This window comes from Frigoribacterium sp. NBH87, from assembly GCF_014217665.1.
GTDB lineage: Bacteria > Actinomycetota > Actinomycetes > Actinomycetales > Microbacteriaceae > Frigoribacterium > Frigoribacterium endophyticum.
In genome coordinates, this window is the sequence record NZ_CP043650.1 from 1,766,680 (window position 1) to 1,822,383 (window position 55,704).

Here is a 55,704-nt window from a genome sequence, read left to right on the forward strand (position 1 = left end):
GGTGTCGTGGTGGGTCGGCGACGTGCAGGCCGCCCTCGACGTGCCTCCGACCTGGGTCGACCGGGCCTGGGTCTCCGCCCTCGGCGCGGGCCTGGCCGTGGCGGTCGTCGCCGCCGTGCGCGGCGGGGCCGGTCGTCGTGTCGTGGCCGGGCTCGGAGTCGTCGTCTTCGCCCTCTCGACGGGCCTCGCCGTCAACCGTGACGCCGGGCTGTTCCCGACCGTGGGGGCGCTGCTCGGGGTGTCGCACGTCGCGCCGCTCACGCTGCCGCCCGCCCAGCACGGGGTGTCGGCGGGCGACGCGACCACCGCCTCCGGCACCCTCCCGGCGGAGTGGACCCCGCCCGCCGAGCTGCCCCGGCACGGTCGGCTCGGCAGCGTGGTGATCCCGGCGACCGACTCGCACTTCCGGGCCCGGCCCGCCCTGGTGTGGCTGCCGCCGGCCGCGCTGACCGCCGACCCGCCCGCGCTGCCGGTCGTCGTGGCGCTCTCCGGCCAGGGGCCCGGTGCCGCCCCCGAGAACCTCGTCGACGCCGGGCACCTCGACGACCAGCTCGACGCCCTGGCGGCGCAGCACGACGGGCTCGCTCCGATCGTCGTGATGCCCGACCAGCTCGGCCGGCCGACCTCGAACCCGATGTGCGTCGACGGCGAGCTCGGCGACAGCGCGACCTGGCTCACCCGGGACGTGCCCGCCTGGGTCACGGCCCACCTCGACGTGCAGCGCTCCCCCGCCGCGTGGGCGATCGCCGGCTTCTCGCAGGGCGGCACCTGCTCGGTGCAGCTGGCGACCGGGCACCCCGACGTCTTCGGCTCCTTCGTCGACGTGAGCGGGCAGCTCGGTCCGCTGCTCGACGGCGGCGTCGACCGCACGATCGCCCGCGGGTTCGACGGCTCGCGCGCCGCGTACGACGCCGCCCAGCCGGTCGCGGTGATGCGGGCGCACGGTCGGTACGCCGACCTCGGCGGCTTCTTCGCCGTGGGGGCCGACGACTCGCGCTACGGGCCCGTGCAGCCCGTCGTCTCGGCGGCGGCGCAGGCGGCGGGCATCGACGTGACCCGTCTCACGGTGCCCGGCAGCGGGCACGACTGGCACACCGCCTCCGTGGGCCTCGCTGCCGGCCTGCGCTGGCTCTGGCCGCGCCTCGGCCTCGGCGCCGTCGTGGGCGGCTGACTCCCGGAGGCGACCCGCCCCGCCGCCCCGCCCGTCCCCCGCCCGGCCGTCCTCGCACCCGCGAGAACCACCGACTGATCAAAGAACCACGTCAGATCGTGGTTCTTTGATCAGTCGGTGGTTCTGCCGCGCAGCCGGGTCGCCCGCCGTTCACCTGGCCGGCCGGGCAGGCGACGGTGCTGGCGTTCGGGGCTCAGCGCGCGGCGGCGCCGTAGATGCTGCTCAGCCAGACGTGCAGCAGGGTGTCGACGGGGTCGACGGCCGCCCCGGGCAGGCTGGGCTCGGTGAGCGCCGCCATGATCACGCGCTCGTTGAGCAGGTTGAGGCTGGTCGCGAGCACGCGCGGCTCGGGCCCGGCGACGGCGGCGCCGCGGGCGCGCTCGGCCCCGATCGCGCGGGCCGTCTCGTCGATCCAGCCCTGCAGCAGCCGCGACCACTGCGCGACGATCTCGGCGTCGGTGCCGCGCGCGCCGACCACGGCGGCGACGACGCCGGGGTGCGCCGCGAACGTCTCGAAGAAGGCCGAGATCGCTCGCCGCCAGGTCGCGGCGGGGTCGTCGGCGAGCCCGACGAACACCTCGGCCGAGCGCCGCGACGCCTCGTGCGCGACCCGGTCGAGCAGCGCCAGCAGCACGCTGCGCTTCGACGCGAAGTAGAAGTAGAACGTCGGCCGCGAGATGCCCGCCCCGCGAGCGAGGTCGTCGATCGTCAGGGCCGAGAAGTCCTTCTCGCCGAGCAGCCGGTCGGCCGTCGTGAGGATCGCCTGCTCGCGCTCGTCGCCCGACACCCGGGTCGACCGCCGTCCCCGGCCCCCGGGAGTCGCGGCGACGGCGTCGAGGTCACGGGGCATGCGCCGATGGTACCGTCCCGCAGCGCTCGGCGGACACACCGTCGACACTCTCAACACTGTGTCGATACAGTGGACGCATGACCGATGAGACGACGACGTCCGCCCCGGCGAGCTCCGCCGACGGCCCGACCGGCCCCGTCGAGCACCTCGACGTCGTGGTCGTCGGGGCCGGCCTCTCCGGCGTCGGCGCCGCCGCCCGGCTGCGCGCGGCGTTCCCCGGCCGGAGCATCGCCGTGCTCGAGGCCCGCGCCGTCAGCGGCGGCACCTGGGACCTCTTCCGCTACCCCGGCGTCCGCTCCGACAGCGACATGGCGACGCTCGGCTACTCGTTCCGCCCCTGGGTCGACGAGCGGTCGATCGCGCCGGGCGCGGCCATCCTGCAGTACGTCCGCGACACGGCGGCCGAGACCGGCGTCGAGCAGCTCGTGCGGTACCGGCACCGCGTCGTCGGCGCCGACTGGTCGTCCGACGACGACCGCTGGACCCTGCGGGTCGAGACCGGCGCCGCCGACCCGACCCGCGACTCCGGCGGGCCCGACGCACCCCGCGACCCCGGCACGCACGACGGGGCCGTCACGACCACCACCCTCACCACCTCCTTCCTCTTCCTCGCCTCCGGCTACTACCGCTACGACCGGGGCCACCGCCCCGAGCTGCCCGGCGAGGCCGCCTACGAGGGCGAGTTCGTGCACCCGCAGCAGTGGCCCGAGGGCCTCGAGACCGCCGGCCGCGACGTCGTCGTGATCGGCAGCGGCGCGACGGCGATGACCCTCGTGCCGGCGCTCGCGGCCGGGGGCGCCCGGGTGACCATGCTGCAGCGCTCGCCCACCTGGGTCGCGGCGCTCCCGAGCCGCGACCGTCGCCTGCTGCCGCGGGCGCGACGCATCGGGCTCCGCGCCTCCGCCCGGGTCTCGCGCTGGCGCGGCATCGCGACCGGCCTCGTCACCTACCGGTTCAGCCGGCGTGCGCCCGAGCGCACCGGGCGGATCCTCCGCGAGCGCGTGGCCGCCCGCCTGCCGGAGGGCTTCGACGTCGACCGCCACTTCGTGCCGCGCTACGACCCGTGGGACGAGCGGCTCTGCGTCGTGCCCGACGGCGACCTGTTCCGGGCGATCCGCGAGGGGTCGGCACGGGTCGTCACCGACACGATCGCGGGCTTCACGCCGCGCGGCGTGCGGCTCACCTCGGGCGAGGAGCTGCCCGCCGACGTCGTCGTCACCGCGACCGGCCTCACGCTGCAGCTCTTCGGCGGGGTCCGGATGACCGTCGACGGCCGCGAGGTCGACCCCGCCGAGCACGTGACCTACAAGGGCGCGATGCTCGACGGCGTGCCGAACATGGCCTTCGCCATCGGCTACACGAACGCGTCGTGGACCCTCAAGATCGACCTCGTCGTCACCTTCGTCGAGCGCGTGCTGCGATCGATGGAGTCGCGGGGCGAGTCGCGCGTCGTGCCCACCGCCCCGACCGGGTCGCGGGGCCTCGGCGAGCTCACGCCCCTCATCGACCTCCGCTCGGGCTACGTCGCGCGCGGCGTGCACCTGATGCCGCGGCAGGGCGCGCGGACGCCGTGGCGGCTGCACCAGGACTACCTGCGCGACCTCGTGCTGTTCCGGCTCGGCCGCGTCCGCGGCGACGGGCTGACGTTCGGCTCGGCGGGCGGGCGCCCGGGCCAGCGCCGGCTCCCGGGCCCGCGCCGGTTCCCGCCCCGATGACCACTGCCCCGACCACCACCCGACCGACCCGACCGAAGGACCGACCATGACCTCCCCCCTCGACCCGGCCACCGCCTCCCACGATTCCGCCACCGCCTCCGACCCCGCCTCGGCGACCCCGCTCTCGCGCGTGACCGTGCTCGGCACCGGCGTGCTGGGCGCGCAGATCGCCTTCCAGGCGGCGTACACCGGCAGCGACGTCGTCGCGTACGACATCGGCGACGAGCAGATCGCCGTCGCGCGGGCCCGGTTCGACGGCCTCGCCGCGACGTACCTCACGCCGCAGGGGCTGCGCGGCGCCACGGAGGAGACCACGAGGGAGGCGCTCCGTCGCGTGACCTTCAGCACCGACCTGGCCGAGGCCGTCGCCGACGCCGACCTCGTGGTCGAGGCCGTGCCGGAGAGCCTCGAGCTCAAGCGCGACCTCTACGCCCGGCTCGCGCCGCTGCTGCCCGAGCGCACCGTGCTCGCCACGAACTCGTCGACGCTGCTGCCGAGCGACCTCGTCGACGCGACCGGGCGGCCCGAGAAGTTCCTCGCGCTGCACTTCGCCAACCTGATCTGGGTCAACAACACCGCCGAGGTGATGGGCACGCCGGCCACCTCGCCCGAGGTGTTCCGCGCCGTCGTCGAGTTCGCCCGCGGCATGGGCATGGTGCCGATCGAGCTGAAGAAGGAGCAGCCCGGCTACGTGCTCAACTCGCTGCTGGTGCCGCTGCTGAACGCGGCCTCGGCGCTGCTCGTGAAGGGCGTCGCCGACCCCGAGACCGTCGACACGACCTGGCGCATCGGCACCGGGGCGCCCTTCGGGCCGTTCCAGATCATGGACGTCGTGGGGCTCCGCACCGTGCACGCCGTCTCCGTCGCCGGCGGGCCGGAGGGGCGCGCGTTCGCCGAGATGATCCAGCGCGACTACCTCGACCGCGGCGCCACCGGGCGCGAGAGCGGCGAGGGCTTCTACAGCTACCCCGCACCGTCGGCCGAGTAGCGTCCGCGTCGTGGAGCTGAGCCGGGTGCTGTCGTCCGTCCGTCGTCGTGCCGCGGGGCGGGGGGCGGGGTCTCGCGGTGCCGGTGCGGGGTCTGGCGGTGCCGGGTCCGGGGGCGGTGCCGGGTCTCGACCCGCGACTCCCCCCGTCCGCTCCGTGCACGAGCCGCTCGCCACACGGCTGGTGCTGCCGCGGGCGCTGGCCCCCGTCTTCCTGCGGCTGACGCGGGCGAACCGCACCTTCACGACCGAGGCCGGGGCCCGGCGCCGCATCCTCGAGCGGTCGCTGCGGCCCGCGCCGTACGGGCCGCCCGCGACGCTGCGCTCGGACGTGCGCGTCGACGTCGAGCAGCGCGGCGGCTGGCCGGTCTACCGCGTCTCGCGCCGCGACGGAGCCTCCGCCGGCACCGTCGTCTACGCCCACGGCGGCGGCTGGGTCGGCGAGATCGTGTCGCAGCACTGGCACCTCGCCGCCCAGGTCGCGGCCGAGGTCGGCACCACCGTGCTGCTGCCGATCTACCCGCTCGTGCCCTTCGGCACCGCCGAGGAGGCGCGGGTCGGCATCACCGACCTGGTCACCTCGGCCGTCGGCCCGGTGGTGCTCGCGGGGGACTCAGCGGGCGGCCAGATCGCCCTCTCCGCGGCGCAGTCGCTGCGCGACCAGGGCGTCGACGTGGCGCACGTGCTGATGATCTCGCCGGCGCTCGACCTCACGTGGAGCAACCCGCGCATCCCCCTCGTGCAGCCGACCGACCCCTGGCTCGGCACGCCCGGCGGGCGCGTGCTCGCGGAGCACTGGCGCGGCTCGCTCGACCTGCTCGACCCCGTGGTGAGCCCGCTGGCCGGGGAGCTCGCGGGGCTCCCGCCCCTGACGGTCTTCACCGGGACGCGCGACGTGCTCAACCCCGACGCCCACCTGCTGCGGTCACGGGCGGCCGCCGCGGGGGTCGCGCTCGACTGGCGCGAGGGGGTCGGCGAGCTGCACGTGTTCCCGCTGCTGCCGACGCGCGCCGGGCGCGCCGCGCGGGCGCAGATCGTGCGCACGCTGCGCGCGGCGCTGCGCGGCTGAGCGCGCGGCGCGCGGCGCGCGGCGCGCGGCGCGCGGCGCGCGGCGCGCGGCGCGCGGCGCGCGGCGCGCGGCGCGGCCCGATCGAGGTGACCCGATCTGGGCCCCCGCCCGCCCGCAGGGCCCACGACGAGTCGTCTCGATGAGAGGCCCGGCGCTGCGCGCCGACCACTCCGCCACGAGCAACCCGCCTCAGTCAGTTGCCGATTTGGGGGCCCCACAGGGCCGCTCAACCCCTCAAATTGGCAACTCACGAGCGCGCACCGATCGAGGTGACCCGATCTGGACCCCCGCCCGCCCGCAGGGCCCACGACGAGTCGTCTCGATGAGAGGCCCGGCGCTGCGCGCCGACCACTCCCCCCACGAGCAACCCGCCTCGGTCAGTTGCCGATTTGGGGGCCCCACGACGCCGCTCAACCCCTCAAAATGGCAACTCACGAGCGGGAACCGATCGAGGTGACCCGATCTGGGCCCCCGCCCGCCCGCAGGGCCCACGACGAGTCGTCTCGATGAGAGGCCCGGCGCTGCGCGCCGACCACTCCTCCCACGAGCCACCCGCCTCGGTCAGTTGCCACTTTGGGGGCCCCACAGGGCCGCTCAACCCCACAATTGGCAACTCACGAGCGCGCACCGATCGAGGTGACCCGATCTGGGCCCCACCCGCCCGCAGGGCCCACGACGAGTCGTTTCGATGAGGGCCCGGCGCTGCGCGCCGACCACTCCCCCCACGAGCCACCCGCCTCAGTCAGTTGCCGATTTGGGGGCCCCACAGGGCCGCTCAACCCCTCAAATTGGCAACTCACGAGCGCGCTCCGATCGAGGTGACCCGACCTGGGCCCTCACCCGCCCGCAGGGCCCACGACGAGTCGTCTCGACGAGGGGCCCGGCGCTGCGCGCCGACCACTCTCCCTACGAGCCAGCTGCCTCGGTCAGTTGCCATTTTGGGGGCCCCACAGGGCCGCTCAACCCCTCAAATTGGCAACTCACGAGCGCGCACCGATCGAGGTGACTCGATCTGGGCCCCAGCCCGCCCGCAGGGCCCACGAAGGGTCACCTCGACGAGCACGCCCGCGGCGACGACGACGAACGACACCCCGCACACGGACCCCGCCGAAGCGGGGCCCGCGTGCGGGGCGCGGCTCGCGCAGCGCGGCGCAGCTACAGCTACAGCGTCGCGAGCGCCGCGTTGAACGTCGCCGACGGGCGCATCACGGCCGCCGTCTTCTCGGGGTCGGGGTGGAAGTAGCCGCCGATGTCGACCGCCGTGCCCTGGGGCGCGATCAGCTCCTCGACGATCGTCTGCTCCTGCTCGCCGAGCGAGGCGGCGAGGGCGGCGAACGCCTCCGCCAGCTCCGCGTCGACGGTCTGCGCGGCCAGCTCGTCGGCCCAGTACTTGGCGAGGTAGAAGTGGCTGCCCCGGTTGTCGATCGAGCCGAGCTTGCGGCCGGGCGACTTGTTCTCGGCGAGGAAGGTGCCGGTCGCACGGTCGAGGGTGTCGGCGAGGATCTGCGCGCGCGGGTTGTCGGTCGCCGTCGCGAGGTGCTCGAAGCTGACCGCGAGGGCGAGGAACTCGCCGAGGCTGTCCCAGCGGAGGTAGTCCTGGTCGACGAGCTGCTGCACGTGCTTCGGCGCCGAGCCGCCGGCACCCGTCTCGAACAGGCCGCCACCGTTGATCAGGGGCACGACCGACAGCATCTTGGCCGAGGTGCCGAGCTCCATGATCGGGAAGAGGTCGGTGAGGTAGTCACGCAGCACGTTGCCGGTCACCGAGATGGTGTCGGCACCGCGACGGATGCGCTCGAGCGAGAACGCCATGGCCTCGACCGGCGACAGCACCTCGATCTGCAGCCCGTCGGTGTCGAGCTCGGCCAGGTACGAGCGCACGAGGCCGATCAGCGTGGCGTCGTGGGCGCGGCTCTCGTCGAGCCAGAACACGGCGGGCGTCGCGCTGGCGCGGGCACGGGTCACGGCGAGCTTGACCCAGTCGCGGATCGCGATGTCCTTCGTCTGGCAGGCCCGCCAGATGTCGCCCTCGGCGACCGCGTGCTCGATCAGCGACTCACCGGCAGCGTTCACCACGCGGATCGTGCCCTCGGCCGGGGCCTGGAAGGTCTTGTCGTGCGAGCCGTACTCCTCCGCCGCCATGGCCATCAGGCCGACGTTCGGCACGGTGCCCATGGTCGCCGGGTCGAAAGCGCCGTGGGCGCGGCAGTCGTCGAGCACGGCCTGGTAGATGCCCGCGTAGCTCGAGTCGGGGATCACCGCGAGGGTGTCGTGCTCGGCGCCGTCGGGCCCCCACATGTGGCCCGAGCTGCGGATCATCGCCGGCATCGAGGCGTCGACGATGACGTCGCTCGGCACGTGCAGGTTCGTGATGCCCTTGTCGGAGTCGACCATGGCCAGGTCGGGGCCGGAGGCGATGCCGGCCTCGAACGCCGCCCTGATCTCGGCGCCCTGGGGGAGGCGGTCGAGACCCTGCAGGATCGCGTTCAGCCCGTCGGCGGGGTCGAGCCCGGCGGCGGCCAGCGCCTCGCCGTGCTGCTCGAAGACGTCGGGGAAGAAGGCGCGGATGACGTGGCCGAAGATCAGCGGGTCGGAGACCTTCATCATCGTCGCCTTGAGGTGCACCGAGAACAGGACGCCCTCGGCCTCGGCCCGGGCGATCTGCGCGGCGAGGAACTCGCGGAGCGCCGCGACGTGCAGCACCGTGCCGTCGACGACCTCGCCCGCGAGCACGGGGATCGACTGACGGAGCACCCGCGTGCTACCGTCCGCGCCGACGAACTCGATGGTGAGGGTGTCGTCGGCGGGCATGACGACCGACTTCTCGTTGCTGCGGAAGTCGTCGACGCCCATCGTGGCGACGTTCGTCGCCGAGTCGCTGCTCCACTCGCCCATGCGGTGCGGGTGGTTGCGTGCGTACTGCTTGACGCTCGCCGGCGCGCGGCGGTCGGAGTTGCCCTGGCGCAGCACGGGGTTGACGGCGCTGCCCTTGACCTTGTCGTAGCGGGCCCGCGCCTCCTTCTCGGCGTCGGTCGAGGGGTCGTCGGGGTAGTCGGGCAGGTCGTAGCCCTGCGACTGCAGCTCGCGCACGGCGGCCTTGATCTGCGGGATCGAGGCCGAGATGTTCGGCAGCTTGATGATGTTCGCCTCGGGCGTCGTCGCCAGGGCGCCGAGCTCGGCGAGGGCGTCGTCGACGCGCTGCGCCTCGGTGAGCCGCTCGGGGAACTGGCTGATGATGCGGCCGGCGAGCGAGATGTCGCGGGTCTCGACGTCGACCCCCGCGGTGCTCGCGTACGCCTCGATGACGGGAAGGAACGAGTAGGTCGCCAGCATCGGCGCCTCGTCGGTGAGCGTGTAGATGATCTTGGCCATGCCGCTGGTACTCCCTCGTGTGGCTCTGCGTTCGTGGGCCCCACGCTACTCGCGCAGGTCTCTCGACATGAAGATACAGGCGACGACCGCCGGGCCGCGCCCGTCGCACGACGGAGGGAGCCGCGCGGCAGGCCGGACGACGGAGGCGCGGTGCGCGTCGACCGCACACCGCGCCTCCCTGCACCGCACCTCCCGCAGCGGCGAACCCCGCCTACCGGAGCCCGCGCACCGGCCCCGTCACCGGCCGGCGACGACGGCCGAACAGCACCAGCCCGAGCCCGGCGAGCATCACGAGCAGCGCGACGCCGAGGTCGGCGGCCACGTGGCCCGCCCCGGTGAACGCCAGGCCGAGGATCGCCGGGAAGCGCAGCGTGATCAGGCCCTCGAGGGTCTCGGCCGAGGTGTCGGCGACCCGGTACGCGATCGACGCGACGCCGGTGAAGCCGTCGACGGGGGTGAAGCGGACGCCGTCGGCGCCGACCGTCCAGGTGCCCTGGCCGGGCACGGTGACCGTGCTGGCCGCGACGCCGGTGGCCGGGTCGACGAGCACGAGCGTGCCGCGGTCGAGGGTCTGGCCGCCGCTCGCGAGGTCGTTGGCGAGCGGGTCGATCGTGACCGGGCGGCCCGGCGTCGCGAGCTGCGTGTCGTCGGCGGCGACCGCGGCGCTGCGCACGGCGATGGTGACCGTCGCCGTGCTCGTGGCTCCGTCGACCGAGGTCACGAGGTAGGTGAACGAGTCGGTGCCGGTGAAGCCCTCGGCGGGCTTGTAGGTCCACGAGCCGTCGGCCGCGACCGTGGCGGTGCCGTGCGCCGGCTGCGTCGCGATCGACGCGACCAGGCCGGTGCCGAGGTCGTTCGCCAGCAGGCCCGCGTCGGCCGGGACGCGCAGGGCCCGGCCCGCGACCGTGCTCGCCGCGTCGTCGACGGCGACCGGGTCGGTCACGATCGTGAGCGTGCTGCTCGCCGGCAGCCCCTCGGCGTCGACGACGTCGTAGGTCACCTCGTCGCTGCCCGACCAGCCCGGGGCCGGCGTGTAGACGACGGCGCCGTCCGAGCCGATCGACAGGGTGCCGTGGGCCGCGGCGGCGTGGCCGACGACGACCCGGTCGCGGCCGAGGTCGTTGCCGAGCACCGCGGGCGCGGCGACCGTGAGCGTCGTGCCCGCGGCGACGTGCGCCCGGTCGGGGGCCGCGGTCGGCGTGACGGTGACGGTCACGAGCCCGGTGGTGACGCTGCCGCGGTCGTCGGTGGCCGTGTAGGTGAAGGTGTCGGTGCCCGAGAACCCGTCGGCGGGCTCGTACGTGTACGACCCGTCGGCGGCGAGGGCCACCGTGCCGTGGCCCGGCTCGACGTCGACGCGGGCGGTGAGGCCGGTGCCGGCGTCGTTCGCGAGCACGCCCTGGGCGGCGGCGACCTCGAGGCGTCCGCCGGCGGCGACCGTCGCAGCGTCGGGCGTCGCGGTGGGGCCGACGAGCACGGTCACGACGGAGTCGGCGGTCAGGCCGTCGGCGTCGGTCACCGTGTAGTCGAAGGTCGCGGCGCCCGAGGTGCCGGGGGCCGGCACGAAGCGCACCGAGCCGTCGGGCAGCAGCGTCGCCGTGCCCGACGAGGGCGTGCCGACCCGGGTCACGGCGAGGCGCGAGCCCCGGTCGTTGCCGGTCAGCTGGGCGGCGCGCAGCACGAGCGGGGTGCCGGCGGGGGTGCTGGCGGAGTCGACCGTCGCGACGGGCGAGACGGTGACGGTGACGGTCGACTCACGCTCCTGGCCCGAGTCGTCGGCCACGCGGTAGCTGAACGTGTCGACGCCCGAGAACCCGGCGTCGGGCACGTAGGTGACCCAGCCGTCGGTCGTCGACATGGCGGTGCCGTGCGCCGGGGCCGAGACCGAGAGCAGTCGCAGGCCACGGCCGCGGACGTCGGCCATCAGGCTGAACACGGTCTGCTGGCCCGAGACGGTGCGGCGCGCGTCGGGCGACGCGGTCGGCGTGACGGTGACCGAGACGGTCGTGCTGCTGGTCTGCCCGGCCGCGTCGACGACCGTGTAGCCGAAGGTCTCGACGCCCGAGAAGCCGACGGCCGGCGTGTAGACGACCCGGCCGTCGGTGCCGAGGCGCGTGGTTCCGCCCTGGTCGCCGGCGGTGACGGACTGGATGCGCAGGGCCTTCCCGTGGTCGTTCGCCAGGAGGTCGGCGATGGTCAGGGCCGTGTCGGCGGGGGTGCTCCGCACGTCGGCGACGGCGGTCGGCACGACGGTGACGGTGACGACGGCGTCGGCCGTGCGGCCGGCCGCGTCGGTCGCGGTGTACCCGAAGGAGTCGGTGCCCGAGAAGCCGGCGGCGGGCACGTACGTGACCTGGCCGGCCCGGTCGACCGACGCCGCGCCTCCCGCGGTGGTCGACCCGACGGCGGTGACGACGAGGGCCTTCCCGTGGTCGTCGGCGACGAGGTCGGTGAGCGACAGCGCCGTGTCGGCCGGCGTGCTGCGGGCGTCGTCGGCGGCGGTCGGGCGGATCGTCATGGTGACGACCGACGAGACGACCTGGCCGGAGGCGTCGGTCGCCGTGTACCCGAAGGTCTCGGTCCCCGAGAAGCCGGGCGCACCGGTGTGGGTGACGCGGCCGCGCTGGTCGACGGAGGTCGTGCCGCCCTGGTCGCCCGCGGTGACGGAGGTCACGACGAGGCGCTGGCCGCGGTCGTTGGCCGTGACGTCGACGAGGGTCGTCGCGGTCTCGGCCGGCACCTCGTAGGCGTCGGGCGCGGCGCGGGGCGTGACCGTCAGGGTGACGGTCGCGGTGCTCTCCTGCCCGTCGACGTCGGTGACGGTGTAGTCGAACTGCTCGGTGCCCGAGAAGCCGACGGCGGGGGTCACGACGACGGCGCCCGAGGCGTCGAGGGCCACGTCGACCCGGCCGCCCGTGCTGGCGGTGACGGCGGTGACGGTCAGGTCGCTGCCGCGGTCGTTCGCGAGCAGGTCGGCGAGCGTCGTGGCGGCCCCGGTCGGGACGCTGCGGGCGTCGTCGACGGCGGTCGGCGCGACGGTCATCGTCACGGTCGCGGAGCTCGTGCGCCCCGCGGCGTCGGTGACCGTGTAGCCGAAGGTCTCGGCCCCGCTGAAGCGGGCGGCGGGGGTGTACGTGACGGTGCCGTCCTGCTCGAGGCGCACCGCGCCTCCTGCACTGCCCGCCGTGACGGCGGTGACGGTGAGGCCGCGACCGAGGTCGTTCGCCCGGAGGTCGCGCAGCGTCGTCGACTCGCCCGGCGTCGCCGTCGCGCGGTCGTCGCGGGCCTGGGGCGTGACGGTGACCGTGACGGTCGCGGTCGAGGTGCGGCCCGAGGCGTCCTTCGCCGTGTAGGTGAAGGTCTCGGTGCCCGAGAAGTCGTCGCGGCTCGTGTAGGTGACCGAGCCGTCGCGGCCCAGCTCGACCTTCCCGCCGGCCGAGCCCTGGCTCACGCCGGTGACGGTCACGTCGGTGCCCACGTCGTTGCCGGCGAGGTCGGTGAAGGTGGTCGGCGTGCCCGCGACGACGGTCTTCGCGTCGGCGGCGGCGGCCGGGTCGACCGTGACGGTCAGCGTCGCGGTGCGCTCGGTGCCCGAGGCGTCGCGGACGGTGTACGTCACCACGATCGTGCCCCCCGAGGAGGCGGTGGCCGGGTCGAGCACGACGCCCCCGTCGCGGTCGACGGAGACCTCCCCGCCGCCGGAGACGACCTTCGCGCCGACGACCGTGAGGCCCGTGCCGAGGTCGTTGCTGAGCAGGTCGGTGAAGGTGGTGGTCTGGCCGGCCGGGGCACTGCGGGCGTCGTCGCCGGGGGTCGGGGCGACCGTCAGCGAGACCGTGGCGGTCGAGCGCACGCCGGCGGCGTCGGCGACCGTGTAGGTGATGCTCGCGGGGCCGGAGGTGCCGGGCTCGGGCGAGTAGACGAGGTCGCCGCCCGGGGCGACGGTGACGCTGCCGCCGCCGGAGACGACCGTGGCGTCGACGATCGTGAGGCCCGAGCCGGCGTCGTTGCCGAGCAGGGTGGTGGCCGGGATCGTCGTTGAGCTGCCGCTCGGCTGCGCGGGCACGGTGGCGTCGTCGTCGACGGCGTGCGGGGCCACGGTGACGGTGACGGTCGCCGTGGAGGAGGCGCCGCTCGCGTCGGTGACCGTGTAGGTGAAGGTCTCGGTGCCCGAGAAGCCGCGGTCGGCGGTGTAGCCGACGGTGCCGTCGGCGCGCAGCTCGACGACGCCGCGGGCGCTGCCCTGGGTGACGCCGGTGATCTTCAGGCCGGTGCCCGCGTCGTTCGCGCGCAGGTCGGTGAAGGTGGTGGCGACTCCGGAGACGGCCTCCTCGGCGTCGTCCTTCGCCGCGGCCGCGAGCACGTTGACGAAGGAGCAGGTGACCTCGGAGGAGGCCTCGCTCTTCGACGTCGGCTGGGTGTACGTGGCCTTGGTGCCCGTGCCCTCCGAGACGACCGTGCTGCCGTCGGCGCAGGTGTAGCTCGTGGCGTAGTCGGCGGGGAGCGTCGTCGAGTTGCCGGGCTTCTGCTCGACCGTGTACTGCGTGCCGCCGACCGCGAGGATCGGGCCCGCCGTGGCGGTGTCGGAGCCGGGCGCCGTCGTCGCGGTCGCGCTGGGGCTGCCGGCGGGGATGCCGCCGCCGGTGAGCGTGACGCCGAACTGGTCGGAGGGCTTGGCGCGGTCGACGATGGTCGTGCTGGCCGAGGTGGTGTTGGGGTAGTTGCAGGTCGCGAGGTCGACGGTCGCGAAGCCGGGCAGCACCGTCTCCTTGATCGTCGCGCCGGAGGCCGGGTCGACCTCGGTCAGCGTCGTCTGCGGGGCCTGGGCCGTGCCGGTGCTGCGGGAGAGGAACAGCGTGCCGTCGTGCGAGAACGCGATGCCGTTGTAGGCCGCGTTGGTGCCGCCGAGGGTCGCGATGTTCGTGGTCGGGATGGGGGTGTCGCCCGAGGTCGTCGGCACGGGCACGTCGGCGCGCTGCACGAGCGCGTTGGAGACGACGAACATCGTGCCGCTGCGGCTGAAGGCGAGGTCGCCGTTGCCCACGGTGGTGTTGCCCGTGATGCCGATGGTGCCGACGCGGCCGAGGGCGACGCCGGGCTCGGGGGGCTTCGGCGGCACGTAGGCGCTGAGCTGCGGCTGCGCCTGGGCGGCCGCGTAGTAGTAGCTGCCGCTCTGCGGGTTCACGCCGCCGCGGATGATGTTGAGGTTCGCCGCCTCCGGCCGGGTGGTCGGCGTCGAGGTCTCGCCCTCGCGGTCGTAGGTGATGATCTGCGGCACGCCGTTCGAGACGCCCGTGGCGTAGGCGCGGAGCCCGCCCGCGCCGATGCCGAGGCCGTTCGTCGCGCCGGTGAGCGTCGCGACCGAGGCGACGGTGCCCGTGGCCAGGTCGACCGAGCGGACCTGGCCGGTGCTCGTGATCGAGTACACGGTGTTCTGGTCGCAGGCGAGCGGGCTGGCGGCGAGCGCCGGGGCCGCCGGCGTGACGGTGGTGAGGACGCCCGCCGCGAGCAGGGCGGTGAGCCCGACGGCGACGGTGCGGCGCCCGAGCGAGCGGGCAGACAGGGAGGAGGGCATGGTGGGGGCCTTCGGGTGGGGTGGGCGCGGGTCAGGAGGCGCGGAGCGGGTGGGAGGGAGCCGGTCCGGTCGCGCAGGTGGTGCTGTCGGGGGGGGCGGGCTGCACGGTCGGGTCGCAGGGGTGTCGGGCGCCCTGCGGTCGGGCTCAGGTTATTGACAGGGAGGGGTCCCCCACATGCCCCACAACGGGCATCCCCCGCTAGGGTGTCACGGCACGAGCTGTCCTCTCGGCGCACCCTCGGCAGGGCGACTCGCCCCGACGGCCGGTCTGTGGTCCACTGGTGGCCGACGCGCCGACGGAGGGCGCGAGCAGGGAGACGACCGTGACCGACGACCTCCTGCCGCCGACCCCCGCCAACCACCCCGACTCGATCAAGAAGCTCGCAGCGACGCTCCGGCGGCTCGACGAGGCGCACCGTCGCTACCGGGTGCACGCCGCGAAGGTGGTCGGCATGGCCCCGACCGACCTCTCCGCCCTGCTCGTCGTGAGCGAGAACCCCGGCATCACCCCCGGCGCCCTCGCGAAGGAGCTCGTGCTCAGCACCGGCACGGTGACCGCCGTCGTCGACCGCCTCGAGGCGTCCGGCCGTGTGGCCCGGGTGGCCCACCCGGGCGACCGGCGCAGCCTCCACCTGCAGCTCACCGAGCAGGGCACCCAGATCGCCTCCGCGCTCGACGAGGCCTACTGGTACGTGCTGTCGACCACCGGCACCGACGAGACCATCGCGGGGGCGCTGCCCCAGCTCGACGGCATCACCGAGGCGCTCGACGCCGTCGCGAGCGAGGCCGTGGGCTGAGCCGCCCTCGTCGCCTCGTCATCGAGGTGCCCCGTCCTGGGCCCTCCCGGCTCGGCAGGCCCCAGATGGAGTCACCTCGGCGCGCACAGCAGGGACGCCGAGGAGGCGCGGGGCGCGACGCGCCCCGGCTCAGGGTGCGACGAAGGGGGCGAGCGCCGCGATCCAGGCGTCGTGAGCGTCGAGGTGCGCGTCGTGCGAGCCCCCGACGAGATCGACCCTGGTCACGGCCCGGCCGTGGGCGACGAAGGCGCCCTGCTGCTCGGCGGTGAACATGCCGCCCTCCGCCCACACGACGAGCGTGGGCGCCGTGACGCTCTCCCACTCCGCCCAGCGCGGCACCCCGACCGCCTCGATCGTGGCCTGGAGCACGTCGGCGTCGAAGCGGGGGCGCAGCCCGTCGCGCCCCTCCTCGAGGTCGTCGACCCAGGCCCGCTCGAGCGGCCCGTCGCCGAGCGCGGCGAGCGCGGCCGCCCGGTCGGCGAACGGGACCGCCCACGACCGGAAGAAGTCGCCGAGCGCCCGGTGCGACTCCGGCGTCCCTCCGCCCTGGTCGCCCTCGAGCAGCACCAGCCGGCGCACGAGGTCGGGGCGTGCCGCCGCGACGAGCATCGCCGTGTGGGCGCCCATCGACTGGCCCACGAGGTCGACCGGGCCGGTGGCCTCCGCCTCGACGACGCTGACGACGTCGGCCACGAAGGCCCGCCGCGAGAGGTCGACGGGGCGCCGCGTGCTGCGGCCGTGCCCGCGCTGGTCGACGAGCACCACGCGGCGCCCGACGAGCGCCCGGGCGGTCGGCAGCAGCTCGCGGCCGCTGCCGGCGAGGCCGTGCAGGAGCACGACGGTCGGCTCGGCGCCCTCCTGCACCGCGTACGCGACGCGGGTGCCGTCGACGGCCGTCACGGCCGCCTCCCGAAGCTCGCTGTGCCCCCCGGGCTCCGCGGAGGCGGTGGTCACGCCGCCGAGGCGACGGACGCGGGGCCGCCGTCACGGAGCGCGGGGCAGTGCTCGGGCGTCGGGTGCAGCGAGACGTCGATGACGCGGTCGAGCTCGGCACGGGCGGCGGTGAGCTCGGCGATGCTCGCCGTGATGCGGTCGCGCTCGCGGCGCAGCAGCGCGAGCGACTCGTGGGTGGCGACGCCCGCGTCGACGCAGGGCAGCAGCTCGACGATGGTGCGGCTCGCCAGGCCGGCGGCGAAGAGCTGCTGGATGAGCTGGACCCGCTCGACCGCGGCCTCGTCGTAGACGCGCTGGCCGCTGCCGGTGCGGGCGGCGGGCAGCAGGCCCTGCTCCTCGTAGTAGCGCAGGGCGCGGGGGCTGACCCCGGCGCGGGCAGCGACGTCTCCGATGCGCACGAGCGCTCCTCCCGGTGGGGCGTCGGGCGGGTGCACGGCGCGGGTCTGGTGGTCGATCTCGGGCAGGACTTGCCCTTGACGTCGACGAGAGGTCCTAGCGTAGCCGCGCAGGCCCGGACGCACCGCCCGGCCGCCCCGAGAAGGAAGAACGAACACCATGGACATCACCGACCAGGTCGCCCTCGTCACCGGCGCCAACCGCGGCATCGGCCGCCGCTTCGTCGACGAGCTGCTCGCCCGCGGGGCCCGGAAGGTCTACGCGACCGCCCGTCGCGTCAACTCCCCCGAGGCCCTCGAGCTGGCCGCCCTCGACCGCGTCGAGGTGCTCGCCGTCGACATCACCGACCACGCGTCGGTCGTCGCCGCGGCCCGCGCCGCAACCGACGTCACCCTGCTGGTCAACAACGCGGGCATCGCGACCTCGACGCCGCTCGTCACGGGCGACCTGGCCGAGCTGCGCCGCGAGATGGACACGCACTACTGGGGCACGCTCGACATGATCCGCGAGTTCGCGCCGGCCCTCGCCGCGAACGGCGGCGGGGCGATCGTGAACGTGCTCAGCGCACTGTCGTGGTTCGCGTACCCCGGCAACGGCGGCTACGGGGCCGCGAAGGCGGCCGAGTGGAACATGACGAACGGCGTCCGCCAGGACCTCGCCGCGCAGGGCACCCTCGTGCAGGGCGTCCACCTCGGTGCCGCCGACACCGACATCATGGCCGGCTACGACGGCCCCATGATCGACCCGGCGGACGTGCCCCGCGCCTCCTTCGACGGCCTCGCCGCCGGAGCGATCGAGGTCGTCGTCGACGACTGGAGCGCGATGGTCAAGGCCTCGCTGGCCCACGACCCCGCGCTGCTCTACGCGCAGATCAGCCCCGCGAGCTGAGGCGGGTGCGGGCCGGGTCCGGCGGGTCCGTGTCCTCATGGGCTGCCCGGGCCCGGCGGGTCCGTGTCCTCCTGGGCTGCCCGAGCCCTGGGTGCGGCGGGTCCCCGTCCTCCTGGGCGGGTCGGCGCCGACCCGCCCAGGAGGACACCGACCCGCCACACCGCGGCGCAGACCCCTCCGGGCCGCCTCGCGGGCTCGCCAGACGCTAGCGGTGCGCGGCCTGCACGTCGACGACCCAGGTCACCCCGAAGCGGTCGGTGAGCATGCCGAAGCCGGGGCTCCAGGCCGACGCGGCGAGGGGCTCGACCACGTCGGCGCCCTCGGCGAGACGCTGCCAGAGGGCCTCGACCTCCTCCAGCGTCTCGCCCTGGAGCGACTGGAAGAAGGTGCGGTCGGTGACGGTCGTGCCGTCGACGCGGCGGGTGGTGCCCGCGACGGCGGCGGGGTCGGTCGTGTCCAGCCCCGGCACGTCGTAGGCGAGCAGCCGGAAGCCGTCGGCCGCGTCGACCCGGCCGAAGACGACCTTGTCGGCGCCCGGCAGGTCGCGGGGCATGCCGACGTCGCCGTAGGTGGCGGCCGCGGTCACCTCGCCGTCGAAGACCGAGGCGTAGAAGTCGAGGGCGGCCCGGGCCGTGCCGGGGAAGTTCAGGTGGGTGGTCGTGGTGACGGTCATGGAAGGGTCCTCCGGTCGTGGTGGTGCGCGGCGACCTGCCGCACGCTCACCGTCCCGCACCATGCGGACAGCGGCGGTCCGCTCCTCACGGCAGACTCGGCACATGGTCGGGAACTCGTCGCGGATGCTGTCGCTCCTCTCGCTGCTGCAGACGCGGCGCGACTGGCCGGGGCCGCTGCTCGCCGACCGGCTCGGGGTCACCGCGCGCACCGTCCGGCGCGACGTCGACCGGCTCCGCGAGCTCGGCTACTCCGTCGTCGCCACGCGCGGGCCCGAGGGCGGCTACCGCCTCGCCCCCGGCACCGACCTGCCGCCGCTCCTCTTCGACGACGAGCAGGCGGTCGCGATCGCGGTCGCCCTGCTGGGCGTGACGGCGAGCGGCGTCGACCTCGACGAGGCCGCCTCGCGCGCGCTCGCGACGGTGCGGCAGGTGATGCCGTCGCGTCTGCGGCACCGGGTCGACGGGATCCGCTTCACCGCGCCTCCCCCCGTCGACCCGGTCGACCCGGCCGTGCTCGAGGTCGTCAGCGCCGCGACGCGCGACGCCCGGGTGCTGCGCTTCCGCTACGACCGGGTCGCGGTGCCCGGGGCCGACCCGGCGCCGGGCGACGAGACGGCCGGCACGACGGCCGTCCCGTCAGCCGGCGACCTGCCCGCCCCGCCCCGCCGGGTCGAGCCGCACGGCGTCGTGCTGCGCGGCGGACGCTGGTACCTGCTCGCCTGGGACCTCGACCGCGACGACTGGCGCGTCTTCCGCCTCGACCGCGTGCACCCCCGGAGCCCGGGAGGCGCCCCCTTCGCCCGCAGACCGCTGCCGGGCCCCGACGCGGCCGCGGTCGTCGCCGCGCGCGCCAAGGGCTCGGCCGACGCCGACCGCTGGCCCTGCGAGGGCGTCGTCGACCTCGAGCTGCCGCCCGGCGAGGTCGCCCCCTGGGTCGCGGACGGCCTGCTGGAGGCGCGGGGCGAGCACCGCAGCCGCCTCACGATCGGCTCGTGGTCGTGGGCGGGGGTGCTCGCCGCGGCGCTGCGCTTCGACGCGCCGTTCACGGTGGTGGGCCCGCCGGAGCTGCGGTCGGCGGCCGAGGCCGCGGCGGCGCGGCTGCGCGGCGGCTCCGCGTGAGGGCCGCCAAGTGGTGCGCGGGCGGGCCCTGGGTGCGGCGGGTCCCCGTCCTCCTGGGCGGGTCGGCGCCGACCCGCCCAGGAGGACACCGACCCGCCGCACCAGGCCTCAGCCCGAGACCGGAGCCCCGGGTCAGCCGCAGGTGACGACCAGCCCGAGCCCCACGACGGAGACCACGCTGATGCGCACCGCGTTCGGGACGGGCTTCGTCCACTGCCCCACGAGCTGGGTCGTGACCGTGAGCTGCTGCGACCCGAGCACGAGCACGCCGCCCGGCTTGAAGTCGACGGCGCGGTCCGTCGACGCCGTGGTCGTCGCGGTCGTCGTCCCCGACGACACGCTGAAGCGCAGCGTGGACGGGGTCTCGCCCGCGTAGCTCCAGCCGATGCGGACGCCCCCGGCGATCGGGGCGCAGGTGAAGGCGGAGGCCGCGTCCACCGTCCCCGCCGTCAACGACGCCGACGTCGCCGTCCGGGCGAAGAACGGCGCCGCCGCCGCCTCGGTGGGCAGCGTCGCGAGCGGGGCCGTGACGAGCATCGCGAGCGCGAGGGCGGACGACGCGGCGCGCAGGCGCCGCAGCCTCCGCGCCCGGTGGCGGATCGACCGCCGGCTCGGCCAGGCGACGAGGGCGGGCAGGCCCGGGCCGACCCGCGACTCCCCGGTGCCGGCCGCGGCCGCGGCCTCGGCCTCGGCGCAGATGCGACGCTGCTCGCGGTCGACCGTCGTCAGCGCCAGCAGCACGAGCACCCCGAGGGCGACCATCGCGAGCGGCACCCACCTGCCCTCGCGGGCCCAGACGACGGGCATGCCGATCGACGGCACGCGGAGGAACCCCACCCCGTGCACCGCCGACGCCCCGATCGGCGTCGAGTCGGCGGCGGCGTTGGCGTCGCCCTTGGTCACCATCAGGCCGCCGGCCAGCGCCTCCGCGTAGCGGTGCAGGCGCAGGTGCCCCGGCTGGTCGGGGTCGTCGGCGAGCAGCACGTGCCCGGTCTGGACGAGGTCCATCGGTACGGGGCGCGAGACGACGACGTCGCCGACGCGGATGCGCGGCTCCATCGATCCGGTCACGACCGTCGTCGGGTGCCAGCCGAGCACCGCGGGCGCCGCGGCCCAGAAGGCGAGCCCCAGCAGCGCGACGATCACGCCGCGGGCGACCGTGGCGACGACGATCCGCGACCAGTCCTCGACGCCGGTCCGAGCCACCGGCAGGGTCGGCGAGGAGGCGCGGGTCGAGCCCTGCAGCGGGCTCGCGACGTGCTGTGCCGTCGCCGACATGGCGGCCTCCCCTCTCGACGTGGGGTCCGTGACGCGGGGCGGGCGGCGGCGCGGCACGAGCCGCGCCGTCGCCCGGGGACTGGCTAGTTGTTCTGGGCTTCCCAGGTGAAGCCCTGCTTGACGTTCACGCCCTGTGACGTGTTGAGCAGGTCCGACGCGACGGTGTAGGTGAACTTGTACAGGCGGTTCTCGGCGGTGGCGTCGGCCCCCGTCGGGTTGCCCGTCGTCACCCACGCGTCGGCGCCGTTCGCGTAGCTGGAGCGCGCCGTCTGGAACGCGGCGAGCGTGCCGTCGTAGACGGTGCCGCCCGTGCCCGCGGCGACGAACGCCTGGCAGGTGCCGGTGCCCTGCTCGATCTTGAGCGTGGTCTTGAGGCCGAGGTCGCTGCTGACGTTGACGGCACCGGTGCCGTAGAGCTTCACGGTCGAGGGCAGGCTGCCGGTCGAGGTGACGGTGATGCAGTTCGTGCCGGTCGAGCCGGGCTTGAGGTTGACGGCGCTGAACAGGGCGACGTCGGCGTCGTTGTCGGTGAGCTTCACCGAGCCGGTGGTCCAGTTGCTCGTGGGGTTGCTCGTCTGCGCGCTGAACGCCGAGTACGACGCGTTCGAGACGACGAGCCCGGAGGCGACGAGGGCGAGCGGGACGCCGATGACGGCGGCGAGGCGGGCAGCACGGGGCGTGGCGGTGCGCATGACGGGGTGTCCTGATCCTTGGGTGCAGCGTGTCCGGTCGACGGAGTGCCACGGAGGGGCGCGGGAGGCGGCTGGTGAGACCGCGGTGCGCCGACCGCACGGGCGTGGTGAGGGCCCGACGTCGTCCGGTTGTTACGGTCACCAAGATAAACCTGTGAGCTCTCCTCAGCAAGGTCGCGGGCGACCCCCGAGGGAGGGGGGCTCGCGCATCGGCCAGGGCCCCGGGGAGGCGCGTGCCTGGGCGTCGGCAGCGCCCGCGTCGGTACCGTGGCGGGCATGCAGCAGCCCGACGCCCCCGCCCCGTCCGACGCCCCGAGCCCGGGCGTGGCCCCCACGTCGAGCGGCGCCCCGGCCTGGACGGAGCACGTCGTGTGGTGGCACGTGTACCCCCTCGGGTTCGTGGGGGCCGACACGACCGGGGCGGACCGCTCGCCGGCACCGCGCCTCCTCGACCTCGTGCCGTGGCTCGACCACCTCGTCGCGCTCGGCGCCAACGGGCTCGCGCTCGGGCCCGTGTTCGCGTCGTCGACGCACGGCTACGACACCATCGACTGGATGCACGTCGACCCGCGGCTCGGCGGCGACGACGACCTCGTCACGCTGATCGACGCGGCGCACGAGAAGGGCGTCCGTGTGATGCTCGACGGCGTCTTCAACCACGTCGGCCCCGAGTTCCCGCCGCTGGTCGAGGCCCGCGCCGACCCGTCGTCGCCGGCTGCCGCGCTGTTCCGCCGCGACGGGTCGGGCGACCTGGCGACCTTCGAGGGGCACGGCGGGCTGATCGCCCTCGACCACTCATCGCCCGAGGTGGCACGCCTCGTCACCGACGTGATGACGCACTGGAGCGACCGCGGCGCCGACGCCTGGCGCCTCGACGCCGCCTACTCGGTGCCGACCTCGTTCTGGGCGACGGTGCTGCCCGCCGTCCGCGAGCGCCACCCCGACGTGTGGGTGGTCGGCGAGGTGCTGCACGGCGACTACGCCGCGATCGTGCGCGAGGCGGGGCTCGACGCGGTCACCCAGTACGAGCTCTGGCAGGGCGTCTGGCACGCGCTGCAGAGCGTCAACCTGCACGAGCTGGCGTGGGCCCTCACCCGGCACGACGAGTTCCTCGACGCGTTCGTGCCGCTGACCTTCGTCGGCAACCACGACGTCACCCGCATCGCCAGCCAGGTCGACGACGAACGTCACCACGCGCACGCGACCGTTCTGCTCTTCACCCTCGGCGGGGTGCCGTCGGTCTACTACGGCGACGAGCTCGGGCTGCGGGCCGTGAAGGAGGAGCGGATCGGCGGCGACGACGCGGTGCGCCCGGCCTTCCCCCGCTGGTCGGGCGACGACGTCGTGTCGCTCGTGCCCGACGCCGACCCCGTCGCCCTGGCGCTGCACCAGCAGATGATCGGGCTGCGCCGGCGTCACCCGTGGCTGCACACGGCCCGGTCGCGGACGGTGTCGGTGACGAACGAGTCGCTCGTGCTCGAGCTGCGACCCGGGGCGGGCGGGGACGCGGGTGCGGGCGGGGGCGCGGGCGACGTCGCGCTGGTCGTCGCCCTCTCGCTCGGCGATGAGCCGCTGCGGGTGGCCGACCCGGTGCCGGGCGAGTTCCTCGCCGGGCGCGACGCGGGGCTCGACGGCGACGAGCTCGTCGTCGGCACCCACGGCTGGGCGGTCGTCGCGCGACGGTAGGCGCGGCGGGCCGGGTGGTCACGATCTGTCCGTCCCCCATCCCGGGAGCAGCAGTTCGTGACCACTCGACGACCGCGCGCGGGAGGCCCGCGCGTGGGAGGCGCGCGCGTGGTGGACTGGCTCCGTGCTCGACCCCTTCACCACGCCCCTGCCCGACCGGCACTTCGAGGACTACCCGCCCGGCCTCCACGCCGAGTACGGCCCCACCACGGTCACGGCCGACGAGATCGTCGCCTTCGCGACCGCCTTCGACCCGCAGCCGATGCACGTCGACGCCGAGTGGGCCGCCGCCGGCCCGTTCGGCGGGCTCATCGCCAGCGGCTGGCACACGACCGCGATCATGATGCGGCTGCTCGTCGACCACTGGCTGAACGGCGAGACGAGCCTGTCGTCGCCCGGCGTCGACGAGCTGCGCTGGCACCGCCCGGTGCGCCCCGGCGACCAGCTGACCGCCCGGTTCACGGTGCTCGAGGCGCGGCCGTCGGCCTCGCGGCCCGACCGGGGCATCCTCCGCACGCGCATCGAGCTGGTCGATGCCGACGAGCGGCTCGTCATGTCACAGGTGATGACGAACTTCGTCCTGCGTCGCCCGTAGCGCGCGCCACGAGCCCGGGCGTCAGCCCTGCAGGTCGCCCGCGTGCCGCACGACGTCGTCGGCGGTGAGCCGTTCGGCGTCCGACTCGGCGACCCCGGTCACCCGGAACGTCGCCGACTCCCCCGCGAGCAGCGTCACCATGCCCGTGTCGACCACGGCCCCGGGGGCGACACGGTCGACGAGCAGGGTCACGTCGCGGGCGTAGCTGCGGGCGGTGACGGTGACCAGCGCGACGCCGGGAGCGGTCTCGGCGAGGGCGACCACCGCCTCCACCGCACCGGGGTCGAGCTGCTGGTCGACGACCTCGGCGGCGTCCCACCGGGCGCGGCCGGCGCCGAAGCCGGGCAGGTCGGCGACGAGCAGCTCGGCGGCGGGGTCGAGGCCGTCGACGAGCGCGGCCGGCAGCGAGACCGTGGTGCTGCCCCGCGCCTCGACCGTGACCGGCATCGCGACCTCGTCGCGGCGCCCGCCGTCGAACGCGACGGCGGCGACCGTGGCGGTGCCGCTCCACGCCTCGTCGGTGTCGTTGAGCAGCACCAGGGCCAGGCCGGAGGCGCGGGGCTGGATCGTCGCCAGCCGCGCCTCGTAGACGGCCCGGAGCACGTGCCAGAGCGGCTTGCGGTGCCCCGCGAAGTCGACCGCCGCCCACGACACGACGGGCCAGTCGTCGTTCAGCTGCCAGACGACGACGCCGGTGTTCCGCGGCGCCAGCGAGCGGAAGTGCTCGACGCCGAAGCGGATCGCCGCGGCCTGGTTGAGCTGGGTCGCCCAGTGCCAGTCCTCGATCGTCGAGGGCGCGGGCAGGTGGCCGTCGAGGCCCCGCTCTAGTTTGAGGTTGCCGTCCTCGGCCTTCTGGTGCACGAGCATCTCGTGGCCGTACGGGTCGAGCGGCTCGTCGTGCACGACCGAGGTCAGCGTCGACCAGGCGGGCGGCCCCTGGAAGCCGAACTCGGAGACGAAGCGCGGCTCGTGGTCGCGGTAGGCCGTGTAGTCGAGGCGGTTCCAGACGTCCCAGATGTGCATGGTGCCGTTCGCGGCGTCGTTCGGGTGCAGGTACTCGCCGAACGACCACGGGCTGCCCGGCGAGTACGGCCGGGTGCCGTCCAGCTCGGCGACGACGCGCGGCAGCAGGTCGAAGTAGTAGCCCTCGCCCCAGGTGCGGCCGGCGAGCTGGCGACGCCAGTCCCAGTCGACGTAGCCCCAGATGGCCTCGTTGTTCCCGTTCCAGATCACGAGGCTCGAGTGGCGGCTGAGGCGGGTGACGGCCTCGCGGGCCTCGGCCTCGACCTCGTCGGCGAGCCAGGGCTCCTCGGCGTAGGCGCCGCAGGCGAAGAGGAAGTCCTGCCAGACGAGCACGCCGGCCTCGTCGCACGCGTCGTAGAGGTCGTGCGACTCGTAGACGCCGCCGCCCCACACGCGCAGGAGGTTCATGTTCGCGTCGGTCGCGTCGGCGACGCGGAGGCGGTAGCGCTCGGGCGTCATCTCGGTGAGGAAGGCGTGGTCGGGGATCCAGTTCGCGCCCCGCACCTGCACCGGCTGGCCGTTGACGCTCAGCACGAAGGGGGCGCCGTGCTCGTCGGGGGCCGTGTCGAGGGCGACGGTGCGGAAGCCGACCCGCGCCTCCCACGGCTCGGTCTCGCTGCCGCCGCCGACCGTGACGGTGACGGGGTAGAGCGGCTGGGCGCCGTGGCCGCGGGGCCACCAGAGCTCGGCGTCGGGAACGACGACCGTGAGCCGCACCTGCGTCGTGCCGGGGGCGACCGCCGAGGAGGCGCGGTGCCCGTCGACGAGGACGGTCACCTCGGTCTCGGCGGCGGCGGTGCTGGCGGCCGGGGCGACGGGGGTCGCCCACTCGAGCTCGACGTGGGCGTCGAGCACCCCGCCCTCGTCGGTGACGTCGACGAGGGGCCGGACGGACGCGATGCGCACGCCCGACCAGCTGTCGAGCCCGATCGGTCGCCAGATGCCGCTGGTGGCGACGTCGACGCCCCAGTCCCAGCCGAAGTTGCTGGCGGACTTCCGCAGCATCGTGAAAGGGTGGTGGTTGACGTGCGGGAGCGCTCCGTGGCGCTCGACCCGCGACTCCACCTCGGGCACGGGCGCGGCGAACGTCACGACCAGGTGGTTGTCGCCGTCGGTCAGCGCGTGGCGCACGTCGACGCGGTACGAGCGGTGCTGGTTCTCGGTCTCGGCGACGACGACGCCGTTCAGCTCGACGCGGGCGACGGTGTCGAGCCCCTCGGCGATGAGGTCGTGGCGGTCGGAGCCGTCGTCGTGCCACTCGAACGTCGTCCGCCAGCGCCAGACGGTGTCGCCGATCCACTGCTGAGCGGCCTCGGCGTCGCCGTCGAACGGGTCGGTGACCATCCCCGCGGCGAGCAGGTCGGTGTGGGCGACGCCGGGCACGGTGGCCGGGATGCGCCGGCCCACGACCTCGGCGGGCACCGGGCCGCTCACGGCCTCGAGGGTCCAGTCGTCGTGGAGGGGTCGGAGAGCCATGCGTGCGTGTCCTCGTCGTCGAGATGCGGGTGGGCCTCGCACCACGCTAGCGGGAGGCGCGGGGCCGCGGGCGCCCGGCGGGTGCGGCGGGTTCCCGTCCTCCTGGGCGGGTCGGCGCCGACCCGCCCAGGACGACACGGACCCGCCGCACTGGCGTGACCTCCCCCGGCGGGCCGACCCGCGCCTCCCCGGGGCCCTCAGAACTGGCGGGCGGCGACGTCCGCGCGGTGCGACGCGGCGACCAGCTCGCGGAGGCGCTCCGCCGTCACGGGCGCGCCCGGGTCGGCGAGGTGGTCGACGGCGAGGGCCGCGGCGTCGGCCGCGTAGATCGGGGTGTACGCGCCCGACTCGGGCTCGGTGCGCCACGACTCGGCGAGCGAGCCCGCGTCGACCGGCTCGAAGCCGAGCAGGTCGACGAGCTCCGAGACCCGGGCCTTCGCCGCCGCGTCGTCGCCCTGGACGGCGAGCGCCGTGCGCGGGGTCGAGCCCGTGAGCGCCGGGATGTGGTGGGCGAGGATCCCGTTGAACGCCTTCACGACGAGCGCGCCGGGCAGCAGCCGCTGCTCGAGCTCGGCGGTGGCGAGCTCGAGGCTGTCGAGCTCGGGGATGCGCCCGTCGCGGTGCGGGTAGTAGTTGCCGGTGGAGAGCACGACGCGGTCGGCGAGGGCGTCGACGGGCAGCGCCGGGTAGGCGCCGAGCGGGACGGCGAGCACGACCAGGTCGCCGGCCTCCGCCGCCTCGCGGGGAGCGGCGGCGCGGGCGCGGGGGCCGAGCTCCGCGACGAGGCCCGCGAGCGACTCCGGCCCGCGCGAGTTCGCGACGACGACATCGAGGCCGGCCGCCACGGCGAGGCGGGCGAGACCGCTGCCGATGTCACCGCTGCCGATGACGCCGATGCGGGTGAGGGGTGTGGGGATGCTGGTGGTGTCGGTCATGGTGCCTCCTGGTCGTGGTCTTGGTCTTGGTCTTGGGGGCCGGCGGCCGCCGTCAGGCGTCGTCGCCCGCGGCGGCCGGACGTGCCTGCCACCCCCGGCGGGCGAGCGCTGCGAGCCCGTCGGCCGAGTCGTCGTCGGCGAGCGCGGCGCCCCGCACCCAGCTCGTGGCGAGGGCGGCGAGGAAGAGGTCGCGGGCGCGCACGTCGCTCCGGGCGGCGCCGTCGCGGCGGGCGGCGTCGAGGAACTCCTCGGTCACGGTGACGAAGCCCTGGCAGGTCGTCGCGAGGGGCGAGTCGCTCGTGAGCGTGGCGGCGCGCAGGGGCCCGGGCAGGCCGTCGAACGCCCCCGCCCAGTCGATCACCGCGTCGAGCCAGCCGTGCAGGGCGTCGCCCGCGTCGACGGTGCCGTCGTCGCGGCCGGCCCTGAGGGAGTCGCGGCGTGCGACGAGCGCGTCGTCGCGGGCCGTCAGCAGGGCCGCGAGCAGGGCCTCACGCGTCGGGAAGTGGCGGTACAGGGTGCCGGCGCCGACACCCGCCCGCTTCGCGATCGCGTCGAGGGAGCCGCCGACGCCGTGCTCGGCGAAGTGCTGCTCGGCGGTGGCGAGGAGGTGCTCGCGGTTGCGGAGCGCGTCGGCGCGGGGAGCCCTGGCTCCGCGGGTGGTCGTGTCGGGCACGGCGTCCTCCTGGCGTCACGATGCGGAGGACCTCTCCGCATCACGAAGAGGAGACTATCTCCGTTCGCGCGGGAGCGCACCCGGGAGCACGGCCAGCGCCCTCGCGTGGCTCACCGCTGGTGCGGCTCAGCGCAGGCGCGGCGCGACGACGAAGGCCGCCGCGGCGTCCAGCACCGGGTCGGCGCGGTCGCTCACGACCGTGCAGACGCCGAGGCCGAACGAGCGGCAGAGCGAGACCACGCCGAACTTGCTGCTGTCGGCGAGCACGACGGTCTCGCGGCTGTGCGCCTGCACGAGGCGCTTCTTGTTGGCCTCGCGGATGTCGAAGGTGGTGACCCCGGCCTCGGCGTCGATGCCGGTGACGCCGATGAAGGCCCGGTCGAAGTAGAGGTCCTCGAGCTGCCGGTCGGTCATCGTGCCGGCGACCGAGCCGATGTCGGGCAGGTAGTCGCCGCCGAGCGCCGTGACGGTCACCCGGGGCCGGGGCACCATGCCGAGCACCTGCGTGTTCGAGGTGATGACGTGCACGTCGATGTTCGGCAGAGCCACCATGAACTCGGTCAGCGACGTGCCCGAGTCGACGTAGATCGTCTCCCCCTCGACCACCATGGCGGCGGCGGCGCGGGCGATCGCGACCTTCTCGTCGCGGTTGATCTGCGACTTCATCGCCGCCGGCAGCTCGGCCGAGCGCTCCTCGGCACGGATCGCCCCTCCGCGCAGGCTCACGACGTGCCCGGACTGCTCCAGCTCGCGGATGTCGCGGCGCACGGTCGAGGGCGACGCCCCCGTGGCCGTGACGAGGTCGTCGATCAGGATCGAGTCGCCCGAGGCGACACGGTCGAGGATCAGCTGGTGCCTGGCGAACGATCTCACGCCTCGAGGTCCTCCCGGGTCGGCATGCTGGACTGTGCCCCCATCCCCGCGACGGTGATCGAGGCGACGAGCGCGGCGGTGCGGGCGGCCGAGAACGGGTCGACCCCGTCGGCCAGCGCGACGGCGAAGGCCCCGATGAACGAGTCGCCGGCGCCGGTCGTGTCGACCGCGTGGGCGGGCACCGCCCCCACGAACTCCACCCGTCGGCCCTCGAGAACATAGCAGCCGCGACTGCCGAGGGTCAGGACGACGGAGTCGCAGAACGCCGCCAGCTCGGCGACTGCGGCCCGCATCGCCGCGTCGTCGGCGACGTCGCCGAGGGGGCGCCCGAGGTACTCGGCCGCCTCGTCCTCGTTGACGACGAACCAGGCGCAGGCGCGGGTCACCTCGAGCGGCACGGGCCGGGCGGGCGCGGCGTTGTAGACGACCGGGACGCCCGCGGCCGCGGCGAGCGCCACCGCCCGCTCGTTCGCCGACGCGGGCACCTCGTTCTGCAGCACGACGACGGCCGACGACGCGACGAGGTCGGCGTTCTCGTCGACCCACTCGCCGGTCACGACGGCGTTCGCCCCCTCGACGATCGTCGCGTGAACCTCGCCGTCGCCGACGACGTGCACGATGCCGAGGCCGGCCGCCGCGCCGGTGGACCGCAGCCGGCACTCGATGCCCTCGCGCTCGAGGGCGGCGCGGCAGATCTCGCCGTGCTGGTCCGCCCCCGCGGCGCCGACGAAGCGGACGGAGGCGCCGAGGCGGGCTGCCTGGACGGCCTGGTTCGCGCCCTTGCCGCCGGGGTCGGCGCGGAACCCGGTGGAGACGAGCGTCTCGCCCCGCCGCGGCAGCCGCTCCTGGCTGACGATCAGGTCGTAGTTGATGCTGCCGACCACCAGGATGGCGTGCGCCGTCATGCGGTCCTCCACTTCGTCGTGTCGACGACGTGCCGCCGCCAGGGCCGACAGTAGGCGGCGATGACGACGGTTGTCAAAGACGATCGGCATGCTGGTGCGGCGAACGCGCTCATCCGGCCGCTGAGCGTGACTAATAATGACACTGCTTGACAATCCCGGTCATGCTCCGTACGGTCGCCACCATGAAGTTCGCCACGCGCCTCAACTCGTTCATCGCCGGTGGAGACACCGCCGCAGCCCTCCGCCGCATCAGCGCGACGAAGGGCATCGACCACGTCGACCTCAACTACCCCGAGCACTTCGTCGGCATCGAGCCCGCCGACATGAAGCCCCTCCTCGACGAGCTCGGGCTCTCGCTCAACAGCGTCGCCATGCGCTTCCGCAAGGACTTCGTCCACGGCGAGTACAGCAACCGCGACGAGGCGGTCCGCCGCGAGGCCATCGAGCTGACGAAGGCCGGCATCGACGCCGCGGCCCTCGGCGGCAGCGACCTCGTGACGGTCTGGCTCGGCTACGACGGCTTCGACTACACGTTCCAGAAGGACTACGCGCGTGACCTCGGCCGCATCGTCGAGGCCTTCCAGGAGCTCGCCGACCACCGCCCCGACGTCCGCATCAGCATCGAGTACAAGCCCTACGAGGAGCGCGTGCACTCGGTCATCCGCAGCGTCGGGCAGACCCTGCACGTCCTCCAGCTGATCGACCGGCCCAACGTCGGCGCGACGCTCGACTTCGCGCACATGCTGATGGCCGGCGACGCGCCCGGCTTCGGCGCTGCGCTGCTGCTCGCCGAGGGCAAGCTGTGGGGCGTCCACCTCAACGACGGCAACAACGACCACGACGACGGGCTCATGATCGGCTCGATCCACCCCTTCGAGACGATCGAGTTCCTCTACTACCTGCTCCGCCACGACTACGACGGCGTCATCTACTTCGACACGTTCCCCATCCGGGAGGACGCGCAGGAGGAGGCGGAGACCAACCGGGCCACCGTCGAGCTGCTCATCGCGAAGATCGAGGCGGTCGGCGTCGACCACATCACCTCGGTCATCGACCAGGCCGACGGCATCGCCTCGCAGCGCCTCCGCAACGAGCTGATGAGCGTCGCCGTCCCTGCTCCCGGCGCCTGACCCCTCGTCGAGGGCGTCCCGAGACTCCTCAGGCCCCGGCCGGGTGCCTCCCCGCGACCCGCGCGTGCGGAGGCACCCGGCCCGCGACTCCCCCGGGCCCCCGCCCGACCCCGCACGACCCGACCGACCCGCACCACCCCGCACGACGAACACCCCCCGACCCCTTCTCACACACAGGTGGACACGCAATGGCGCGATCTAGAACAGTCTTCTCCCTCTCCCTCGTGGCGACCATCGCCCTCGTCGCCCTCGTCGGCGGCGTCGTCGGCGGCCGGGCCACGGTCTCCGAGGCGGCATCGAGCGGAGGGGGTGAGGGAGGCGCGGCGTCCGGAGTCAAGGTCGACGTCATCATCCGGGCCAGCGACTCCGCCTACTGGCAGACCCTGCTCGCTGGCTCCGAGGCCGCCGCGGCCGACTACGGCATCGAGGTCGCGACCTTCGGACCGACCTCCGAGACCGACATCGCCGGGCAGGTGCAGCTCGTCGAGAACTCCGTCTCGCGCGGCGCCGACGCCATCCTCATCGCGCCCAGCTCGAGCGAGGCCCTGAACGCCTCCATCGACCAGGCGCGGGCGGCCGGCATCAAGGTCATCACGGCCGACACGAAGGTCACCGCCGACATCGAGGGCCACATCGGCACGAACAACGTCCTCGCCGGCACGGCCGCCGGCGAGCGCATGTGCCAGCTGCTCACCGACGCGGGCACGACCACCGGCAAGGTGCTCGTCGAGGCCCCGATCGCGGGCATCGAGGCCAACCAGGACCGCGACGCGGGCTTCCGGGCCGGGCTCGCGGCAGGCTGCCCCGACATCGACTCCAGCCTGCAGAGCTACAACAACAACGACATCGGCACGGCGGCCTCGCAGGTGAACGACGCCATCTCGGCGAACTCCGACCTCGTGGGCGTCTTCGCCGACAACAACAGCTCCGGCGTCGGCGCGGCCACCGCCATCAAGGACAACGACGCGTCCGACGACATCGTCGTCGTCGCCTTCGACTCCGACCCGGCGGAGAACGCCGCCCTGGCCGACGGCAGCATCGACGCACTGGTCGTGCAGAACCCCTGGTTCCTCGGCTACCAGGGCGTCGTCGAGGCCGCGATGGCGACGCAGGGGCGCATCCCGCCCGCGAGCCTCGACCCCGGCGTCGCCGTGGCCGACCGCGACAACATGGAGAGCCCCGAGATCAAGTCGCTCCTCGAGCCGCGGACTGCCGAGACCAACGGATGACCGTCCGCGAGCCCGAGGGCGCTGCCGTGCTGCAGCTCACCGACGTCTCGAAGGCGTTCGGCGCCGTCCAGGCCCTCAGCGGCGTCTCGCTCAAGCTCGTGGCGGGGCAGGTGCACTGCCTCGCCGGCGAGAACGGCGCCGGCAAGTCGACGCTGATCAAGGTGCTCACGGGGGCGCTGCCCCGCGACTCGGGCGACTACGACATCGACGGCCGCACCGTCACGACGGCCACCCCGGCCGCCCTCCGCGGCGCGGGCGTGCAGGCCGTCTACCAGGAGCTCAGCCTCCTGCCGCACCTCTCGGTGGGCGAGAACATGTTCATGGGCCGCCTGCCGGCGCGCTCGGGCGTGATCCGCTCCCGCGACCTGCACGACCGCTGCCGGTTCGTGCTCGACTCGCTCGGCCTCGCCGACGTCGACCCCGACGTCGTCGTCGAGCGGCTGCCCGCCGCGACGAAGCAGCTCGTCGAGGTCGCGAAGGTCGTCACCGCCGACTCCGTCAAGGTGATCGTCTTCGACGAGCCGACGACGGCGCTGACCGAGGCCGAGTCCGACCGCCTGCTCGACCAGATCCGCAAGTTCAAGGCGGAGGGCGTCGCGATCCTCTACGTCACCCACCGCCTGGAGGAGATGTTCGCCGTCGGCGACTGGGTCACGGTGCTCCGCGACGGCGAGCTGTCGCAGAGCGGGCCGATGAGCGACTACACGGAGGACACGCTGATCAACGCCATGGTCGGCCGTGAGGTGTCGAGCCTGTACCCGGACGAGGCGCGCGAGGTCCACCCGGCGCGCCTCAGCCTCCGGGGCCTGCGGCGCACGCCGGACAGCCCGACCATCGACCTCGAGGCCCGGGGCGGCGAGATCCTCGGCATCGGGGGCCTGCTCGGCTCGGGGCGCAGTGAGCTGCTGCTCAGCGTCTTCGGCTCGGAGCCGGTCGCGGAGGGGGAGATCCTCGTCGACGGCGTCGTGGTCCGGCCCGACGGGCCGCGCACGATGATGGACGCGGGCGTGGCCCTGCTCACCGAGGACCGCAAGGTGCTCGGCCTGCTGCCGGAGCTGTCCATCCGCGAGAACGTGACGATCGCGAGCCTGCGTGTCGGCTCCCGGCGGGGGCTGCTGCCCGGCCGGGCACAGTCCGACGAGGCCGACGCCCTGCTCGACAGCCTCCGCATCCGCGCCGGCTCGTACGACCAGCCGGTCTCGACGCTCTCCGGGGGCAACCAGCAGAAGGTGCTGCTCGCCCGCTGGCTGCTGACGAAGCCCGGGGTCATCATGTTCGACGAGCCGACGAAGGGCATCGACGTCGGCGCCAAGGGCGAGCTCTACGACGTGATCAACGACCTGGCCCGCCGCGGCCTCGCGGTCGTCGTCGTCTCGTCGTACCTGCCCGAGCTGCTCGGCCTCGCCGATCGCGTGGTGGTGCTCCGCGAGGGCGCCGTCGCGGGCGAGCTGCCGGGCGGCGCCTCCGAGGAGGACGTGCTCCGCCTCGCCAGCGGCGGGGTCGACGACCCCGCCGACCACCTGCACGGCGTCCCGCCGCTCAGGCACGACCCCCGCACCGACCCGGTCACCCGACAGAACATCGAGGAAGTCCCCCATGCCTAAGTTGATGTGGCGCGAACCCATCGAGACGACGACCATCCGGGTGGTGCGGAACGGCGACGACGCCGCGGCCGCGGCCGCCCGGGCGTCGACCAAGCCGCGGGTCACGACCCTCGGCAGCATCGCCGGCCGCGAGAGCGGGGTGCTGATCGTCCTGCTCGTCGTGTTCGGAGCGCTGACGCTCGCGAGCGACGACTTCCTGACCGGCAACAACCTCGCGAACCTGGCCCGCCAGGTGTCGATCTTCGGGATCCTCGCCATCGGGCAGCTGATGGTGATCCTCACCGGGGGCATCGACCTCTCGGTCGGGTCGATCCTCGGCCTCGCCGGGGCGGTCACCGCGCAGCTGCTCGTCGCGGGGGTGCCGATCCCGCTCGCGCTGATCCTGGGCGCGCTCGTCGGGGCGGTGCTGGGCATCATCACGGGGCTGCTGGTGACGAGGTTCAAGCTCCCCCCGTTCATCGCGACGCTCGGCATGCTCGGCATCGCCCGGGGCGTGGTGCTCGTGATCACCGACGCGAACACGATCCAGGGCCTGCCCGAGGGCTTCCAGACGATCGCCAACGGCTCGGTGGTCGGCGTGCCGAACTTGCTGATCCTGTTCGTCGTCATCGCGGCGATCGCGGCCTTCGTGCTGAAGCGCACCGTCTTCGGCCGGTACGTCTACGCCGTCGGCTCGAACCCGGAGGCGGCGCGCCTGGCCGGAGTGCCGGTGCGGCTGGTGACCATCACGGTCTACGGCATCGCGGGGCTGCTGTCGGCGGTCGGCGGCGTGCTGCTGACCTCGCGGCTCGGGGCCGGCGTGCCCACGGCGGGCACCGGCTTCGAGCTGCAGGCGATCGCGGCGTGCGTGATCGGCGGCGCGAGCCTCTCCGGGGCACGGGGCAGCGCGATCGGCGCGGCCTGCGGGGCGCTGCTGATCGGCGTGCTGAACAACGGCGGCAACCTGCTGGCCGTGAACTCGTTCTACCTCCAGATCGCGATCGGCCTGCTGATCCTCGTGGCCGTCGCGTTCGACCAGCTGAACACCCGGGCCGCCGCCCGGGAGTGAGGCACGGCGACGGCCGGGCCGGTGCCTCCTGCGGGAGGTGGCCGGCCCGGTCGTCGTGCACCGCGACTCCCCCCGTCCCCTCCCTTCCTGAAGGAGCCCCTCGTGCTCAAGGGCATCGACCCCGTCCTCACCGCCGAGCTGCTGTCGGTGCTCATGTCGATGGGGCACGGCGACCAGCTGCTGCTCTGCGACGTGAACCACCCGGCCGCGTCGATCGCGGCCCACACCACCCACGGCACCGTCGTCGACCTCGCGGGCTGCGACCTGCCGCGGGCCGTGGGCGCCGTCCTGTCGCTGATGCCGCTCGACACGTTCGTCGAGGCGCCCGTGACGCGGATGGCGGTGGTGGGCGACCCCGACCGGCTCGTGCCGGTGCACCACGCCGTGCAGGCCGCGGTCGACGCCGCCGTCGGCGGGGCCGTGCCGGTGGAGGCGCTCGAGCGGTTCGACTTCTACGCCGCGGCCCGTGGAGCGTTCGCGGTCGTGCGGACCAGCGACTGGGGGCCGTACGGGTGCTTCCTGCTGCGGAAGGGCGTGGTGGAGGGCAGGGCGTCGGGCGGGGCAGAGGCCGCCGCAGGGGCGTGAGCCTCCGGGCTCGTCACCCGATGCGGGTGGCGTGCTCCAGCACCGACTCGGCGAGCGCGGCGCGGGCTCCGACGACCTCGATCCCGAGCAGGCGCCCCTCGGCGTCGAAGTCGAGCACGACGGTGGCGCGGTCACCGGGGGCCTCGACGACCTCCTGGGCGACGGCGGCGCCGCGGCCGACGCGCGGCACGAGCTGGATGTAGGCGCAGTCGGCGGACGCGTCGTAGGTCACGGGGAGGTCCATCGCGCCACGCTAGCGCGCGGCTGACTCAGGCGGGTCCGTGTCCTTCCCGGCGGGCGGGCGCCGGCACGCCGCCGAGGACAGGAACCCGCCGCACTCCCCGAGCGCCCTCGGCGCCACCCCGGAAGTACGGTCCAGCAGCGCTGATCCACTCCGGAGTGGATCAGCGATGCTGCACCACGACTCCCGTCCCTGCCGCACCGAGGCGAGCCCTTCGACCCACCGACCGCGGCGCTGCGTAGGCTCGCAGCGGGGGGCGAGCTCACTGCCGCGCCCGAGGGGGAAGCGCCATGGAGAACACGACGACCGACGGAGGTCGCGATTCGTTGAGCGGCCCGGCGCGGGACGCCCGTCGGCTGATGGTCGCCGGGGCCGTGTGCGTGGTCGTCGCGATCGTGCTGCTGTTGCAGCCCCAGGACGAGCTGCCCGTGCTGGGCGACACGTCGTCCGCCGCACGCATCATCGGCGGTCTCGGGGCTGTCTTCGTGATCCGAGCTGGCATCGGCCTCTGGCTCGTGCGCCGGGACCGACGGAGGCGCGGGCCCGACGAGCAGACCTGACCGGGATCGTGCGGAGCACTGGACTCGCGGGGGGGTACGGTCCACGGACGCTTATCCACTCCAGAGTGGAGGAGCGATGCGGGGGCGCACTCCCGGAGCCGCCCGCCGCGGGCTCACGTCGCGACCGACCTGACATGACCTGACCTGACCTGACCCGACCCGAGGAGCACGACATGGACGCCCGAGACACGACGAAGCGCGGAGCACCCGGCGGCCTCCTCGGGGCGTGGTTCAACGTCGCCGTCTGCACCGCGATCGTGGTCGGCGCCATCGTCTACACGGTGACCGGCCCGGACGTCCTCTCCGACCGCCTCATCGGCGGAGGCGTCGCCCTCGTCGGCGTCGGCATGCTCGTCTTCTTTATCTCGGTGCTCCGCCGCGAACTCGCCCGCCGTCGGGACCGCTGAGGCCCCGACCCGCACGAGGCTGAGCCTGCACCGGCACGCGAGCCCGACGCCTGCCGTGAGCGTCGCGGGTGGCACGGTCGCCGTCCCGGCCGCTAGCCTGCCCGGATGAGCACCGACGAGTGGGAAGACCGCGTCGCCGCCCTCTGGGCCGACGAGACCGTCCACGACGCGCGGCGGATCGCGCTGATGCGCGACCTCGCCGCCGACGCGCCGCACCCCGCCCTCGGCGCGTTCGAGCTCGGCGGCGCGCACGACTCCGGCGGCCGGGAGGCCGACGCCGACGTCTCGTACGCGGCCGCGACCGCCGCCGGGCTCGACGCGGTCGACCCCGACCGAGCGGCGCGCATGGTCGTGCAGCACGCCTCGACCCTCCGCAACCTCGGCCGCGTCGACGAGGCGATCACGATGCTCCGCGACGCCCCTCCGCACCCCGCGACCGGTGCGGCACCGAGGGTGTTCCTCGCGCTCGCACTCCACAGCGCCAGCCGTGTCGACGAGGCGCTGCGCGTCGCGATCGAGGCCGTCGAGCCGACGCTGCCGCGGTACCACCGCTCGGTCCGCGCCTACGCGGCGGCGCTGACCGGCGACTGAGCGCGGGCGCGACCTCCCTCACGGGCTCGCACCGCGACTCCTGCCTGCATCGGCGACGACGACTCAGTCGGCCGGCGGAGGAGGCAGCGGAGGAAGACGGTCGCGGATCGCTGATCCGCTCCGGAGTGGATCGAGCTCCTCAGCGACCGTCTCCCCGGCGACGACGAGCGAGCAGCCCCGCGACGAGCGAGCAGCCCCGCGGCGAGCGCGACCGCGAGCGCCGCGCCGCGCCGCGCCTGCGACCCTCAGCCGCGCGGCAGCCCCACTCCCGTCTCGCGCTCGAGCGCCGCGAGCACCTCGCCCTGGAAGCCCTCGTCGCCGACGGAGGCATGCGGCTGCTGCCGCTCCTCGTGGAACCAGTAGGCCCCGCTGACGTCGCCGAGCTCGCCGAGGGCGAGCAGCCGCTGCGTGCGGTGGCCGAGCTCGAAGTCGTCGGGCGCCCCCGCGCCTCCCATCTTCGTGGCGACCCAGCCCGGGTCGACCGCGTTGCTCCGCAGGTCGGGCCGGAGTCGCGCGACGGCCGCCGAGAACGCCGTCACGAACAGCTTGCTGTCGGAGTACGACCCGGTCTCCCGCGAGCCCGACCAGTCGACGTCGCCCAGCACCGAGGCCGTGCCGCTCTTGTGCATGCCGCTGCTGAGGTACACGTGCCGCGTCGGCGCCGTCACGAGGGCGGTCAGCAGGTACGGGGCGACGACGTTGACGGGCATCATCGCCGCGCCGCGGATCAGGCCCGCGTTGTGGATGACCGCGTCGAGCGGGGCGTCGAGCCCGTTCAGCTCGTCGGCGAGCGCCGTCACCGCGTCGCGGTCGCCGAGGTCGGCGACGACGAGCCGGGCTCCGCGGTCGACGAGCGGCTGCAGCACCTCCCCGCGCGAGTCGCTGCGGGCGTGGACGACGACGTGGTGCCCCTGCTCGAGCAGGGCTTCGGCTGCGCCGCGGCCGAGGCCGTCGGTCGAGCCGGTGACGAGGATGCGTGCCATGCCCCGATCCTGGCCCCGAGGGCCTGTGACCGACCGCACCGCCCCCCTAGCGTGGAGGGCATGACCACCTCGCCCGCGACTCCCGCCCGACCCGAGCACCCCGCCGACCCCGCGCGCCCCGCCGACCCCGACCGCCCCTCCCAGCCCGGCGTCGACGTCCCCGACCACCGCGGCCGCACCGGGCTCGACCAGGTGGGCCGCGACCTGGCGCGCAACCCGGACGTCGTCGTGCGCGACGTCGAGCTCACGAGCACCGGCTGGCACGTGCTGCGCCGCACGACCTTCGACCTGCGGGGCCGCGACGGGCGCTGGACGACCCAGCAGCGCGAGACCTACGACCGCGGCGACGGCGCGACGATCCTGCTCTACGACGCCGAGCGCGGCACCGTGCTGCTGACGCGGCAGTTCCGCTTCCCCGCCTACGTCAACGGGCACCCCGACGGCATGCTCGTCGAGACGGGCGGCGGCCTGCTCGACCCCGACGACGCGGGCGACGCGACGGCGGCGATCCGTCGGGAGGCCGAGGAGGAGCTCGGCGTCCGCGTCGGCGAGGTCACCCCCGTCTTCGCCGTCTACATGAGCCCCGGATCGGTGACCGAGCGGGTGCACTTCTTCGCCGCGCCGTACACGGTCGACGACCGCGTCGGCCCGGGCGGCGGCCTCGAGGAGGAGGGCAAGGACATCGAGGTGCTCGAGGTCGACCACGAGGAGGCGCGCCAGATGATCCGTGACGGTCGCGTCGTCGACGGCAAGACGATCATGCTGCTGCAGTGGGCGGCCCTCGACGGCCCGTTCGCGCCGCGCGGCCCCGAGCGCGACACGCCCGCTGGGTAGGATCGCGCCGTGCCCACCTCCCTCTACGAGCAGATCGCCGACGACCTGCGCCGACGGATCCTCGCCGGAGAGCTCTCGGTGGGCGACGACGTGCCGAGCGAGGGCGAGCTCGCCGAGCAGTGGCGCACCTCGCGGGGCCCGATCCGCAACGCCCTCGCCGCCCTCCGGTCGGAGGGCCTCGTCGAGACGCGGCGCGGCCGGCCCGCCCGCGTCGTGGCGCGGAAGGCGCACCACCCGGTCGACGTGTCGATCCCGTTCACGAAGTGGGTGCACGACGTCGGCGGCGAGCCCGGCGCCCGCACGCAGGAGGTCTCGCTGCGACGGGCCGGCGAGGAGAAGGCGCGGTCGCTCGGCATCGAGCCCGGCGACCTCGTGGTCGACGTCGTGCGGCTGCGCCTGGTCGACGGGCGCCCGACGATGCTCGAGCGGCTCACCTTCATCGAGGAGGTCGGTCGCGTGCTCTTCGACGTCGACCTCGACACCGTGTCGATCACGGAGTACCTCGACTCGCGCGGCTTCGGCTACGCCGACGTCGACCACGAGATCGACGCCGTCGCCGCCGACGACCTCGACGCCGAGCTGCTCGACGTCGAGCCCGGCACCCCGATCCTGCGCCTGCACCGCGTGACGCGCGGAGCCGACGGGCGGACCTTCGAGGCCTCCGACGACCGCTACCGCAGCGACATCGTGCGCTTCACGGTCGCCGCGTCGGGGCGGGCCCGCGAGGGCGGGCACTTCATCCGGGCGCTCGGCGCCTGAGCCGCCGCGCCGGCCGTCGACGTCCCGCAGCCGACGAGCGTGGGAGGCGGGGAGGCGGGGAGGCGGGGAGGCGCGGAGGCGCGGAGAGCGCACCACCGGAGGCTCGGCGGGTGCAGCGCGGGAGGCGCGGTCCAGGATCGCTGATCCACTCCGGAGTGGATCAGCGATGACGGCGTGCTCTTCCCGGCCGGTCGACGTCCGGCCCGGTGCCCCTCGGTAGGCTCGCGCCGTGCCCGACCCCACCTCGCCCGACGCCCCCAGCCCTCGCCCCCGCCGCCCCCGCACCCCCCGCCGCCCCGACGTGACCGCCCTCGAGCTGGTCGGCGGCCCCGAACGCGTCACCGTCACGCTGCACGAGCCCGACGAGGCCTGGGCGGCGACCTACCTCGAGCACCGGGCGCGCATCCTCGACGCGGTCCGCGCCTCCCCGGCTGCCGGCTCCGACGACGACGACGACGGCTTCGGCGACGGTGAGAACCGCGGCACCGCTCCGTCCGTCGACGTCGAGCACATCGGCTCGACCTCGGTGCCCGGGCTCGCGGCGAAGCCGATCGTCGACGTCGTCGTCGCGGTCGACGACATCACCGCCGAGGAGGACCACGTCGAGCGCCTGATCGCCGCCGGCTACGAGCTGCGCGTCCGCGAGCCCGGGCACCGGCTGGTGCGCACGCCCGAGCGCGACGTGCACGTGCACCTCTACGAGCGCGGCCACCCCGCGGTCGACGACTACCTGCTGCTGCGTGACCGGCTCCGATCCGACGACGCCGACCGCGCCCTCTACGAGAGCACGAAGCGCGAGCTGCTCGACCGCGACTGGAGCGACATGAACGACTACGCCGACGCCAAGACCGCCGTCGTCGAGGCCATCAAGGCGCGAGCGCGAGAGGCGCGAGAGGCGCGGGAGGCGCGGGCCGGGTCGTCCGCACCGGCCCCGCACCCCGGGGGCGCCGAGTAGCTCGTACCCCACCTCGGGGCGACCCCGGGCACGACGTGACGCGACGCGTCTACCGTCGACGTCACCCGCACCGCACGACCGCCACCCGAGAGGCACCCGCATGGCCCTGCACGACCCGAACGTCGCCCTGACCGCTCCGATCCGTCCTGAGACGCGCCTCCCGCTGCCCGCGACCGAGAAGGTCGACATGGCGCCGCTGCTCGCCGAGCGCGACTGACCCGTGCCCCGCTGACGCACCGCCAGGCTGACCCACTGCCAGGCTGACCCGCCGACCGGCTGATCCGCCGACCGGCGCGGAGAGCCCGGGAGGCGCGGCTCAGCGCAGCCGGTGCCCCTCGGCGTCGAGGTGGTCGCGCCACGAGCGCGTGGCCGTCCAGCCCAGCAGGCGCCGGGCCTTCTCGGTCGAGATGCCGGAGGCGTCGACGCGGTCGATCGCCCGCAGCTCGACCTGGTCGCCGTGGTGCTCGCGCAGCGTCGCCGCGAAGTCGTGGCCGCCGGCGTTGTCGGCGGCGGCGATGTAGAACACCTCGTGGCCGGGCAGGTCGCTCTCGGCGGCGAGCAGGAGAGCGTCGGCGAGGTCGTCGGAGTCGATGTAGCTGCCGAAGTTCGCGCTCGTCGGCGACGCCTCGCGCACCTGCGGCCCGAGGTTCTCCTCGTAGTTGCTCTCGTCGTGCACCGTGCTCGGCCGGATCGAGATCGCCCGCAGGTCGGAGCGGCGGACGGCCGCGTCCATCAGCTGCTCGCCGAAGGCCTTCGAGAGGGCGTACGGGTCCTGCGGGTGCAGCGGGTGCTCCTCGTCGACGGGCACGTAGTCGGGCAGGAAGGGCCGTTCGGGGAAGAAGTTGCCGACGATGCTCTCGCTCGACACGTTGACGAAGCGGGGCACGCCGAACCGGACCGCCGCCTCCACCAGGTTGAACGTCGACATCAGGTTCGTCTGGAAGACGACGTGCGCGGGGTTCGCGGTCGGCTGCGGGATGGCCGCGACGTGCACCACGGCGTCGGCCCCGGCCACCGCGGCGTACGCGGAGCCCGCGTCGGTGAGGTCGGCCATCATGTACCGGCCGGGCGCGACGGAGCCGGCGTCGAAGACGGGCCGCACGAGGTCGACGCCGAGCACGTCGTGCCCCGCGTCGACGAAGCGACGTACGGCGGCGCGGCCGACCTTGCCGCGTGACCCGGTGATGACGACCTTCATGCAGTGCTCCCTCGACGGGCGACGGTGTCGCCACCGGCCGTCAGGCCGACCAGCGCGACGCTACGCCGCCCTGGACCTGTGGGCATGCTCGCCGTGGCCCGGGCGGCGCCGTGGGTCAGGCGGGCGGACGCTGCACGCTGCCCGACTCCGGAGCTCCGCGGGCGACCGACCGAGGCCGCCCGCTAGCCCTCCGTGCGAGCCGCCGTGCCGAGGTGAGCGGCGAGCACGTCGCGCACGGTGGTCCACTCGTGGGCCCCGAAGCGGTCGTTGTCGACGTGCCGCAGCTGCGCCTGGCCGCTGAACATGTTGACGAAGTACTGCATGCCCTGCCACGCGGGGAAGGCCTCGTCCGGGTCCCTCGAGAGGCGCCGGCCGACCTTGCTCATCGCCGACAGGGTCGCCGTCGTGCCGGCCCACTGCAGGCCGAAGGGCTCGCCGGTCAGCTCGGTCATCGCGCTGGCGATCTCGCGGGTCGTCATGCGCGACCCCGCGACCTCGACCACCCGCGGGGCGTCGGGGTCGAGCGCCACGAGGGCGGCGACGCGGGCGACGTCGTCCTTGGTGGTGAAGTCGAGCACCTGGTCGGGGCTCGACCAGTACAGGACCTTGTGGCGCCCGAACAGGATGAGCGGCGCGTCACCGGTGAGCAGCTCGGTGAACATGCCGTTCAGCACCGACGTCGCCCGCACGGGCGCCGCGTCGACGTCGGCGGCGAACTCGCGGCGGAGCTCGAAGTTGCGGTTGCTGCCCACGTCGATCGAGCGGTAGTCGGCCGACCAGTCCGAGGGCACGAAGCGCGGCACGCCGGCCGCCACGGTCGCGGCGAGCAGGGCACGCTGCGCGTCGACGATCACCGACCGGGTGCCGCTCACCGCCGAGACGACGACGTCGACGCCGCGGGCCGCCTCGGTGAGGGCGGCGTGGTCGCCGTACGCCGCGACGACTACGTCGACCCGGTCGTCGGCGTCGAGGGCCGCAGCGCTCCGGCTGCCCGGGCGGGTCAGCACCCGCACGCGGGCGTCGTGCGTCAGGAGTTCACGGAGGATGCGCTGGCCGAGGTCGCCGGTGGCGCCGGCGAGGAGGACGGTGGTGGTCATGACCTCGAGTCTCTCCCTGTCGCGGCGCGGCCGCGCACTCGCCGCGGCCGGTCAGGGGCGGTGAGGGGGTGGTGCCGTCACTTGGTGTCGACGTGCCCGATCGGGTCGGCGGCTCGGCGGAGGGCGTCCCGGGCCGCGGGCCAGGCGCCCCCGTCGACGCGGAGGGCGGTGCGGAGGTAGGCGGTGCTCAGGCGCTGGACGACGGCGACCCGCTCCGGGTCCTCGTCGGTCGTCTCGGCGACCTCGTAGCCGACGATCCCGCCCAGGGAGTGCTCCGCGCCGTGCAGGGTGAGGAGGTCGCTGGCGCCGGGGCTGTGCGCGTAGGCGTCGGTGAACCAGTCCGGTCCGCGGCTGGACATCCGCGACTGGTCGTGGTCGCCCGCGACGACGAGCGTCGGGGTGGCGAGCTCGCCGAACGAGGGGCGCATGAAGGGGAAGTTCGCCTGCGCGAAGGGGTGCAGGTCGTCTCCGCCGAGGCCGGTGGCGGCGAGGAGGACGCCCGCGGTGACGCGGCCGTCGGACATGTCGTCTCCGACGTGGCCCTCCTCGTCGACGATGCGCGCGCCGAGCAGCGCCTGCGCCGTCTGGCCGCCCCAGGAGTGGCCCGTCGCGGCGATCCGGTCGCGGTCGACCCGGCCGGCGAGACCGGGGACGGCCGCCTCGACGGTGTCGAGCTGGTCGAGCACGCGGGTGAGGTCGGCGATGCGCTCGGTCCAGATCGAGGGGAAGACCGGGTGGTCGAACCCGAACCCGTTCCGCCTCGAGTCGAGGTGCGTGGGCTGGACGACGACGAAGCCGCGCGAGGCCCAGAACGCCGCCAGGGGCGCGTACCCGTCGAGGTTCCAGCCGTTGCCGTGCGAGAACACGACGACCGGCAGGTCGCCTCCCGTGGCGGGTGCCGACACGCGGACCTCGAGCGGGACGGCCCGCCCCGGGGCCGACAGGGTCACCGGCGCGACGGAGACGACGGGGTCGCCGTCGCCGACGATGTCGTCCAGGGCGATGACGAGTGATGAGGGCATGGAGGGTTCCTTCCGTGAGGAGTCGCGCTCTGCGATACTGGTTATCGGAGCGCCGCTCCGCAACGTTACGGAACGTTGTTCCGTTAAGCAAGCACCGGTTCGACCCGATCGAGGAGGCGCCATGCCCGACACGCAGGGAAGCGACGCCCCAGCCGCGCGGTCGAGGCCGGTGGGCCGCCCCCGCCGCAGCCAGCAGGCTCTCCTGGACGCGGCGGCGGAGGTGTTCGTGGAGTCCGGCGTCGACGCCCCCGTGCGCGAGATCGCGGCGAAGGCGGGCGTGGGTGTCGGCACCGTCTACCGGCACTTCCCGACGCGGCCTGAGCTGGTCGTCGCCGTCTACCGACACCAGGTCGAGGCCTGTGCCGAGGCCGGGCCGCGACTCCTCGTCGAGAGCGCGACCCCGGAGGGAGCCCTCCGCACGTGGGTGGCGCTGTTCGTGGACTTCCTCGTGACGAAGCACGGCCTCGCCACCGCCCTCCACGGCGACGCCGCCGGCTCGGACGCACTCCACGCGTACTTCGTGGGCCGCCTCGTGCCGGTCTGCGGGTCGCTCCTCGCCGCGGCCCGCGCCGATCTCGGCCCCGCGGGCGGGGAGGCGGCCCTGGACGGGTACAGCCTCCTGAAGGGCGTCGGCAACCTCTGCATCGGCGCCGCGAGCGACCCGGGCTACGACGCCGAGCGGCTGGTGCAGGCCCTCGTCTCCGGCGCGCTCGCCCCCGGCCGGTCCCCGGGCACGAGCCCGGGGTAGTTCGTCCCCGACCGGACGACCGCCGCGGCGGCAGCGCTCCCGGGCTTCCGCCCGGGGCGGCGATCCGTGTACGGTGTCGTCCACTGAGGTAAAAGGCGCCGCGCTCTGCGACGCACCCGCACGCGGCATCGAACGAGTCGCCACTTCTTCCCAGAAGGAGTGCACCCTCGTGCTGCCCAGCCCCTCTCTCACCCGCGGTCGGCTGCGTGACGGCGACGCGCCTCCCCGGCTCGCCGACGCGTGGATCGCCCTGGCAGGCCTCTCCGCGGTCTTCCTGTTCGAGATGCTCGACACCTCGGTGCTGAACGTCGCCCTGCCGACGATCGGTCGCGAGCTGGGCTCGTCGACGACGGGGCTGCAGTGGGTGTCCGGCGCCTACGCGGTCGCCTTCGGCGGGCTCATGCTGCTCTTCGGCGCCGTCGCCGACCGCGTGGGTCGTCGGCGCGTCATGCTCGCGGGCCTCGTGCTGCTGGCCGTGGCGAGCCTCGCCACCGTCGCGGTCACGACGACCGAGCAGCTCATCGCCGTCCGGGTGCTGACGGGCGTCGCCGCGGCGATGACCACGCCCGGGTCGATGGCGCTGGCGTTCCGGCTGTTCGACGACGAGGGCCTGCGCGTCCGGGCCCTCACGGTCATCTCGACCGCGGGGCTCGTCGGCCTCGCCGTCGGCCCGACCGTCGGCGGGCTCGTGCTCGCCGTCGCCCCGTGGCAGGTGCTGCTGCTGGCCGACGTGCCGATCGCGGCGCTGGCCTTCGTCGGCGTCCTCGTCGGCGTCGGCCGCGACGACGCGGCGGGGCTGCGACGCGACCCGGTCGACGTGGGCGGAGCACTGCTCGGCACCGCGACCGTGGCGGGGCTGCTCGTGACGCCGACCGTCCTCGTCGGACCGGCCACCGCCTCCTCGTGGGGGTGGGCCGCCGTCGCCCTGACCGTCGCCTGCGGCGCCGGGTTCGTCGTGCGCCTGCGGACGGCGCGGCACCCGGTGGTCGACCTGCACCTGCTCGCCCGCCCCCTGGTGTCGAGCGGCCTGGCGTTCAAGGCCGCGTCGGGCCTCGCCGTCGCCGGGCTGTCGTACCTCGTGACGCTGCAGCTGCAGTTCGCCTGGGGCTGGCCGCCCGCCCTCGCTGCCGTGGGCACGCTGCCGCAGGTCGTCGTGCTCCTGGCCGGGGGCCGCCTCGTGGGGCCGTTCGTGCAGCGGGTCGGCCTCGGCCGGGCGGCGTGGGTCAGCGCGGCGGCGGTCGTGTCGGGCCTCGCCGTGTTCGGCGCCCTGAGCCGCCACGGGTACGTCTGGGTGCTCGTCGCCCTCGTGCTCGTGGCCGCCGGCATGCGCGTCGTCGGCGTCGTCGCCGGAGCCTCCGTGCTGACGGGCCTCCCGGCCGACCGCACCTCGGTCGGCGCGGCCCTCGTCGACACGTCGAGCGAGCTCGCGGGAGGAGCCGCGGTCGCCGCCGCGGGCACGATCGTCGCGGCCTTCGTCACCGGCAGCATCACCACCACCCCGTGGACGCCCCCGCGGCTCGCGGGCTTCGAGAACGCCCTCACCGTCGCCGGGCTCGGCCTCGCCGCCGTCGCCGCCGCGCTCGTCGTGGTCGGGATGCTCCGGGCGCGAGCCGCCGGCCCGGCCCCCGACGCCACCACGGCACCCGCCCCCTCGACCCCCCTCACCCCCACCGCCCCCACCACCCAGGAGCCCTCCCGTGCCTGACCCCACCACCGCCCTGCCCCGCCCCCCGTTCGACCCCGAGTTCGTGCCCTTCCTGGAGGCGATGGACGCCCGCGGCCGCTTCCGCCTCGAGACCGCGATGCTGCCGCAGATGCGACAGCTGGACACGACGGAGGCGCGGCTCGACGAAGGACTGCGCGCCCGCGGCCTCGAGAGGCGCAGCATCACCGTCCCCGGGCACCTCGGCGACCCGATCACGCTCGCGGTCGTGCAGCGCGTCGGCCGCACCGGGACGGCGGCCTGCGCGTACGCGATCCACGGCGGCGGGATGATGTTCGGCCACCACCTCGGCAACCTCGACGCGTACGACGACTGGCTGCTCGTGCACGACGTCGTCCTGGTCAGCCCCGACTACCGTCTCGCCCCCGAGCACCCCGACCCGTACCCGGTCGAGGACTGCTGGGCCGGCCTGGCCTGGGTCGCCGAGCACGCCGACGAGCTCGGCGTCGACCCCGGGCGGATCGTGCTCGTCGGCCAGAGCGCCGGGGCCGGGCTCGCGGCGGGCACGGCGCTCCTCGCCCGGGACCGGCAGGGGCCGGCCGTCATCGGGCAGGTGCTCGTCAGCCCCATGCTCGACGACCGTGACGCGACGCTCTCCGCGCGGCAGTTCGACGGGGTGGGCGTCGCCGACCGCGAGATGACGCGCTTCGGCTGGGACGCGTACCTCGGCGACCGTCGCGGCGGCGACGACGTGTCGATCTACGCGGCCCCCGGCCGGGCGACCGACCTGACCGGCCTGCCGCCGGCCTACGTCGACTGTGGCAGCACCGAGGTGTTCCGCGACGAGACCGTCGCCTACGCGAGCGCGCTCTGGGCGGCGGGCGTGCAGGCGGAGCTGCACGTGTGGCCGGGGGCCTTCCACGGGTCGACGAGCATGGTGCCGGGGGCAACGCTGTCACGGAGGGCCGTCACCGCCCTGCGGGACTGGACCGGGCGCCTCCTCGACTCCACGCCCTGACGGCTAGTCGGTGATCGGTGTGCTGAAGAGGTTGACGACGTTGCCGTCGGGGCCACGGACGAGTGCGGAGCGGTTGACCCAGGGCATCGTGGTCGGCTCGAGGACGACGTCCTCGCCGCGGAGCGCGAGCGTGCGCACGAGCTCGGCGAACTCGTGGTCGACGTCGGCGACCTCGAACTCGATGACCACGGAGCGGTTCGTCGCGGGGGCGAGGGCGCCGCCGAGCACCGCGACGGTCGCGGTGCTGGCGAGCGCGAGGGTCGCGCCGGGGCCGCTGAACTGCGCGAAGACCGGGGCGGGGCGCTCGGCCTGCTGGCCGGTGACCTGCTCGTAGAACGCGACGAGGCCTTCGAGGTCGTCGGTGACGATGCGGACGGATGCGAACGACATGGGGCTCCTTCAGGGGCGCTGGTGGGTGGAGCACCAGCGTCGCTGGTCGTCGCGACGACGTCCTGTCGGTGTTCGACGAAGACGTCGCCGCCGATCAGTCGTCGACGACGGACCGGAGTCGCCCGTACGGGATCGCGAGGTCCTCGGCGCGGAGCACGCGTCGCGGGGGCCGTTCGTCGGTGACCCTGACCGCGAGCATCCGATCCGCGCGGAACGCCCGCACCCCCTGTCGGAGGCGGCACCACGCGATCAGGTACCACTGGCCTCCGTTCTCGATCGACCCCAGCGGCTCGACGTCCCGCACGGACTCCGCGCCGCCGGCGTCCTGATAGCGCAGCTGCACGACACGGTCCGCCCGCAGGGCCTCGGCGAAGTCGACCGGGGCGGGCACGCGAGGGGTGCTCTCGTCGCCCTCCGCGCCTCCGTCGCTCTCGTCGCTCTCGTCGCTCTCGTCGCTCTCGTCGCTCTCGTCGCTCTCGAGGAAGTGCACGCGGGACGCGAAGGCGCTGGCCCGGGCGGCCTCGCGCTCCGGCATGACCGCGAGCAGCTTCCGCGCGGCGGTCTGGGCAGGCTGCCGGAAGGGGCTACGGCGGAGAGCGCCGAGCCCGATCAGCACCGCGAGGGCCTCGTCGAGTGTGAACCCCGCCGGGCCGAGCGTCGCCGACGCGTCGATGACGTACCCGCCGGCCCGGCCGGGCTCCGCCCAGATCGGCAGCCCCGACTGCTGCAGCGCCGCGAGGTCCCGCTCGATGGTCCGCACCGACACCTCGAAGCGCTCGGCGAGGCGGCGCGCGCTCCGCGGACGCGGTGACGCAGCTCGCAGTTCCTCCACGAGACCGTAGAGACGATCGGTCCGGTTCACCGCCCCATCATGCCCTGGGGCGAGGTCGGCTCTTCCGGTCGGGGCCATTCCCACTCCGGCAGCAGATCGCGGAGCGGCGCGGCCCGGCCGTGGCCGAGCACGACGGTCGCCCCGAGGTTGGAGTCGTCGATCTGTCTGATGAACTCGCGGCAGCGACCGCACGGTGGGAGGACGGTCACGCGGTCGTCGTCGTCCAGCCAGACAGCCACGATGCGTGCGATCTCGTACTCGCCGCTGGTGACCATGGAGGCGACGGCAGCGTGCTCGGCACAGAAACCGGTCCCCGAACCGGTGTCGATGCAGACACCCGTGTGGATCGCGCCGGTGGTCGTCTCGAGAGCAGCGCCGACGTCACCGAAGAGACGATCGCCCACGCGGTGCGGGTTGACGGCAGCTCGGGCGACCTCGATGAGATCGGCGTGTTCGCTCATCGGCCAAGGATAGGCAGAGGTGCGCTCACCGTCGTCCGCGGACGCAGTTCGCCGTCAGCGCGGAGACGGCCGGAGCCCCGGACCGATCGGCCCGGGGCTCCGGCTGTGACGACGGCGTCCGCGTCAGTAGGTGACGGTGAGGGTGTTGGTCACCGACACGAGCGTCACCACCGCGGCGCTGATGAAGCCGCCGACGTACGGGTTCCCCGTCACGCGGTAGAGCTTGCGCGACAGGACGGCCGTGGCCGCGAGGATGACGATGACCGGGAACAGCCAGATGCTGAAGATGCCGCCGAAACCGGGGATCGTCTCGCCCGTGATGAAGAACGTCGTGTACTGAGCAACGACCAGCACGATCGGTGCCGACGCGTTCACGAGTGCCAGCACCGCCGTGTTGACCCATTCCCGACCCCGGAACGTGAACCGGTTGAAGACGTTGATCGCCACCGAGTTCGCGACGAAGTACACCAGGAAGAAGGGCAGGTAGAGCAGAGCCACCCACAGCTTGTCGGGCTCGAAGTCCTTCACCGCGACCACCCAGAACCGGTAGTCGGTGTGCAGCAGCCAGTCGGACAGGAAGACCAGCCCGAACGCCGCAGCGACGGTGACCGCGGCGAGGCCGACGCTCTTCAGGAGTTTCCTCCCGCCGGGGAGCAGTCCGAGGTCGCGCACCTTCACCCCGTTCTTCCGGCCGAAGAGCAGGTACGAGATCACCATGATCGCGATCGCCGCGACACCGTTGACGGCCGCCCAGAAGGCGATGAAGAACGTGGCGCCCTGCGTGAACGGGGTGGGTGCGGCGTTGAACGCGATGCTGTTGATCCACGGGGCCTGGCTGAGGGCGACGTAGCTGACGCCCGAGACGACGGCGGAGACGATCATGCCGCCCCAGAACCATCCGAGGCCCCTGCGGGTGTTCGCGGCGACCGGCACGGCGTCGGTGCGCAGCTCCGCGAACGCCCGCGTGGTGAGCAGTGCGCGCGCGAACGCGAGCAGGAAGATCATGAACCCGATCAGGCCGAGAGCCGTGAAGGCCTCCTTGACCTGCCAGATCTGCGAGCCGGAGTCGATGGGCTCGGGAGCGCCGAACGACGCCTCCCAGAACTCGAGCTGGTCAGACACCGTCTGCTTCGAGATCGTGCCCCACGGGTGGGTCTGCGCGGGGGTGTAGACCACGCGGAGGGAGTCGTCGTCGTAGAGGGTGTTCGCCTCACGCACGTCGCCGTCCTCGGCGGGGTCGACCCCGTGGTTGAGGAACGACTGAGCGTTGGGCGTGCCGATGTAGTCGCGAGGCGCCGTCAGGGCGACACCGTCCGCGTCGTAGCTGCGGAAGAAGAACTCGTCGTACTGGTCGGCGACGAGGCCGGTGTCGCGGTCGCCGTAGATGTTCGTGTACGCGCCGTCCGCGTCGACGTAGACGGGGTCGTTGTCGACGAGGAAGACGGCGTCGATCAGCTGCTCGTCGGCCTCGTTGTCGAGGGCGACCGAGAAGTTGGCCGCGCGTGCACCGTTGGAGTGGCCCGAGACGCCGATCTTGTCGGGGTCGACGTAGGGCAGGTCGGCGACGAGCTTCACGGCGTCGTACATGCCGGTGCCGCCGAGCTCGAGGTTCGTTGCGGGCAGGTAGTCGGAGTCGCCGTGACCGTACATGTCGATCGACACCACGACGTAGCCGCGACGGGCGAGCTCGACGTAGTTGGCGTCCTGCATCTCCTTGTTGTTCCACCAGCCGTGGGATACGACGATGGCCGGCGCCTGGTCGTCGGCGGAGACCCCGTTCGGCTTGTACAGCAGGGCGCTCATCGACTGGCCTGACGCGGTCTCCCAGTTCATGTCCTTGACGGACACGGCGTAGCCGGACGTCTGCACCGCAGACGACACGATCGACGACATCGCCATCAATACGAGCGATAAGGCGAGCCAGAAGCCATTGCGCCTGATCAGTGTCGGTTTCATCTTCACTCCTTCGTGAGAACGCAAGCCCAGTTACTGCGGTCGATCTAAGAGCGTAAACACACCGATAGCGCCGAACTGCAGTCAATGCACGCATGCACACATGTGCAGAGCTAGGCGTTAGTGTCGCCGATGCAATGCGGTAGCGGCGCGCAGATGTGCATTGCCCGTCTTGCATGGACATCCAGTAGCGCCTGTCGTCGCGCGGTGCCTCCTCGGTCGGGAAGCGATCACCCCCCGGGGCGTTGCTCGTCGAGACCTAGAGACCGCGTCTGCGCTGCCAGCGATTGATGAAGAACACGGCCACCCCGAGGACAGCAAGACCCGAACCAACGTAGATGAGCAGGGGATCGCCACCACCCGCGAGCCCCGCGACGGCACGTACGGCCAGGAACACCCCGACGATGACAGCGACGATGGGCAGGACGTCTCGCAGCGGGTTGAACTTCAGCTTCTGGAATCGCTTCGGGACTCGCCTGTTCCCGGCGCCATCGTCAGTCATGCCGCCAGCGTCTCAGACCTCGGGGAAGAATGACCGGTGCCCGCTGGTCGAGCGGCTACCGGACGCCGCGGAGGGACCTGGTCGACACTCGCCCACGTCGACGGATGGGAAAGATAGGAAATGAGCGGTCCACCCAGCATCCTGGTCCCATGACCACAACACCGGACGCTGACAGCAGCGTCGCGCTCTGGCGGCCCACCGGCCCGGAGGAGCTCGAGCTCGTAGAGGCGAGTGGCTGGTCAGCGTGGCCGCCGAGACTGCCAGACCAGCCGATCTTCTACCCGGTGCTCAACGAGGACTACGCCGTGCGCATCGCCCGCGACTGGAACGTGAAGGCGTCGGGCGTTGGCCATGTCACCCGGTTCTCGGTGCGGCTGAGCTTCCTCGAGCGCTTCGATGTCCAACAGGTGGGTGGTCGGAGCATCCTGGAGTACTGGATCCCAGCGGAACGCCTCGACGAACTCAACGCCAATCTCGTGGGGCCCATCACGCTCGTCAGCACGTTCCGTCGCGACGACGCCAGCGGCGAGATCACGGAGTTCCGCGAGGAGCGGCCCGCCCCTAGTGCACCGTGAGGCAGGGGCCAGTAGTCGATCTCCTACTGAGACTACTGATCACAGCCTTCTGCACCGAGGTGCCGTCGGGCGCGCCACAACCCCGCACGCAGCAGTGAGAAGGTGATGCATGAGCTCTGAGGAAGAGGCCTTCGCCCCGGACCCCTCGGAACAGACACGAGCCATGCAGGAACTCCTGCCGTACCTGCACGACCTCGTCGGCGGTACCGCAGAGATCACGACCGAGGACTACTGGTCATCCGAGCGCGACGGCAGCGTGGACTACGACGAGCCGCCGTCCATCCGCTCCGCCTACATCAGGCCCCACAACGCAGCAGCCCTGCCCATGGACGTCACGTGCGAACAATGGATCGTCATCGAGCTGGGCCGGATCGGCGGTCGATGGGAACTGGGCTACGACAGCGGCGACCTGGGCCGCGCCAAGGCACTCCTCGGTGCTGCTGTCGCCGGCCGCGTCACCGAGACCACGGCTCTGGGGAGGTCCAAGGTCGACGTGACGTTGACGGACGGGACTCTCGTCACCGAGACCGGGTACGACGGCTGCCTGACTATCCTCATCCCGCTTCCCGGCTGGACGACGTGGGGACGCACGACGCAGTACGAGCCGTACCGCACGAAGGCGGCTGACTAGCGAAAACCCGTGTCAAGCTCCCCTGTCGGGCATGAACGGGCTTTCGAGCGGGAGGCTTGCTCAAGGACAGCGCGCACGACAGAGTTGCCGTCGTGAGCGACATCATCTTGGAGATCCATGTTCCCCTCTCGGCGTCACCGCAGGACGATCAGGAGGACCTGTCGTGGATCGACACCGTGGACGATCATCTCGCGAGCCTGGCCGGCCCCGCCGAAGCACTCGACGACAGCGAGGAATGGCACACAGAAGAAGGCCAGCCCGAGTACCTCTTCTTCCTCAGCAATGCGTCGGAGCAGGACCTGATCTCAGTGGCGCGTGATGTCTCGCACCTTCCCGGGGTCCCTTCGGGGGTCTACGTCACGCTGAACACACCTGACGGCGACATGGGCGAGGGCCGGCGCCTCGACCTCGCTACTTCCTAGCCAGGCAGCCCCGGAGCCGCTAGCCGAGCCCCCATCGGACAGGCGCTTGCTCTTCGTTCGCAGCTAGACACGACTGTGGGCCAGAATCAACGCATGGTCGACGCTCAACGTGACGCATGGTCAGAGTTGACGGAACTCATCGCAGTCTCGTCTCTGAATGTCGTGGTGTGCCCACCACACGAAGACTCATCCACCGCGGCGACGCTGGGACTCGGCACGGGTTCGTACCTCGGCGCGGTCGCGCGCAACACCTCCGGCGTCATCATGGACGACGGGTGGCTGCGCCTCCTCGGTGGTAGCTCCACCCCCGAAGGCCTGCCTGGTCTCGACCAGGCCAGTTCTGGCACCACCGGGTTGCTCGTCATCGCGTACGACGTACTGGGCGGCGTCTTCGCCCTGGACGGGGGTGCCCTCGGCACAGGCGACGGCTCCGTCCACCATTTCTCGGTCGACTCCCTGTGTTGGGAGGACCTCGAGCTGGGCCACGCCGCCTTCGTGACCAGGATGCTCGCTGGTGCGACCGCGAGCTTCTACGAATCCCTCCGGTGGCCGGGGTGGCAGGACGACATCGCCACTCTGCAGCCGAGGCAGGGTTTGTCGCTCTACCCCTATCCGTTCACGGCAGAGGGCAAGGACGTCGGCAGCGCCAGCAAGCGGGCCGTGCCCATGGCGGAGTTACTCGCCATGCACAACGACGTAGCAATCCAGCTCGGAATTGATGACGGCCCGCCTGCTCCGTGGTCCTGAGTGGTCCGTACCGTTCCGGAGGCCGATGGGCTATCGAGACAGCAACGGCCTGAACTGGTCGAGGGATGCTGCCGGGCGCGTTGCGCTAGCTACTTCCCCCTGCGTAGCTGACGAACATGCTCGCGCGTGTGAGCAGACGAATTCGACCCAAGGCCTGAGGTGGCCAGTAAACGATCCTTCTCCGGGCGCAGGCAGCCACCTAGGCGCTGCGACGGAAGACGCACTCGGTCGAACACCGCTCAGACCCGTCAGGACACTCGGCCAGATCGTGCTCGGCACGACCAAGGCGCGACCGGAGCCGGTCGAGCCGGGCCTGCTTCTCCTCGATCTGACGCACCTGCTCTGCCAAGAGCGGCCGCAAGGCCTCCCGGACATCGGTGCAGGACGTCGACTCCATGGCGCTGAGGTGCGCGCCGACCTGATCAAGAGGTAACCCGAGTTCCTTGCTGGCTTCAATCAGGTCGAGCCGGCTGAGAACGTCCGGGGTGTAGTCCCGGTACCCGTTCGAGGTCCTGGCAGGGGTCAGGAGCCCGATGGACTCGTAGTACCGGAGCGCCGTGGCGGAGACGCCGCTGCGTTTACTGACCTCGGAGATTCGCACACCGCGACCCTAGAGCCGCCGCTGCCGCTTGACCTTCAAGCGGCTTGAACCTCTACGGTCGCTGACGTGCCCTTCTCCTCCACACCGGTCCAGCCGTGAACGCGGTCGTCTCCTGGCTCGAACACCGGCAGATCGGCCTCTACCTGGTCGCTATCCTGGCTGCCGGCCTGGTCGGCCTCACCGTGCCAGGGGCACATCACCTAGAGGGAGCGATCGAGCCTGTGCTCGCGCTGCTGCTGTTCGCGACGTTCCTCGGGGTGCCGTTCGCGGCGATCGGGAGGTCCCTCCGAGACGGGCGGTTCCTCGCCGCGGTCGGGGTGCTGAACTTCATCGTCGTCCCCCTCGTCGCGTACGGGCTGTCCCGGTTCGTCGCGGACGAGCCGGCACTGCTGTTCGGGGTGCTGCTGGTGCTGTTGACCCCGTGCATCGACTACGTCATCGTGTTCGCCGGCCTTGCCGGCGGCGCGTCAGAACGGCTCCTCGCTGCGGCACCGCTGCTGATGCTGGCGCAGATCCTTCTCCTGCCGCTGTACCTGCTGCTGTTCATCGGCCCCGAGGGCGTCGCCGTGGTCGAGGTCGGCGCCCGGGCGTTCCTGCTCCTGATCGTCGTCCCGCTCACCGCGGCCGCGCTCGTGCAGGCACTCGCCCGGCGACAGCGAACCGGTGTCGTCATCGAGCGGACGATGCTGGGCCTGATGGTGCCGCTGATGATGGCGACCCTGTTCACCGTCGTAGCCTCACAAGCCGGAGCTGTCGGAGACTCCCTGGGGCAGCTGCTCGTGCTGGTGCCGATCTATGCCGCGTTCCTCGTCGCCATGGCAGCGCTCGGCATCGGCGCCGGCCGCATCTTCCGACTCGACGTGCCCGCAACCCGTGCCCTGGTGTTCAGCGGTGCGACCAGGAATTCGCTCGTGGTCTTGCCGCTCGCGCTGGCCCTGCCGGCGTCGCTGTCTCTCGCTCCGGTCGTCGTCGTCACCCAGACCCTCGTCGAGCTCATCGGCATGGTGATCTTCGTCCGTCTCATTCCTCGTTTTGCCCCGAGCCCAAATGGGCGAATCGAAGCGGCGACAGCGAGGCCAGCGTCTCATTAGCCAGTCGCGTCGCGTCAGCGACGACTGTATAGTCAGCGCATGCTGACTCTTTCGTCGCGCGTCGACGTCATGAACCGCCTCGGGCGCGCCATGGCCGATCCCACCCGATCGCGCATCCTGCTCCAC

General features: G+C 73.5%; 53 protein-coding genes (2 of these 53 cut by a window edge). 29 read left to right on the forward strand and 24 right to left on the reverse strand.

Translation table 11 applies throughout. The annotated features are described in order from the left end of the window. A protein-coding gene (locus tag F1C15_RS08185; protein WP_185230535.1) for an esterase family protein crosses the window boundary here: on the forward strand, positions 1-1,171 show its 3' portion. 269 nt of this gene lie to the left of the window's left edge; only the last 1,171 of its 1,440 coding nucleotides appear in the window; the start codon falls outside the window, past its left edge; its stop codon occupies positions 1,169-1,171. Positions 1,172-1,364: 193 nt separating this feature from the next. Here F1C15_RS08185 and F1C15_RS08190 read toward each other — a convergent pair whose 3' ends face one another. After that, positions 1,365-2,021 carry a TetR/AcrR family transcriptional regulator gene (locus tag F1C15_RS08190; RefSeq protein ID WP_185230537.1) on the reverse strand — a complete coding sequence of 219 codons (657 nt, stop codon included), beginning with the start codon at positions 2,019-2,021 and terminating at the stop codon, positions 1,365-1,367. A 77-nt stretch (positions 2,022-2,098) separates the two neighbouring features. Between F1C15_RS08190 and F1C15_RS08195 the strand changes: the two genes are divergently transcribed. The 3 genes from F1C15_RS08195 (at position 2,099) to F1C15_RS08205 (ending at position 5,790) form a co-directional block, all read left to right on the forward strand. Further along, the gene (locus F1C15_RS08195; RefSeq protein WP_185230539.1) at positions 2,099-3,736 is read left to right on the forward strand and encodes an NAD(P)/FAD-dependent oxidoreductase; all 1,638 of its coding nucleotides are present in this window, start codon (positions 2,099-2,101) and stop codon (positions 3,734-3,736) included. Between the two features lie 46 nt (positions 3,737-3,782). Beyond that, entirely contained in the window at positions 3,783-4,724 is a 942-nt protein-coding gene (locus F1C15_RS08200; protein WP_185230541.1) for a 3-hydroxyacyl-CoA dehydrogenase, read from the forward strand. A 154-nt stretch (positions 4,725-4,878) separates the two neighbouring features. Further along, positions 4,879-5,790 (forward strand): alpha/beta hydrolase fold domain-containing protein, encoded by a 912-nt coding sequence (locus F1C15_RS08205; RefSeq protein ID WP_219731532.1) that lies wholly within the window; start codon positions 4,879-4,881, stop codon positions 5,788-5,790. 1,161 nt (positions 5,791-6,951) lie between these two features. Here the strand turns inward: F1C15_RS08205 and F1C15_RS08210 are convergent. Together F1C15_RS08210 and F1C15_RS08215 are read right to left on the reverse strand one after the other, a co-directional pair. Next, positions 6,952-9,162: an NADP-dependent isocitrate dehydrogenase gene (locus tag F1C15_RS08210; RefSeq protein WP_185230543.1), complete on the reverse strand. Its 2,211-nt coding sequence runs from the start codon at positions 9,160-9,162 to the stop codon at positions 6,952-6,954. Positions 9,163-9,373: 211 nt separating this feature from the next. Beyond that, positions 9,374-14,737, reverse strand: coding sequence for an S-layer family protein (locus F1C15_RS08215; protein WP_185230545.1), 5,364 nt, complete (start codon positions 14,735-14,737; stop codon positions 9,374-9,376). A 323-nt stretch (positions 14,738-15,060) separates the two neighbouring features. Here F1C15_RS08215 and F1C15_RS08220 point away from each other — a divergent pair, with 323 nt between their 5' ends. After that, on the forward strand, positions 15,061-15,534 hold the full coding sequence (locus tag F1C15_RS08220) for a MarR family winged helix-turn-helix transcriptional regulator (RefSeq protein ID WP_156370141.1): 474 nt from the start codon (positions 15,061-15,063) through the stop codon (positions 15,532-15,534). Between the two features lie 129 nt (positions 15,535-15,663). On the opposite strand, the gene F1C15_RS08225 is transcribed toward F1C15_RS08220, so the two are convergent. Together F1C15_RS08225 and F1C15_RS08230 are read right to left on the reverse strand one after the other, a co-directional pair. Next, positions 15,664-16,488 (reverse strand): alpha/beta fold hydrolase, encoded by an 825-nt coding sequence (locus tag F1C15_RS08225; protein WP_255465089.1) that lies wholly within the window; start codon positions 16,486-16,488, stop codon positions 15,664-15,666. Further along, positions 16,485-16,886 carry a MerR family transcriptional regulator gene (locus F1C15_RS08230; protein WP_056057755.1) on the reverse strand — a complete coding sequence of 134 codons (402 nt, stop codon included), beginning with the start codon at positions 16,884-16,886 and terminating at the stop codon, positions 16,485-16,487. The genes F1C15_RS08225 and F1C15_RS08230 overlap by 4 nt, the downstream gene beginning before the upstream one ends. 157 nt (positions 16,887-17,043) lie before the next feature. On the opposite strand from F1C15_RS08230, the gene F1C15_RS08235 reads away from it, so the two are divergent. Beyond that, positions 17,044-17,772: an SDR family oxidoreductase gene (locus tag F1C15_RS08235; protein WP_185230547.1), complete on the forward strand. Its 729-nt coding sequence runs from the start codon at positions 17,044-17,046 to the stop codon at positions 17,770-17,772. 205 nt (positions 17,773-17,977) lie between these two features. Here F1C15_RS08235 and F1C15_RS08240 read toward each other — a convergent pair whose 3' ends face one another. Continuing rightward, positions 17,978-18,445 carry a VOC family protein gene (locus F1C15_RS08240; protein WP_185230549.1) on the reverse strand — a complete coding sequence of 156 codons (468 nt, stop codon included), beginning with the start codon at positions 18,443-18,445 and terminating at the stop codon, positions 17,978-17,980. Positions 18,446-18,548: 103 nt separating this feature from the next. Here F1C15_RS08240 and F1C15_RS08245 point away from each other — a divergent pair, with 103 nt between their 5' ends. Then, positions 18,549-19,565, forward strand: coding sequence for a YafY family protein (locus F1C15_RS08245; protein ID WP_185230551.1), 1,017 nt, complete (start codon positions 18,549-18,551; stop codon positions 19,563-19,565). Positions 19,566-19,697: 132 nt separating this feature from the next. Here the strand turns inward: F1C15_RS08245 and F1C15_RS08250 are convergent, their stop codons facing one another. Together F1C15_RS08250 and F1C15_RS08255 are read right to left on the reverse strand one after the other, a co-directional pair. Next, positions 19,698-20,843 (reverse strand): hypothetical protein, encoded by a 1,146-nt coding sequence (locus tag F1C15_RS08250; RefSeq protein ID WP_185230553.1) that lies wholly within the window; start codon positions 20,841-20,843, stop codon positions 19,698-19,700. An 83-nt stretch (positions 20,844-20,926) separates the two neighbouring features. Further along, positions 20,927-21,535: a hypothetical protein gene (locus tag F1C15_RS08255; protein WP_185230555.1), complete on the reverse strand. Its 609-nt coding sequence runs from the start codon at positions 21,533-21,535 to the stop codon at positions 20,927-20,929. A 276-nt stretch (positions 21,536-21,811) separates the two neighbouring features. Between F1C15_RS08255 and F1C15_RS08260 the strand changes: the two genes are divergently transcribed. Both F1C15_RS08260 and F1C15_RS08265 read left to right on the forward strand, forming a co-directional pair. After that, on the forward strand, positions 21,812-23,221 hold the full coding sequence (locus F1C15_RS08260) for an alpha-amylase family glycosyl hydrolase (protein WP_185230557.1): 1,410 nt from the start codon (positions 21,812-21,814) through the stop codon (positions 23,219-23,221). A 124-nt stretch (positions 23,222-23,345) separates the two neighbouring features. Continuing rightward, positions 23,346-23,816 (forward strand): MaoC family dehydratase, encoded by a 471-nt coding sequence (locus F1C15_RS08265; RefSeq protein WP_185230559.1) that lies wholly within the window; start codon positions 23,346-23,348, stop codon positions 23,814-23,816. 21 nt (positions 23,817-23,837) lie between these two features. On the opposite strand, the gene F1C15_RS08270 is transcribed toward F1C15_RS08265, so the two are convergent. From F1C15_RS08270 to F1C15_RS08290, 5 genes are all read right to left on the reverse strand, one after another. Beyond that, on the reverse strand, positions 23,838-26,315 hold the full coding sequence (locus F1C15_RS08270; protein WP_185230561.1) for a glycoside hydrolase family 2 protein: 2,478 nt from the start codon (positions 26,313-26,315) through the stop codon (positions 23,838-23,840). Positions 26,316-26,512: 197 nt separating this feature from the next. Then, entirely contained in the window at positions 26,513-27,250 is a 738-nt protein-coding gene (locus F1C15_RS08275) for an NADPH-dependent F420 reductase (protein ID WP_185230563.1), read from the reverse strand. A gap of 52 nt (positions 27,251-27,302) precedes the next feature. Beyond that, positions 27,303-27,923, reverse strand: coding sequence for a TetR/AcrR family transcriptional regulator (locus tag F1C15_RS08280; RefSeq protein ID WP_185230565.1), 621 nt, complete (start codon positions 27,921-27,923; stop codon positions 27,303-27,305). A gap of 126 nt (positions 27,924-28,049) precedes the next feature. Beyond that, a complete protein-coding gene (locus F1C15_RS08285; RefSeq protein ID WP_056057779.1) occupies positions 28,050-28,796 on the reverse strand; it encodes a DeoR/GlpR family DNA-binding transcription regulator in 747 nt (248 codons plus the stop codon). After that, positions 28,793-29,701: a ribokinase gene (locus tag F1C15_RS08290; RefSeq protein ID WP_185230567.1), complete on the reverse strand. Its 909-nt coding sequence runs from the start codon at positions 29,699-29,701 to the stop codon at positions 28,793-28,795. Before F1C15_RS08290 ends, F1C15_RS08285 begins: the two co-directional genes overlap by 4 nt. A 161-nt stretch (positions 29,702-29,862) precedes the next feature. Here F1C15_RS08290 and F1C15_RS08295 point away from each other — a divergent pair, with 161 nt between their 5' ends. The 5 genes from F1C15_RS08295 to F1C15_RS08315 all read left to right on the forward strand — a co-directional run bounded on the left by F1C15_RS08295 (position 29,863) and on the right by F1C15_RS08315 (position 35,297). Beyond that, on the forward strand, positions 29,863-30,831 hold the full coding sequence (locus tag F1C15_RS08295; protein ID WP_197981569.1) for a sugar phosphate isomerase/epimerase: 969 nt from the start codon (positions 29,863-29,865) through the stop codon (positions 30,829-30,831). Positions 30,832-31,055: 224 nt separating this feature from the next. Continuing rightward, positions 31,056-32,060 (forward strand): ABC transporter substrate-binding protein, encoded by a 1,005-nt coding sequence (locus tag F1C15_RS08300; RefSeq protein ID WP_219731533.1) that lies wholly within the window; start codon positions 31,056-31,058, stop codon positions 32,058-32,060. After that, entirely contained in the window at positions 32,057-33,664 is a 1,608-nt protein-coding gene (locus tag F1C15_RS08305) for a sugar ABC transporter ATP-binding protein (protein WP_167260625.1), read from the forward strand. The genes F1C15_RS08300 and F1C15_RS08305 overlap by 4 nt, the downstream gene beginning before the upstream one ends. After that, positions 33,657-34,712 (forward strand): ABC transporter permease, encoded by a 1,056-nt coding sequence (locus tag F1C15_RS08310; RefSeq protein WP_056057786.1) that lies wholly within the window; start codon positions 33,657-33,659, stop codon positions 34,710-34,712. Before F1C15_RS08305 ends, F1C15_RS08310 begins: the two co-directional genes overlap by 8 nt. A 102-nt stretch (positions 34,713-34,814) precedes the next feature. Then, positions 34,815-35,297 carry an RbsD/FucU family protein gene (locus tag F1C15_RS08315; protein WP_056057789.1) on the forward strand — a complete coding sequence of 161 codons (483 nt, stop codon included), beginning with the start codon at positions 34,815-34,817 and terminating at the stop codon, positions 35,295-35,297. Positions 35,298-35,310: 13 nt separating this feature from the next. On the opposite strand, the gene F1C15_RS08320 is transcribed toward F1C15_RS08315, so the two are convergent. Continuing rightward, positions 35,311-35,541, reverse strand: a complete 231-nt coding sequence (locus tag F1C15_RS08320) for a DUF2283 domain-containing protein (RefSeq protein WP_056057792.1) — start codon at positions 35,539-35,541, stop codon at positions 35,311-35,313. A gap of 287 nt (positions 35,542-35,828) precedes the next feature. Here F1C15_RS08320 and F1C15_RS08325 point away from each other — a divergent pair, with 287 nt between their 5' ends. The 3 genes from F1C15_RS08325 (at position 35,829) to F1C15_RS08335 (ending at position 37,096) form a co-directional block, all read left to right on the forward strand. Beyond that, a complete protein-coding gene (locus tag F1C15_RS08325) occupies positions 35,829-36,098 on the forward strand; it encodes a hypothetical protein (protein WP_185230571.1) in 270 nt (89 codons plus the stop codon). 173 nt (positions 36,099-36,271) lie between these two features. Next, positions 36,272-36,505, forward strand: a complete 234-nt coding sequence (locus F1C15_RS08330) for a hypothetical protein (protein WP_056057798.1) — start codon at positions 36,272-36,274, stop codon at positions 36,503-36,505. A gap of 105 nt (positions 36,506-36,610) precedes the next feature. Continuing rightward, a complete protein-coding gene (locus F1C15_RS08335; protein WP_185230573.1) occupies positions 36,611-37,096 on the forward strand; it encodes a tetratricopeptide repeat protein in 486 nt (161 codons plus the stop codon). 245 nt (positions 37,097-37,341) lie between these two features. Here the strand turns inward: F1C15_RS08335 and F1C15_RS08340 are convergent, their stop codons facing one another. After that, positions 37,342-38,079, reverse strand: a complete 738-nt coding sequence (locus F1C15_RS08340) for an SDR family NAD(P)-dependent oxidoreductase (protein ID WP_185230575.1) — start codon at positions 38,077-38,079, stop codon at positions 37,342-37,344. 60 nt (positions 38,080-38,139) lie between these two features. On the opposite strand from F1C15_RS08340, the gene F1C15_RS08345 reads away from it, so the two are divergent. From F1C15_RS08345 to F1C15_RS08355, 3 genes are all read left to right on the forward strand, one after another. Further along, entirely contained in the window at positions 38,140-38,913 is a 774-nt protein-coding gene (locus tag F1C15_RS08345) for an NUDIX domain-containing protein (protein ID WP_185230577.1), read from the forward strand. A gap of 9 nt (positions 38,914-38,922) precedes the next feature. Continuing rightward, entirely contained in the window at positions 38,923-39,672 is a 750-nt protein-coding gene (locus F1C15_RS08350) for a GntR family transcriptional regulator (protein WP_185230579.1), read from the forward strand. Between the two features lie 229 nt (positions 39,673-39,901). Then, positions 39,902-40,627: a GrpB family protein gene (locus tag F1C15_RS08355; protein ID WP_185230581.1), complete on the forward strand. Its 726-nt coding sequence runs from the start codon at positions 39,902-39,904 to the stop codon at positions 40,625-40,627. Positions 40,628-40,943: 316 nt separating this feature from the next. Here F1C15_RS08355 and F1C15_RS08360 read toward each other — a convergent pair whose 3' ends face one another. The 3 genes from F1C15_RS08360 to F1C15_RS08370 all read right to left on the reverse strand — a co-directional run bounded on the left by F1C15_RS08360 (position 40,944) and on the right by F1C15_RS08370 (position 43,944). Beyond that, the gene (locus tag F1C15_RS08360; protein ID WP_167260651.1) at positions 40,944-41,825 is read right to left on the reverse strand and encodes an NAD(P)-dependent oxidoreductase; all 882 of its coding nucleotides are present in this window, start codon (positions 41,823-41,825) and stop codon (positions 40,944-40,946) included. Positions 41,826-42,007: 182 nt separating this feature from the next. Continuing rightward, complete coding sequence (locus F1C15_RS08365) at positions 42,008-42,922, reverse strand: NmrA family NAD(P)-binding protein (RefSeq protein WP_185230583.1); 915 nt, start codon at positions 42,920-42,922, stop codon at positions 42,008-42,010. Positions 42,923-42,999: 77 nt separating this feature from the next. Beyond that, positions 43,000-43,944 carry a chlorophyllase gene (locus F1C15_RS08370; RefSeq protein ID WP_185230585.1) on the reverse strand — a complete coding sequence of 315 codons (945 nt, stop codon included), beginning with the start codon at positions 43,942-43,944 and terminating at the stop codon, positions 43,000-43,002. Positions 43,945-44,065: 121 nt separating this feature from the next. On the opposite strand from F1C15_RS08370, the gene F1C15_RS08375 reads away from it, so the two are divergent. The 3 genes from F1C15_RS08375 to F1C15_RS08385 all read left to right on the forward strand — a co-directional run bounded on the left by F1C15_RS08375 (position 44,066) and on the right by F1C15_RS08385 (position 47,373). Then, positions 44,066-44,692, forward strand: coding sequence for a TetR/AcrR family transcriptional regulator (locus tag F1C15_RS08375; protein WP_185230587.1), 627 nt, complete (start codon positions 44,066-44,068; stop codon positions 44,690-44,692). A gap of 73 nt (positions 44,693-44,765) precedes the next feature. Further along, the gene (locus F1C15_RS08380) at positions 44,766-46,397 is read left to right on the forward strand and encodes an MFS transporter (protein ID WP_370543583.1); all 1,632 of its coding nucleotides are present in this window, start codon (positions 44,766-44,768) and stop codon (positions 46,395-46,397) included. After that, entirely contained in the window at positions 46,390-47,373 is a 984-nt protein-coding gene (locus F1C15_RS08385) for an alpha/beta hydrolase (protein WP_219731534.1), read from the forward strand. Before F1C15_RS08380 ends, F1C15_RS08385 begins: the two co-directional genes overlap by 8 nt. 3 nt (positions 47,374-47,376) lie before the next feature. Here the strand turns inward: F1C15_RS08385 and F1C15_RS08390 are convergent, their stop codons facing one another. The 5 genes from F1C15_RS08390 to F1C15_RS08410 form a co-directional block, all read right to left on the reverse strand. Further along, positions 47,377-47,763, reverse strand: coding sequence for a VOC family protein (locus F1C15_RS08390; RefSeq protein WP_185230589.1), 387 nt, complete (start codon positions 47,761-47,763; stop codon positions 47,377-47,379). A 94-nt stretch (positions 47,764-47,857) separates the two neighbouring features. Next, positions 47,858-48,625, reverse strand: coding sequence for a YafY family protein (locus F1C15_RS08395; RefSeq protein WP_185230591.1), 768 nt, complete (start codon positions 48,623-48,625; stop codon positions 47,858-47,860). Continuing rightward, positions 48,622-49,056, reverse strand: a complete 435-nt coding sequence (locus tag F1C15_RS08400) for a cytidine deaminase (protein ID WP_082514631.1) — start codon at positions 49,054-49,056, stop codon at positions 48,622-48,624. The genes F1C15_RS08395 and F1C15_RS08400 overlap by 4 nt, the downstream gene beginning before the upstream one ends. Before the next feature lie 123 nt (positions 49,057-49,179). Continuing rightward, a complete protein-coding gene (locus F1C15_RS08405) occupies positions 49,180-51,012 on the reverse strand; it encodes a S9 family peptidase (RefSeq protein ID WP_185230593.1) in 1,833 nt (610 codons plus the stop codon). 256 nt (positions 51,013-51,268) lie between these two features. Continuing rightward, positions 51,269-51,511, reverse strand: a complete 243-nt coding sequence (locus F1C15_RS08410) for a hypothetical protein (protein WP_185230595.1) — start codon at positions 51,509-51,511, stop codon at positions 51,269-51,271. A 149-nt stretch (positions 51,512-51,660) separates the two neighbouring features. Here F1C15_RS08410 and F1C15_RS08415 point away from each other — a divergent pair, with 149 nt between their 5' ends. The 4 genes from F1C15_RS08415 to F1C15_RS08430 all read left to right on the forward strand — a co-directional run bounded on the left by F1C15_RS08415 (position 51,661) and on the right by F1C15_RS08430 (position 53,886). Next, complete coding sequence (locus F1C15_RS08415) at positions 51,661-52,086, forward strand: ADP-ribosylation/crystallin J1 (protein ID WP_255465098.1); 426 nt, start codon at positions 51,661-51,663, stop codon at positions 52,084-52,086. Positions 52,087-52,195: 109 nt separating this feature from the next. Further along, complete coding sequence (locus F1C15_RS08420) at positions 52,196-52,717, forward strand: hypothetical protein (protein WP_185230597.1); 522 nt, start codon at positions 52,196-52,198, stop codon at positions 52,715-52,717. A gap of 92 nt (positions 52,718-52,809) precedes the next feature. Further along, the gene (locus F1C15_RS08425) at positions 52,810-53,139 is read left to right on the forward strand and encodes a hypothetical protein (RefSeq protein ID WP_185230598.1); all 330 of its coding nucleotides are present in this window, start codon (positions 52,810-52,812) and stop codon (positions 53,137-53,139) included. Positions 53,140-53,232: 93 nt separating this feature from the next. Next, positions 53,233-53,886: a DUF2625 family protein gene (locus tag F1C15_RS08430; RefSeq protein ID WP_185230599.1), complete on the forward strand. Its 654-nt coding sequence runs from the start codon at positions 53,233-53,235 to the stop codon at positions 53,884-53,886. A 199-nt stretch (positions 53,887-54,085) separates the two neighbouring features. Here the strand turns inward: F1C15_RS08430 and F1C15_RS08435 are convergent, their stop codons facing one another. Next, the gene (locus F1C15_RS08435; RefSeq protein ID WP_185230600.1) at positions 54,086-54,487 is read right to left on the reverse strand and encodes a MerR family transcriptional regulator; all 402 of its coding nucleotides are present in this window, start codon (positions 54,485-54,487) and stop codon (positions 54,086-54,088) included. Between the two features lie 95 nt (positions 54,488-54,582). On the opposite strand from F1C15_RS08435, the gene F1C15_RS08440 reads away from it, so the two are divergent. After that, positions 54,583-55,578 (forward strand): arsenic resistance protein, encoded by a 996-nt coding sequence (locus F1C15_RS08440; RefSeq protein ID WP_185230601.1) that lies wholly within the window; start codon positions 54,583-54,585, stop codon positions 55,576-55,578. Between the two features lie 39 nt (positions 55,579-55,617). Then, a protein-coding gene (locus F1C15_RS08445) for a helix-turn-helix transcriptional regulator (protein ID WP_185230602.1) crosses the window boundary here: on the forward strand, positions 55,618-55,704 show its beginning. The gene runs 267 nt beyond the window's last position; 87 of the gene's 354 nt are visible here — the first part of the coding sequence; its start codon is at positions 55,618-55,620; the stop codon falls past the right edge of the window.

Bases quoted from the DNA above. Each gene is read 5' to 3' on its own strand.
- F1C15_RS08250 (WP_185230553.1), bottom strand. From the start codon at position 20,843: ATGTCGGCGACGGCACAGCACGTCGCGAGCCCGCTGCAGGGCTCGACC.
- F1C15_RS08190 (WP_185230537.1), bottom strand. From the start codon at position 2,021: ATGCCCCGTGACCTCGACGCCGTCGCCGCGACTCCCGGGGGCCGGGGA.
- F1C15_RS08410 (WP_185230595.1), bottom strand. From the start codon at position 51,511: ATGACTGACGATGGCGCCGGGAACAGGCGAGTCCCGAAGCGATTCCAG.
- F1C15_RS08195 (WP_185230539.1), top strand. From the start codon at position 2,099: ATGACCGATGAGACGACGACGTCCGCCCCGGCGAGCTCCGCCGACGGC.
- F1C15_RS08295 (WP_197981569.1), top strand. From the start codon at position 29,863: ATGCTCCGTACGGTCGCCACCATGAAGTTCGCCACGCGCCTCAACTCG.
- F1C15_RS08200 (WP_185230541.1), top strand. From the start codon at position 3,783: ATGACCTCCCCCCTCGACCCGGCCACCGCCTCCCACGATTCCGCCACC.
- F1C15_RS08415 (WP_255465098.1), top strand. From the start codon at position 51,661: ATGACCACAACACCGGACGCTGACAGCAGCGTCGCGCTCTGGCGGCCC.
- F1C15_RS08215 (WP_185230545.1), bottom strand. From the start codon at position 14,737: ATGCCCTCCTCCCTGTCTGCCCGCTCGCTCGGGCGCCGCACCGTCGCC.
- F1C15_RS08360 (WP_167260651.1), bottom strand. From the start codon at position 41,825: ATGAAGGTCGTCATCACCGGGTCACGCGGCAAGGTCGGCCGCGCCGCC.
- F1C15_RS08275 (WP_185230563.1), bottom strand. From the start codon at position 27,250: ATGACCGACACCACCAGCATCCCCACACCCCTCACCCGCATCGGCGTC.
- F1C15_RS08370 (WP_185230585.1), bottom strand. From the start codon at position 43,944: ATGCCCTCATCACTCGTCATCGCCCTGGACGACATCGTCGGCGACGGC.
- F1C15_RS08340 (WP_185230575.1), bottom strand. From the start codon at position 38,079: ATGGCACGCATCCTCGTCACCGGCTCGACCGACGGCCTCGGCCGCGGC.
- F1C15_RS08365 (WP_185230583.1), bottom strand. From the start codon at position 42,922: ATGACCACCACCGTCCTCCTCGCCGGCGCCACCGGCGACCTCGGCCAG.
- F1C15_RS08290 (WP_185230567.1), bottom strand. From the start codon at position 29,701: ATGACGGCGCACGCCATCCTGGTGGTCGGCAGCATCAACTACGACCTG.
- F1C15_RS08240 (WP_185230549.1), bottom strand. From the start codon at position 18,445: ATGACCGTCACCACGACCACCCACCTGAACTTCCCCGGCACGGCCCGG.
- F1C15_RS08235 (WP_185230547.1), top strand. From the start codon at position 17,044: ATGGACATCACCGACCAGGTCGCCCTCGTCACCGGCGCCAACCGCGGC.
- F1C15_RS08210 (WP_185230543.1), bottom strand. From the start codon at position 9,162: ATGGCCAAGATCATCTACACGCTCACCGACGAGGCGCCGATGCTGGCG.
- F1C15_RS08260 (WP_185230557.1), top strand. From the start codon at position 21,812: ATGCAGCAGCCCGACGCCCCCGCCCCGTCCGACGCCCCGAGCCCGGGC.
- F1C15_RS08310 (WP_056057786.1), top strand. From the start codon at position 33,657: ATGCCTAAGTTGATGTGGCGCGAACCCATCGAGACGACGACCATCCGG.
- F1C15_RS08390 (WP_185230589.1), bottom strand. From the start codon at position 47,763: ATGTCGTTCGCATCCGTCCGCATCGTCACCGACGACCTCGAAGGCCTC.
- F1C15_RS08305 (WP_167260625.1), top strand. From the start codon at position 32,057: ATGACCGTCCGCGAGCCCGAGGGCGCTGCCGTGCTGCAGCTCACCGAC.
- F1C15_RS08330 (WP_056057798.1), top strand. From the start codon at position 36,272: ATGGACGCCCGAGACACGACGAAGCGCGGAGCACCCGGCGGCCTCCTC.
- F1C15_RS08325 (WP_185230571.1), top strand. From the start codon at position 35,829: ATGGAGAACACGACGACCGACGGAGGTCGCGATTCGTTGAGCGGCCCG.
- F1C15_RS08420 (WP_185230597.1), top strand. From the start codon at position 52,196: ATGAGCTCTGAGGAAGAGGCCTTCGCCCCGGACCCCTCGGAACAGACA.
- F1C15_RS08405 (WP_185230593.1), bottom strand. From the start codon at position 51,012: ATGAAACCGACACTGATCAGGCGCAATGGCTTCTGGCTCGCCTTATCG.
- F1C15_RS08400 (WP_082514631.1), bottom strand. From the start codon at position 49,056: ATGAGCGAACACGCCGATCTCATCGAGGTCGCCCGAGCTGCCGTCAAC.
- F1C15_RS08345 (WP_185230577.1), top strand. From the start codon at position 38,140: ATGACCACCTCGCCCGCGACTCCCGCCCGACCCGAGCACCCCGCCGAC.
- F1C15_RS08320 (WP_056057792.1), bottom strand. From the start codon at position 35,541: ATGGACCTCCCCGTGACCTACGACGCGTCCGCCGACTGCGCCTACATC.
- F1C15_RS08335 (WP_185230573.1), top strand. From the start codon at position 36,611: ATGAGCACCGACGAGTGGGAAGACCGCGTCGCCGCCCTCTGGGCCGAC.
- F1C15_RS08375 (WP_185230587.1), top strand. From the start codon at position 44,066: ATGCCCGACACGCAGGGAAGCGACGCCCCAGCCGCGCGGTCGAGGCCG.
- F1C15_RS08270 (WP_185230561.1), bottom strand. From the start codon at position 26,315: ATGGCTCTCCGACCCCTCCACGACGACTGGACCCTCGAGGCCGTGAGC.
- F1C15_RS08255 (WP_185230555.1), bottom strand. From the start codon at position 21,535: ATGCGCACCGCCACGCCCCGTGCTGCCCGCCTCGCCGCCGTCATCGGC.
- F1C15_RS08430 (WP_185230599.1), top strand. From the start codon at position 53,233: ATGGTCGACGCTCAACGTGACGCATGGTCAGAGTTGACGGAACTCATC.
- F1C15_RS08245 (WP_185230551.1), top strand. From the start codon at position 18,549: ATGGTCGGGAACTCGTCGCGGATGCTGTCGCTCCTCTCGCTGCTGCAG.